The following is a 44465-nucleotide window of genomic DNA, read 5'->3' on the forward strand; positions in this document are numbered from 1 at the left end:
ACAACTTCGAATGCATCGTGATGTCGGTCAAGAACGAGCAGCCGGGCCATCACGACCAGGCCTTCGCCGACCTGTTCGCGGCCAGCATCGCCCATTCCGGCAGCCGCGAGTTCTGGCACACCGGCAAGACGGTGCCCAAGCTGGGCGAGGTCAGGCGCAAGATCGTGTTGCTGCGCCGCTACCAACCCGGCGCGATCGGCATCGACGCCACCTACTGGCCGGACAACTGCCCGTTCCGATACCTCAACGCCGACGGCGTCCTCTTCGACGTGCAGGACGAATACAAGGTCTACTCGCATTTCAATCGCGCCAGCAAGTTCGATGTCTACGTCGAGCGGGCCTTGTCGGACGCGGTGCGCGACCCAGACAAACGCAAGCTGTTCATCAACTTCGCCAGCGGCACCGGCACGGTCTGGCCGATCACCCTAGCCGAAACCACCAACCCCAAGCTCTACCGGTTCTTTCGCGCCGCCGCGCCGGGACGCTATGGCATCGTGCCCATGGACTACCCGGAGCAGTTCACCGGCGGCATGTACCACGACTTGATCGCCGCCATCGTCAGCGCCAATCCCAGCGAAAGCCTGCGCGACGATGCCATCTACGAACTGCGGCCGCGGCTGGCGCTGAACAGCCGCCTGACCGTGCTGGTCGGCGGGCGCGATGTCGGCATCTGCCAAGCCCTGACCGACCTGCCCCCGCTCTGGCCCAGCATGCCCACCCTGCCCGGCATGGCGCCGATGCCGACCGAAAGCGGGCAGCGCTGGCGCGTGCACAACGTCGGCGGCGGCTACTATCGCCTGCATGCGCTGAGCGCTCCGGAAAAGGCGCTGACCGTGGTTGACGGCGGCATCGCCGACGGCAGCGCGATCGCGATCGAAGCCGTGAACGGCCGCAACGATCAGCTGTGGAAGTTCGAGCGCATGGGCGAGGACCCGGACAGCCGGCGCCTGGACGTCGGCCTGCTCCGGATCAGTCCCAAGCACGCGCCGCGCTCGGTACTGGACGTGTTCGGCGCTCGCCAGGAGAACGGCAGCCCGGTCAAGCTCTACCACTACTACGACAGCCTCTCGATCAACAACGCCTACGCGCAACGCTGGGTGCTGGTGCGGGTGGGCTGAGGCGCGCCCGGGTGGCCTCCACCATGACAGGCGGCCCCGCGCGCGCCCCTGTTGCAGCAGCGAGCCCCTGGAGGGCCCGCGACGCGGATCAGGGCATGCTCAGCGCTGGACGAAGGCCTCGAGCATGCGCAGTTCCTCGTCGTCGAAACCGGCCGCGCTGCGCGCTTCGAAATTGAACGGGCCGTAGAGCACGGCGCGCGCGTACTCGGCCAGCAGTTCGCGGAAGCGCGGGCCGGGTTCGATGCCCTCGCGTTCGCAGTACCAGCGGAACCAATGCGAGCCGGCGGCGACGTGCGCGACTTCCTCGCGCAGGATCGTTTCCAGGATCGCGACCGTGGCGGTATCGCCCAGCGAGCGCAGCTTGACGATCATGCCCGGCGTCACGTCCAGGCCGCGCGCCTCCAGCACGCGCGGCACCAGGGCCATGCGCGACAGTCCGTCGTGGGCGGTCTTCTCGGCCATTTCCCACAGGCCGTTGTGGGCGTCGAAATCGCCGTAGTCGTAGCCCAGCTCGCGCAGGCGCGCGCGCAACAGCGCGAAGTGGCGCGCCTCGTCCCTGGCCACGCTCACCCAGTCGGCGTAGAACCGCGCCGGCAAGCCGCGGAAACGGTAGACCGCGTCCCAGGCCAGGTCGATGGCGTTGAATTCGATATGCGCGATCGCGTGCACGAACGCGGCGCGCCCCTCCTGGGTGCCGAAGCCGCGCTTGGGCAGGTCGCGCGGATGCACCAGCCAGGGCCGCTCGGGGCGGCCGGGCATGCGGATCGGATCCGGCGCCGGCGCGTCGTCCGGCGTGGTCAGCTCGCCGCGTGCGTAGGCGTCGGCGGCGGCGAAGGTCGCGGCGACCTTGTCCTCGGGCGTGGCGGCGTCCAGGCAAGCGCGCGCGGCGTCGTACAGGCTGGGCACGGGTCAGCCAACTGGGGCGGTGGTACGAGCAACAGCAAATCCCCCCTGCCCCCCTTTTGCAAAGGGGGGAAAAGCCGGAGCGAAAAGCGAGGGGCTCACGAGACCCGGCGGGTCTTCTTGGCGTCGTCGGAGCGCAGCTGCTGCAGACGCTCGAAGTAGCCCGGCTCGATACCGGTCACGTACTCGCCGTTGAAGCAGGACGAGTCGAAATGATCGATGCGGTGCTTCGGGCCCGACACCGCCTGTTCCAGCGCGTCCAGATCCTGGTAGATCAACCAGTCGCAGCCGAGCAGGGTCTGCACTTCGTCGTCGGTGCGATCGTGCGCGACCAATTCGTCGGCCGAGGGCATGTCGATGCCGTAGATGTTCGGGTAGCGCACCGCGGGCGCGGCCGAGGCCAGATAGACCTTGCGCGCGCCGGCGTCGCGCGCCATCTGCACGATCTGCTTGGAGGTGGTACCGCGCACGATCGAGTCGTCGACCAGCAGCACCACCCGGTTGCGGAACTCCAGCGGAATCGGATTGAGCTTGCGGCGCACCGATTTCGCGCGCTCGCCCTGGCCCGGCATGATGAAGGTGCGGCCGACGTAACGGTTCTTGATGAAGCCCTCGCGGTACTTCACGCCCAGCACGTTGGAGATTTCCAGGGCGGCGTCGCGCGAGGTGTCGGGGATCGGGATCACCACGTCGATGTCGTGGTCCGGACGCAGGCGCAGGATCTTCTCGCCCAGGGTCTGGCCCATGCGCATGCGCGCCTTGTGCACCGAGACATCGTCCATCATCGAATCCGGGCGCGCGAAGTAGACGAACTCGAAGATGCACGGCGCGTGCTGGCGCGGCTCGGCGCACATCTGGGTGTACAGCTCGCCGCGCGGCGTGACCACGATGCCCTCGCCCGGGCGCACGTCGCGCACGCGCTCGAAGCCCAGCAGGTCCAGCGCCACCGACTCCGACGCGATCGCGTACTCGTCCTGGCCGCCGCTGTGGCGCTTGCCCAGCACCAGCGGACGGATGCCGTTGGGATCGCGGAACGCGACCAGGCCCAGGCCGAGCACGATCGCGACCACGGCGTAACCGCCGACGCAGCGCCGGTGCACGCCCTCGATGGCCTTGAACGCGGCCTCCGGGGTCAGCCCGCGCTGCATGTCCAGCTCGTGCGCGAACACGTTGAGCAGCACTTCGGAATCGGATTCGGTGTTGACGTTGCGGCGGTCCTGTTCGAACACGTCGCGGCGCAGCGCGTCGGTGTTGATCAGGTTGCCGTTGTGCGCCAGCGCGATGCCGAACGGCGAGTTCACGTAGAACGGCTGTGCTTCGTCGGAGCCCTCGCTGCCGGCGGTGGGATAGCGGCAATGGCCGATGCCGACCCGGCCATCGAGCAGGCGCATCGCCTTCTCGTCGAACACGTCGCTGACCAGGCCGTTGCCCTTGTGCACGCGCAGCTTGGCGCCGTCGGCGGTGGCGATGCCCGCCGCGTCCTGGCCGCGATGCTGGAGCACGGTAAGGCCGTCGTAAAGCTGGGCCGCGACGTCGTTATGGCCGACGATGCCAAGTATGCCGCACATGATTCTGAGTCCTAAGGCTGTTGCGTGGAGTTACATCACGAAGGCTTCGTCCTGCTCGACCGGCACGGGCAGGGTTTCGTCGCGCTTCGAGCGAGGCGCGACTTCGAGCGGATCGCCCTGCGGCGCATCCTGCGATGGCGTGCCTCCTGGCAGCGGGTCCTTCAGGCCCGCGCCCTTGAGCAAGGGCAGCACGCCGGCGTTGAGAATGGGCAGCACGTCCTGGCCATAAGACTGGCCGTTGCCGTTGCCCAGGCCCGGCAGGCCCTGCATGTTCAAATCCAGCTTGGGCAACGACGGCATCCAGGCCGGCGCGCCGCCGCTGAAATCCATGGCCCGGCCGGCCCAGTCGGGCATCCAGCTGCGCACCATGTGCGCGCCGGGCACGAACAAGGGCACCAGCGTTGCCGAGCGCCACTCGCGCCGGTGCGCGAGCGGGGTGAAACCGACCAGCATCACCAGCATGCTGGCGATCAGGGCGCCGCGCGCGACGCCGACCACGAAGCCCATCGCCCGATCGACGCCCGACAAACCGGACTCGTGGACCATGCGCTTGGCCACGTAGCCGACGACCCAGACCGTGACCAACACGCCCAGGAAACACAGCGCGTAGCCGCCGAACATCTCGCCCAGTCCCGGCGCGCCGTTGTCCGACAGCATCAAGGCGGCGCTGCCGCCGAAACCGAACGCGGCCCAGCCGGCCAGCACCCAGGCCGCCAGCGAAGCGACCACGCCGATGAAACCGCGCATCAGCCCCAACAGCGCCGATATCGCGACCACCGCCAGCAGAATCAAGTCGGCGGCGCCCATCGCGACCTCGCTCAGGGATGCGGACGGACGATGCCGTCGACGCCGATCTTGGCCGCGGCCTGGCTTTTCAGCTTGTCGGCGTCGGCACGGTTGGCGACCGGACCCAGGCGCACGCGGCTGAGCGTGCCCTTGTCGGTACGGACCTGTTCCACGAAGGCGCTGAACCCGGCCGCGCGCGCGCGGTCGCGCAGCTTGTTGGCCTCGTCGGCGCTGCCGAACGCGCCCAACTGGACCGCGAAGCCGGTGTTGCTGGCGGCCGGCTTGGTCGGCGCCGGCGGGGCGACCGCGGGCTTGGCCGGTTCGACGGCGGGTTTGGCGGCCGCGACCGGCGGCTTGGCCGGCGCAACGACCGGCTTGGCCGGCTCGGGCTTGCTCGCGGCGGGTTTGGCCGGCTCGGGCGGCAACGCGGCCGGCTTGGCGGCGGTGCGGCTGTCGCTCAGCGGTACCGCGGCCGACACCGTCGGCGCCGCGGTCGCGACCGGCTGCGAGGCCGAGGCGCTGGCGGCCGGCGTCGCGTCGGCGTCCAGGGTCACCACCTTGGCGCTGATGTCGTTGCGCACCTTGGTCGAGGCCAGGCGCGCGGTTTCGGCGTCCGCGCGCGAGCCGTAGGGCCCGATGCGCACGCGATAGAGGGTGCGGCCGTTGCCCGGCACGGCTTCCTGATAGCCCGGCAGCTGCGCGCCTTGCAGGGCCGCGACCACCCGGTCGGCGTCGCCGCTGCTGGCGTAGCTGCCGAAGCTGACGGCGAAATCGCCGCCCGCGGTGGCGGCCGGCATCGCGCCGCTGGCGGCGGTCTTGGCGGCTTCGACCGCGGTGTCCACGGTCGGCAGGGTCTCGCCCGGGGCGCCGGAGGCGGCCGGCGACAGGCCGAGGGCGCCGCCGTTGGGCGCATCGCCCGGCGTCACCAAGGGCAGTTCGCGGGTCTCGAACTGGCCTTCGGGCTGTTCTGGCAGATTGAGCGGGACGTCGGAGGCGCTGCTTTCCGGCGCCGGTCCCTTGATCAGCATGGGCAGGAAGATCACCGCCAGCGCGACCAATACCGCCGCACCGATCAGTCGCTGTTTCAGGGCAGGTTCCATCGCTACTCGATCGCTCGCTGAGTCGGGTGCCGGCGCGAATTATAGCGCCGCTTGGCAGTCGAGCCGGCGTTTACGGCACGCATGGCATTCAGGTAGCGCCCCCGCGCGGCCCGCGCGACCTGCCCGATTGCGTCGCCAAGCCCGTAGCGACGGGCTATGCGCATGCGCGGACCGGTCGGCCCGCGCATGCGCAGGCGTGGGGTCAGCTGACCACGCCGCTGTCGCCGTCCTTCTTGCCGCGACGGAAGAAGCTCAGGATCTTGCCGAAGAAGGCGCCGATCACCAGCACCAGCGGGATCAACAGCTTCTTCAGGCCCAGCAGCAAGGCGCCGATCTTGCCGAACAGGCCGGCCTTGGCGGCGATGCCGCCGCCGACCAGCGCCGCCAGCCCGTAGGCCGCGGTCTTGTCGGTGCTGGCGTCGTAATCGGCGTAGCGTGCGCCCTGGTCGAATTCGACCGCGGGCAGCAACTGCTGCATGCCGGTGCGGACCTGGCCCAACTCGCCCATGCCGGCCACGGCGTTGAGGCTGAGATAGCCGCGACGGCCGAGCACGCGGATGTCGTAGTTGAGGGTGTGGTTCTGGCTGCCTTCGAACGCGAGTTCCTTGGCCCAGTACAGCTTCTTGGCGCCGGCATCGTAATGCGGCGGTTCGGCCCAGCCGACCAGCTCGATGCCGCCGTAGCCGGCTTCGCGCCGCTCCTTGCTGCCTTCTTTGGCCTCGTCCTTCATGTCCTGCAGCATCTGCGCATAGTCGATCTTGGCCGCGTCCTCGTCGGACACGTAGCCCTCGTCGGCATAGGTCACCACCACCGCCCAGCCCTGATCGCCGAGCAGATCGCCGTCGCGCGGCACGACCATGCCCAGCACATCGGCATCGGGCGGATTGCCCCACAACTGCTCCAGCACCTTGCGCGCGTCGGCCGAGTCCAGATAGCGGAACTCCTTGCCCAGGTTCAGATGCGCCTGCGCCTTGGCCACGGCGATCTGGCCGTCGTGATACTGCAGCGATTGCACGACCTGCGCGATCTGCTGCTCGGCCGCCTTACGCTCGGCGTCCGTCGTTTCCTGGGCATGCGCGCCCGCCGCGACGGCCATCAGGCCGACCAGCATCCACTTCCACATTCGAATTCCCCATGAGCGGGCGTCCCCACGCCCTCGGCGCTAGTGTCGCCGCTGCGCGCGCGTAGCGACAAGCCGAAACCGACCGGTTCGGCGCATACCGAACGACTGGGCGCGGCAGACGCCTGCCGCCAAGCAGCGACGGCCGCGGCCTCGCCTACCCCCGCAGCGCTACCGCGGTTCCTCAGGATCGGCGCGCTCGGGCCACTCCATCAACGCGACGCGGCCGACTTCGTCGTCGAAATCGGAACGTGCCGGCAGCTCGAACCAGGCGTCCAGCCGCAGCGGCGCCATCGCCGGGAGCTGCGCGCGCCACGCGGGCAAGGCCTCGCGCGAGCGCGGCATCGGCGGCAGGCGGGTCAGCAGTTCGCAGGCCAAGGCCGTCCAAGCCTGTTCGGGACCGATCCAGCGGCCCGCAAGGGCCTGGCTGCGCGGCGGATACGGGAACGCGAGGCGTACGCGCGCGCCGCGCGCCCGCCAGGCTTCCGCCGCGGATGGATCCATGAACAACGCCGGCACCAACAGGGTCGTCGCGCGGTCGACAGCGGGTACGGGTACGGGTACGGGCACGGGTGCGGGCGCCGTCAACGGCATCAAGACCAGCACCGCATCGGCCGCCGACGCGGCTTGCGCGTCCGTCGTCAGGCCGACCCGCCAACCGCGCGCCTGCGCGGCATCGCCCAGCTCTTCGGCCAGGGCCTGGCCGGCGCCGGCCTGGATGATCAGCGTTCCGCCGCTACGCGCGGGCAAGGCGCGCAGCAAGGCGTGTGCTTGCGCGCGCAGCGACGGCAGACGGAACAACAAGGACGCGTCGGGCGCCGCCTCCAGACCGTCCAGGGCGATCGGCAGCAGCGTCGGCAAGCTGCGCTGGAACGGCGCACGCGCATAAGCGGACTCCACCGCCGGCAAGTACGGTGCGAACACCGCCGCCACGGTACCGGCCTGCTCCATCGCCTGCAGCTGCGCTAGCGCGTCGTCGAAGCTCGCGTAGCGCAACACGGTCAGCGCCGGCATCCGCTCGCCTGCGACCGTGCAACGCCGCAACCCGTCCAGCAGGCGCGTCGCCGCACCCTGCCCGCGCTCCGGCGCCAACACGACCAGCGCCGGAGGCACCGGCGCCGATCCCGCGCCGTCCAGCGTGCGCAGGTGCGCGATCAGCGCATCGATTTCGTCCTCGGCCAGGTCGTAGCGCGGCATGGCGCTGTCCAAGGCGACGTCGTCCGGCGCGATCCCGCCGCGCAGCGCGCGCGCGAGCGACGCGCGATCGTAGGCGGGCCGGGTGCTGCCGTCGCTGCGCAGCCGGCCGTGCGGTTTGCTCAGCGCGAACCAGCGCAGATCGGGCGCCTGCAGCCAGCCTTCGCCGCCGCCACGGCCGTCCTGGCCGTGGCAGTTGCCGCACGCGACCGCGCCGCCCTGCATGCGCAGGCCGCCGTCCGCGCCGATACGGCCGCCGATTTCGCGACCGTCGCGGCCCGCGCCGATCGAATAGATCGCACGGCCCAGGTCGCTCTCGACGCACCAGGCGATGCCGAACCATGCGCTCAGGCCCGCCAACACTGCGAGCGGCAGGAATCGACGCATGCTTCAGGGGCCCGCGCGCAGGCGTTCCAGATCGGCCGCGATCCGTTGCGGCGACGCGTCCGGACGCAGTTTGGTCCAGTGCGCGCGCGCGGCATTGCCGGCGATCAGCAGGGTCGAATGGTCTTCGGCGTTGTCGGACCATTGACCGAGCTTGCCCAGGACCTGCTTCATGGTGTCCGGATCGGCGACCAGAAAGCGCCAGCCCGGCTCGTCCGCACCCTGCTTGGCGGCGAAGGCCTTCATCGCCGCCGGAGTGTCGTAGGCCGGATCGACCGACAGCGACAGGAACCGTATGTCCCTGCCGAAGCGGTCGCCGAGTTCGGCGCGCACCTGCTTCAGGCGCTGGGTCATGAGCGGGCAGGCGCTGGGACAACGCGTGAACACTACGTTGATCAGCACCACGCGATCGCCGAGCAGGTCGCTGTAGAAGCGCTGCCGTTTGCCGTCCTGGTCCACCAGCACGGCATCGCTGAAGTAGGCGCGCGCGCGTTCCGCCTTGGCCGCGTCCGCGCCCGTGTCGGCGCTGTGGGCGTACAGCGGCCACGCCAAGGCGATGCAAACGGCGGCCGAGGCCAGATAGCGCTCAAGGCTGCGCATGCGCGGTCCTCTGCGGCCCGGGCCGAGTTGCGGAGACGCGCAAGGATGCGACCGCGGCCAGCAATTGCTTCGGCGACGGCATGCCGACCCAGCGCAGCCACTGGCCGCTCGCGGGGTGCCCGACCAGCACCATCGGCGCATGGTCCTGCGGCCTGCCGGGCGGCAAGCCGAATGCGCGCAGGCTGCGGTCGACCTCGCCGCCAGCGCCGGTCAACCACCACCAGTTGCGCCCGGCGCCGACATTGCGCGCGTAGGCATCCATGCGCGCCGGCGTGTCGTGCGCCGGGTCGACCGAGACCGACACCAGCAGCCAATCGTCGGCGCCGGGCTCCAGGCCGCGCTGCACCGACGCCATCACCGCGGTCAGCGCCGGGCAGATCGTGGTGCATTGGGTGAAGACGAAATCGATCACGACGATGCGGTCGTCGAAGCTGTCCGCTTGCAGGCGCACGGCGCTGCCGTCGCGCATGCTCAGTCGCGTTCCGGGCAAGGCCACGCGGGTCGGCGACGCCCCCTGCGCGCGAGCCAGCGCCGCGCGATGCGCGGCATGCGGATCGTCCTGCGCGGGCACCGGCAGGCAGACCGCCATCCAGCAGGCCAGCGCCCATCGCGCCATGCGCGCGCCGCGCCGCCGCGCACGGGCCGGCGCTCTCGTGGTCGGGTTCATTCGGTGTTTCCTCGCATATCGCTCACTCCACGATCAACGATGCCGGCAACGCCGACAGACGCGTCGCCGACCCCGCGGCGTCGCGCACGTGCACGTAGTAACCGCCGGGCGCGTCGACCCGGCCGGAAATCCGGTACTCGCCGGCGCGCGCGGTCGGCAACAAGGGCCATTGCTGGGCGATACCGCCGCCGCCGGACACGACCCAGGCCGAGAACCGGGCAGGATCCGGCACCCGCGCGCCGCGCGCCGCGCTCAGTCGCACCAGGAATTCGACCGCTTGGCCGCGGCGCACCCCGCCTGCCGGTTGCTCCAGCCATTGCAGCGACCACGCGGCCTCCTTCGCCGGCGCGCCAGCGGCGACCGTCCAGGCCAGGCATTCGCGCACGCGCGGCGATTCGGTCGCCAGCGCCAGCACCATGCGCCCTTGCGAAGGCACTTTGAAGCTCGTGGTGTAACGACCGCGCCCGGTTTCGCGCAGGCCGCGCCGACTGATCGCCACCGCCAACGGCGTATGGCCGTAGGTGCGGATACCGCTGTCGGGCGCGTTCATGCCTTCCATGTAGTGGTAGACGGTGCGCTCGCCGGGCGCGGCGATGAAGGCGCCCGCGCCTTCCATGTTCTCGCTCATGCTGGAAGCGACCGGCAACGCGGGGGTGGCGCCGATCCCCTTGGCGCCGACCGGGATGTACTGCAGCACCGGCCCATCGCCCAGGCTGGACAAGCCGATCATCGCCAACTGCTCGATGTCGAGCGAGCGCACATAGACGTAGTTGCGGCTGAAGAACAGATCGTAGGGCCGCCCGGAGATCGTCGGCGAATGCAGCACCGCGCCATCGGCGGCGTCGAGTACGTGCAGACGATGCTGCGAAGGATTGACGATCAGCACGTAACGGCCGTCCGGCGTCGCACGCGCCGGCCCCAGGCCGGGCTCGAGCGCGATGCGGTCGATCTGCGCGCCTTGCGCGTTCAGGCGATGCACCACGCCGCGCTCGCCGTCGATCGCCCACAGGCTCGACTGCCCGGGCAGATACGCCAGCGACAGCAACTGGCCGCCCAGCTCGACCTCGCGCAGGCGCTGGCCGGACGCGTTGTCGATGACTGCCACGGCGCCTGTATCGCGGCTGCTGACATAGCCGTAGCGCCCTTCGTCGCTGAAGGCGATTTCGTGATGTCCGGGCGCGAGCGCCATGCCGCCGACGCGGCGGCCGTCGCCGACCGCGATAAGATCGATGCGCTCGCCTTCGCCGCCGGCCTCGCCGCGCTGCGCTACCCACAGCACCTGGCCGTCGGGCTGCAGCGCCAGGCGCGTGGGCTTACCAGACAGATCGATGCGTTGGCGGATCTTGAAGGTTTGCAGATCAACCACCGCCACCTGCCGGCGTTCGGGCAACGCCACGAACAGCCAGCGGTCGTCGCCGCTCTTGACCCAATCGAACGGCACCCCGCCCAGTTGCACCGCGGCGTACAGGCTGGTTCGGCCGGCGAACTGGACCGCCGGATCGAGCGCCGAGACGCTGCCCTCGGCATCCAGCGTGAGCACGTAGTAACCGGTGAGATCCACCAGCGGGCGCTGCATCAGGCCGCTGCCGAGAATCGCCGAGACCCGCTGACCGCAGGCGGGTACCGCGCCGGACATCACCGAGGTCTCCCGGTCCAGCCAGGCGCCGATGCCCAGATTGGACAACGCCTCGCCGTCGGCGAGGCGTTCGATGTCGATGCTCAGGCGCACGGTGTCGCCGGCCTTGGGCGCGGCCGCGATGCCGCGACGCGGGCCGGCCCCGGTCGGCGATCCCTCCGTCGGCTCGGGTTCGATCCGCACCCGCAACGACAGGCCCTCGCTCTCCAGGCTGCGGTCGAGGTAAGGCTCGGCCGCCTGCGCCGAGGAGCACAACAACAGGGCCAGCGCGTACTGCCAGCCCCTTCCGCGGACTCTCGTCATAAGCAACTTTCGCGCAGGGGCAAGGCGGACTGCAGCTTGGATTTTTCTGAAACTCGCAGCACGCCCCACAAGCCGTTGCTGATGCCGAACCCGCCCATGTCGCGCCACAGGAAATCGCCGGTGGTTCTATCCTTGCCGCCCGCCGACGCCAGCACGACGTCGAAATGCGCCATCGGACTCACGCTCTCCTGCCCGCCCAGCGCCATCTGCAGCGGATTGTCGCCGATGCATTTCGCCGCGATTCCCCAGGTATTGGCCGAACCGCCCACGGGCAGTCGCGCGGCGTCGACGTTCTCGGCCAGGTAGGGGTCGCGCGGCCACGCATGTCCGTGCTGGCTGAAGGTGGTCGCGCGGCCGACGCCGGTCGGCATCAGCACCCGCAAGCGCGTCTCCGCGCCCGGACTGGTGAGCATGATCGGCACGTAGGGCTCGCCCACGGAAGCTTGCGCGGTGGCCGCGCTGCCGCCGTTGTCGCAGCACTGATTCGAGAATGCCTGCCAGGCATGGTCCACGCCGCCGAAGCCCAGGCGCCCGAATGGCGCATCCGGCGCCAGACCGAAGCGGAACCACAGCGGCTCGCTGCCGTAGTTGATCGCCATGTGACCGGAATCGTGCGCGTCCTCCGGCGCGGTCAGATTGGGCGATTGCAAGTCCTCGCGCTCGGCCGCCAGGTTGGCGACCGCATCGCCCTTCGCATAGCGGAAGTTGAGCCCCTTCTGATGCACGATCGCCATGTCGCGCATGCCGCGATAGATCGGTCGAAGGCCACCGGCCACCGGATAGGTCACCGTCGCCGACGCGCGCGTGGCGCGCCGGTTCTGCTGGGTGGCGCCGGGGTTCTGGCGGTCGATCGCGGCGTCGTCCCGGTACTCGGACCAGCGCGAACCCTGCGGCTCGACGATCAGCGCGCCGACCGCGGCCTTCTGGCCCTGCTTGATACGGTCGGGCGGCGAGAGGTTGCTGCCGCCGAACTCGACCGGAACGAATCGGCAGCGCCCGCCCAAGGCCGCCAGGCGGGTGGTATCCGCGCTCAACGCCGGATAGACCTCGTCGCGCCAGGCGAAGGCGGCGGCGAAATCGCCGTCGTCGTCGGCTTCGGGCAATTGGTAGAGGAAACTCGCGGTCAATTTTTGCGACAGCGCCTGCGCGCGCGACTCCAGGGTTTCCGGCGCCGTCGCCTGGGCCTGCGCGGTGCCGAGACTCTGCTGTTCGGCCGGCGGCGGTTGCAGCAGTTCGGCGGCGTCGGAGTCCTTGACCAGATGGTCGTAGATCGAAGCCTGCATATCGCGCCCGACCTGCGCGCCGACGCAGGTCTGACGCGCCTGCAAGCGCGCGGAACGGTCGTAGACCAGTTGCGCCTTGGCTTGCGGATCCACGATCAACGGCGCTTCGTCGATCGGGTCGTCGGCGACGGCGGCGCTGCCGCTGGGATCGCGCAGCGACTCGATCGACGCCAGTTGCTCGTCATCGCGGGACGCACCCATCTTGGCCGCCGTCTCCGCGCTGGGCACGGTTTCGAGACAGGCCGCGACGCTCGGCAAGGCCCGCAGCTCGGCGCTGACCTTGCTCACCTCGGGCGCTTCGGGCGAAATGCTGCGGCTTTCGCTGCTGACGGTGTCGGCGATTAGGCTGCTGGCGATACGGTCGAAGGCGGGTGCGTCGTAGATCTGATTGAGCGGCCGCAAGGTCGGATTTTCCGGGAACACGCTCAGCTCGGCATAGTCGGCGCTCAGCGCTTCGGCCGGGCATTGCTCGGCCGAAGCCACCGTCTCGAGCTGGCCGGCATACCACTGGTAGACATAGGACGTGCCGGGCTCGGCCAGCGAAGTCTTGTTCACGCCGACCGCGCTGCCGTCGTAGGCCTGGACGTCGTAATGGACCATCTGCGGATGCAGGCCGATGCGGTTCGACGGGCGCAAATGGTTGTTGTTGAAGGTGGTCATGTCGGACGTCGTCGAGCCCGGGTCCTGCGGCACGATACCCGACAGCGAGCTGTAACCGTCCAGGTCCGGCATCGGGCTGGTCGAACGCAGCAAGCGGTTGCGCGGCAGACGGTTGCTCAACACCACCTGCACGCATTCGCCCGCGCCCGCACGCAACACCAACGGCTCCACCGGCACGCCCGCGCGCAGTTTGCCGCGCGCATCCAGATCCTCTTCGCGCACGAACATCACCGCGGTCGGATCGTGCAGCGGACCGGTGCCGTAGCTATGCCTGAGACCGGTCGGATTGCCCTTTTCGTCGACCGCCGCGATCGTGATCGCGGTGGTGCGCGGGTTATAGACCAAGGTGCCGCCGCTGCCGTTCAGGCCACTGGCGCCGCCGGACGGGAAGCTGGTGCCGCTGGGCTTGTCCAGGGCCTGATTGGCCAACACCGCCGCGACCCGGTAGATGCGCAGCGGGGCGTCGGACGGACAGTCGTTGTACCGCACCAGCCCCAGCCCGGGCCGCAACAGCGTCGGGCGCGGATTGCTGGGCAGGGTATGCAGGACGTCGCTGCGCGAGTCGCGGCGGTTGCCGCTGCGCAGCACCCCCCATACGCCGCTCCACAAGCCGTCCTGACTGCTGTCGATGGCGTACAGGCGGTCGGTGAGGTTGTTGATCGTCGCGTAGTCGGTGATCCGCGTCGCGAAGGTGAACTGCTCCGACAATCCGGCGTTCTGCGAACCGCGCCAACCCGAGTGCGGCGCCTGACCGAAACCGGAGCCGCCCTGCAACCAGGTCAGTCCGTTGATGGTCGCGTTGTGCTCGTGCTCGTGCGAACCGGCCTGGACCTTGACCCGGATCAGGTCGCCCGAATACGCGCGCATGATCGGCGTGAACGGGTCGCCCTTGAGCACGTGGTTGGTCAGCGCCGGATACGGCGTGCTGCCCAGTTGGCTGTTGAGGTCGCTCCATCTGCGATCGGTGCGGGTCTGGAAGGCATAGGACAGATCGCCCGCGTAGCCGGCGGCCTGACTCTTGCTGTTGGGGTCGTACACGCGCGCGCCGACCGGCTCGTTGCGGTAGTTGACCACCATCATGCCGACGTCGTCGGCCGAGATGGCTTCCGGACACGGGCGCGGCACCTTGCCCTGGGCCGAGTACACCGCGCCGGGCAGGGTCTGCGAGCCCTCGCCACCCGGGCAATGCGAATCGTATTTGACGATGTCGCGCACGGTACTGGCCGGTTTGCGCACCGACGGGTGGATCGCCTGACGATAGTGCTGCGGGCCGACCGTGGCGCTGGCGTCGTACTTGTACGGCACCCCCTTGGCGGTGACGCCGACGTAGACGCCCTTCTGGTAGGCGTGCTGGAAATCGCCGAATTGCAGGAAGAATTCGCGGTGGGCGTCGTCGCGACCGTCCTTGTCGACGTCGATGCGGCCGCTCTTGGGCCCGGTGATCGTCGCCTGCCAGCTGGTCGGGCCGCCGTCGCTGTTGGCGCCGAACAGGGCGCCGGCCTTACGCGACCCCAACAGCACGCCGGTCTCGTTGTGGCGCCACTCCGACCCGGGCGGCTCGGTCAGCATGGTCGCGTACAGGCCCAATTGCTGGTGCGTGGACGGGCCGAGGTGATCGTGGGTGAAAGTGATGCCCAGCCCGCGATGCACGCCGGCGGCGTTGATCAGCGGGTCGGAGAACCAGCGCTGCAAGGTGGTGCGCGCGCCCAACCAGTCGCAAGCCTTCGGGTAGGCGCCCCAGTTCTTTTCGAAGGACTCGAAGTCGCCGCCCACGCTGAGCCACTTGGCGCGGCAATCGGCCAATTGATGGCCGCTGAGCGCGCCGAAATACGGATGAGGCTCCGGCACCAGCGGCGTGGTACTGCCGTCCGGCTTCGGCACCACCGGTTTGCCGGCCTTGGCCTGGGCCGCGTTCCATTGATTGATCGCGTAGACGCGCTCGCGCACGGCGCCGGGCGAGAAAGTACCGTCCTCGTAGTTCCAGCCGTTCGCGCTGCCGTCGGCCGAGGTCAGGTCCCATTTCGGCAAATGGATGTGCTGCCCGATCACATCGGTGGGCGTGGTGATCTGATAGTCGTCGGCGTAGAAATCCTTGGGCACCAGGTTGGTGTGCTGATACATGGCGCAATCGAACGTGTTCATACGCAGCACCAGCGGCTCCGGCGGCCGCTTGTTGTCCAGCGTCGGCACCACGTCGTCCCACAGGGTCAGGATGCGCTGCTGCGGGTAGTGATAGCCGACCTTGTTGAACACCACGTCGAGCTGGATGTTGGCGCCCTTGTACACGCGCGGATTCTTGGCGCCGTACTGGATCCCGCCGGGCAGCGCGTCGCCGACTTTGATCATCGCGTCGAACGTGGCGCCGCCGAAGAACTCGCCGCTGGCGTCGCCGGCAGTCAGCAGTTTGCCGCGATCGTCGATGCAGGGTTCGTTGTAGGGCGCGCCCGGCACCGCCGGGGCGCCGTTGACCACGAACGCGGCGGCGGAGGTCACGCCGTTGCGGTCGTAGCGATGGCTCGGGTGCTCGCGAGTGGCATGGAACTTCATCGCCACTTTTTCCAGATCGGTGCCGGTCTCGTCGAAGTAGATCGGCTTGGTCTGCTTGAGATGCTTTTCCGCGGTCAGCCGGGTCAGCTTGGACTCGTCCTTGCCGCCCTCGGCGTAGCCGGCCAGGGCATGCCGCGGCAGGCCGCCGTCGAAACCGCCGGCGCTGGCGCTCATGTCCAGCGGCGGCGTGGTCGGGCGATGGCCGATCGAAGACGACCAGCGCGAGTGCTCGGTCACGCCGGCGATCCAGAACGGATAGCCGGGATTGGTGGTCTTGCTGTCGAACACGCCGTCGAGCACCGCCTTGGACCCCAGGCCGGTCTGCTTGGGCGCCACGCTGACGGCGGCGGGCATCGGCGGCAGCGCCTTGCCCGGCAGCGGCACTACCGCCGGGATCGGCGTGCCGGCGACGATCTCGCCGTCGGGCAGCGCGCGCGCCTTACTCGCCGGCTCGCCGTCCATCAAGGCATAGGGCTTGTCGTGGTACAGGCTGCCGGTCTGACTGACCGCGAGCGGCGTGCCGGTTTCCATGACGTCGTGGTTGCGCCACATGTACCACATGCCCTGGGCGAAATGCGGATAGAAGTGGCAGTGGAACACCGCATCGCCGACGGTCTTGTTGCGGTTGCCGGAACCGCCGAATGCGATTTCGTAGGTATAGCCCGACCCCGGACCCACGCCCTGCGCGTCGATGTAGTTGGAGTTGTCGTCGTTGGGGTTGAACAGCCACTGATGGTTGTGCAGGTGGAACACGTGCTGTTCCTTGCCCGCATGCACGTTGCGGAACTTGACGAAATCGCCGATGTAGCTGTGATGCACATTGGCCGGATCGTGCGGGTAATAGGCCTTCTGCGCGATCGCCGCAGCGCCCATGCCCTTCCAGTCGCAGTGCTTCTGAAAGCCATCTTCATGGCTCTGGTCGTAGGACTGGCCCAGTTCCTTGCGCTTGCGCGCCTCGACGAATTCGGGCTGGCAACGGCCGATCGCCAGATTGACCGGCCTGTCGACCAGCATCGCCGGATCGCCCACCGCGAACGAGGACAGGAAGAACTCCTCGTAGGCGCAGTCGATGCAATCCTGCATCGGCCCGGCCTGCAGGCGGTTGGCGATGATCTCCGCGCCGATGCCGCCCGAACCGTAGTTGATCATGAAGGCGTCGCGCACGCCGTGCAGGGTATGCCCCAGCTCCGGGTGCTCGAAGAAGTACGGGAAGGCCTGGGTCGCGGCGTTTTCGTCGTGGTAGACGGAAACGAACTCGCGGAACGGCTCCAGCCGGTTGGGCAGCGAAGGATTGCGGCGCCCGGCCTTTTCCAAGGGATAGGTATCGGCGCTGAAACGGCCGTCGCTACCGGTGCCCATCACGATGGCGTTGGTGTCGGCGTGAGCCAGGCGACGCGGGTAATAGATTTCCTCGAACGTGGCTATGCGGTCGCCCTGCGCGACCATGTTGAGGATCGGCTGACCGGCCTTGCCTTCGCGGCACCAGATGCCGTTTTGAGCGCAATCGTTGGGGTAAAGCGCCTCGTAGTCGATGATGGGCTGCCCGGTCGGCGCCGTGCCCTTGGTCGCCAGCCGCATTTCTTCTTCCGTGACCTGGGCGCGATAGAAGCTGGCGCCGCGCGGCTGCACCGCGATCGTGCCGAACAGGCCGACGCCGCTGTTGCCGGCCGAGCCTTCGCCGCCGAAGGCCGCGCCGGGGTTGGACACCAGAAACGCGCCCTCGGCGGGGGCATGGAAACAGTAGTCGCGGCTTTCGCCGGGCTTGACCAGGCTATCGGCGTTGCCGCCGACGTAGGAACTGTCGCTGTCGATGAACGGCGCGGGCTCCAGGCCCTGCGGATGGAAGCCGACGCTGCGGCTGGCGACCTGGTCGTCGATGTTGTAGATCACGTCGCCGCCGGGCGCGTCCTTGGCCGCGTGCTCGAGCGGATGATCCACGCCGGGCAAGGGATCGGGCTCGGAATTGAACGGCCCGCTGTTGGTCGAGCCCGAACCGCCCGGCTGCAGATTCTTGAGCTCGAGCAGGTTGGTGAACCGCACCAGCAGGTACTCGTCGGCCGCCACCCGCAGCACCAGCGGTCGCGGCCGCAGGTCGGGACGCAAGGCGATGCCGCGGCTGTTGCTTTTCTCCTTCACCGACGCGAACAGGGTTTCGCCCTGCTTGGTGTAGTCCAAGGGGTAGGCCGAAGAGCGCTCGATCACGTCATGGCGCAGCGCGTACATCATCCAGTTGACGTTCTGGGCGCCGATCCGGTTGAACACCATGGGGTGGTCTATCGCGACCACGTGCGCGGTCAGGGTCTTGTCGCTGCAACCGATCTGTGTCGGCGCGCCGGGCTTGGTCGGCGAGGTCGCCACGGGACCGCCTGTGCGCGGCTGCGCGATCGCCGGCGACGACACGGCGAACAACAAGACCGTGGACACGAATGCCAACCACATTCTGCAGGCCATAACTGTTCCCTCAGTCGCGTGCGATCGCGGGCCGACTAGGCGCCTGCCCTCGTGATGCTTCCGTGCGGAACACGACCGATGGTCACTAGCCCCTTCGCGTCGATAACGGATCGATTCCAGATCCCTGGCCGCACTCCCGATGGGCCAGACGCACGCTACGGCCCGATTACCCCACAGTGCGGTCGCGAAATCCAGCGAATGCGACAGCGGTGTTTGGGCGCTTCTTTAGGGCACAGAAATTATGCAATTCGCACGTGATTTGAGCCATTTTCGGCGAATTTCGCCTGCAAGAACCGTCCGCCATGACGCAGCACAGCATCGATGTGCGGCTGCGAAGACCGCACCAGCCGACTCGGCTACACCGCCGCAGCCGACCTCAGCGAGCGCTCAGAAATTCCAGCGCGGCGGCGGCGGTGTGGAAGGAGCCGAACACCAGGATGCGATCGCCGCTTTCGGCGCGCGCGAGTGCGGCGCTCAATGCGGCGGCGACGTCCGGATGACGCTCGCCCTCGCCCGCCGCGCCGCCTTGCAGACGCTGCGCGAACGCGTCCACGTCGAGGCCGCGCGGGCCGTTGTCGGCCAGACCGGCCAGATGCCATTCGTCCACGCGTTCGGCCAGCGCCGCGACCACGCCGGCGGCGTCCTTGTCGGCGAGCGCGGCGAACACCGCGCGCACGCGGCCCGCGGCGGGTGCGGCCGCCAGCCAGGCCGCGAGCTCGCGCGCGGCTTGCGGATTGTGGCCGACATCCACCAGCACCTCCACGCCATCGCGCTCGAACCGCTGCAGGCGGCCCGGCACGTGCGCACGCGCCACGCCCTCGGCGATCTGGGACTTGCTCGGCGCGCCGCCCAACGCGCGCAGCGCGGCGATCGCGACCGCGGCGTTGCGCAACTGCGCCGGCGCCGACAGCCGCGGCATCGGCAGATCGGCGCGGTAGCCGACTTCGCGCCAACGCCATTGCGGCTCGGCGTCGATCTGGGCCGGCAGCGGTTCGAAGAAGAAATCGCAGTTCGCGCGCACGGCCGAGGCGCCGATCGCGTAGGCGTGGCGCAGCACGCTGGACGGCGGATCGTCGTCGCCCAGCACCAGCGGCTTCCAACCGCGCGCGATGCCGGCCTTCTCGTAGCCGATGCTCTCGCGGTCGTCGCCCAGATAGTCCTGGTGGTCCAGATCGACGGTGGTGATCACCGCCACGTCGGGATCGACCAGGTTGGTCGCGTCCAGGCGCCCGCCCAGGCCGACCTCGAGGATGGCCAGGTCGAGCTTGGCGCGCTCGAACAGCCACAACGCGGCCAGGGTGCCGTACTCGAAATAGGTCAGCGCGATCTCGTCGCCGTCCAGGCGCGCGGCCTCGATCGCCTCGAAGGCCGCGATCAGCGCCGCGTCGTCGGCATCACGGCCGTCGATGCGCACGCGCTCGTTGTAGGCCAGCAGGTGCGGCGAGGTGTAGGCGCCGACGCGCTTGCCGGCGGCGCGTGCGATCGCCTCGATGAAGGCCACCGTGGAGCCCTTGCCGTTGGTGCCGCCGACCGTGATCACCTTGCGCGCCGGGCGTTTCAAGCCCAGGCGCGCGGCCACGGCGCGGATGCGTTCCAGCCCCATGTCGATGGACTTGGTGTGGATGCGTTCGATATGGGACAGCCAGTCGGCGAGCGTGCGTTGCATGGCGCTATTGTCGCCCAGAACCCGCCTCGGGGGGATCGCGGCGGCGGCCGCGGCCCACCGCGACGCACGCGGCAACGCCGCCCCCGAACGCTCAGGACTCGGGCGGAAGCGGCGGCGGCGGCCGGGTTTCCTGACGCGGCATGCTGCGCATGAAGTCCTCGAAGCGCGCGCATTCGCCCGCGCGCTTGGCTTCGCACAGGCCGCGGCTGAGCATGAAGGCGTTGCCGCCATCGCTGACCAGGCGCTGCCGGATCAAGGCAGGCACGAACGCCCAGCCCTCGTCGAACAGCGTCCACTGGGTGATGTCCAGCCCATCGGCGCGCACATACACCCGCGTGCCCGGCGGCGAATCGGGCTGCAGTTTGGCTTCGCGCTCCAGCATCGACAGGCTGGCGGCGATGGTCTCGTGCGCCAGCGGCTGCGGATCGGGGATGAATCCCTCGACCGTGCGATCGGCGCGCGCGGCCACGCGCGCAACCTGCATCGCCCGGTATTGCGCACGCAGCTTGTCGAGCGACGGCTCGGCAGCGCCGGGCACGGTCGACTCCTGTCTGGGCAAAAACTCTACCGGCACCCGCACCCGGCTCGGCCCCTCGGGGGACGGATTGAATCGCCAGCTCCTGGCGGCCTCGCTGGCCGCCTCGTCCAGGGCGGCGATGCCGGAACCTTGCTCGACCACGATCTCGCCGGCCTGGCCGCAACGGTCCAGGGCGATCACCAGCACCACGGTCTTGGGCTCTTTGATATCGGGGCGGGGCTGAGCCGGCGGCCGCGGCCGCTGCGATGGCGGCGGGCAGTCCGTCGGTATCGCCGGCGCGCCCTCATCGGCCAAAACCGAACCCGGCGCGAGCGCCGTACCTGCAATGCACAGCGCCGCGAACAAAGCCCGCATGAATCCCCCTGGACGAAGTCTGGCCGCACGCTCGCGGCGAGGCCTAATTGAAGCATGCGGCCTCGGGCGTGCCTACGAGACACGACGCACCGCTTGGTCGTACTGCGGGGCGTGGCGCCCGCCATGGTTGAGCCGAGCCATGCGACATGCGGCAACCCGCCGGCGAATTTGCGTTGCCTGGCGCCGTAGCCGGGCCGGTCCGACGCGCCCCGCCGGGAATCGCAGCGTCCCGCGACTAGGGCAAGTCTTCCAGCAGTTCGAAGCGCACCGGCCGCCGCACCCGGCTGGCCACGGCCTCGCCGTCGCGATAGGCGGGCGTCATCCGCCAGCGCATCGCCGCCTCCAGCGCGGCCTGGTCGAACTCGGGATAGCCGGAACTGCGTTCCACGCGGGCTTCCGCGATCCGTCCGCAGCGATCGATCGCCAGCACCAGAATCGCGACGCCGGACAGACCCTGCTCCGCCATCGCCGGCGGATAGGTCGGCGGCTGCCGCGACGGCGCCGATGCCGGATCGTAGGCCGGGCAATCGTCCGGCATGGTCCCGGTCTCGCCTGGCGATTGCGAGACCGATGGCGCGGCCGGCGATTGCTCCGCGGCCGTCGTGGCCAGCGGCAGCAAGGCGACCAACAGCGGTCCTGATTTCATGACGCTCCCCATGTCGGCCCGGATGCGGAACGATGCCGCGCCCGAGCGGACGCGGCATCGGGCCCGAGCTTACAACGCGCGGTGCACCGCTTCGCCGAACAACAGTGTGTGATGGCTGCAATCGTTGAGCCGCACCACGTCCAGATGATCGACGTCGTTGCCTTCGAGCAGGTTGAGCGTGGTCGGCGCCTGGCGGAAGGTCCACAGCTTGGCCAAGGGAATGCCGAGCACCTTACACAGCAGCACGCGATTGACCGCATCGTGGGCGACCACCAGCAGGGTGTCGTGCTCGCCCAGGCCCTCGGTCGCGCGCGCGAACGCGGGCCAGGCGCGATCGAGCACGTGCTGGATCGATTCGCCGCCGGGCATCAGCACCTCGTGCGGGGCATCGCGCCAGGCTTGCAGGCGTTCGCCGTCGCGCTCGCGGATTTCGCTGGCGAGCAGGCCTTCCCAAGTACCGTGGGCGATCTCCATCAGGCCGGGATCCAACTGCAGCGTGGCCGCGCGTGCCTCGCCCAGCGCGAGCTCGGCGGTGCGGCGCGCGCGCACCAGCGGCGAGGCCACCGCGCGTGCGATCTCGACCTCGCGCAGGCGTTCGCCCAGGGCGATCGCCTGCGCCTCGCCGATCGGCGACAGCGGAATGTCTTCCTGGCCCTGGTAACGGCCTTCGGCGTTCCAGGGGGTTTCTCCGTGGCGTGCTAGCAGGATGCGCATGTCAGACCTGCGCCAGCGAGAGGATGCCGGGGGTTGCGCGCAGCGTGGCCAGTTGCTCTTCGGTGACCGGCTTGTCGACCGTGATCGCGGCGCGCGCCTGGCCGTCGCCGGCCGCGCCCAGCGCGAAGTTCACGATGTTGACGCCGGCCGCGCCGAGCTGGCTGCCGACCAGGCCGATCATGCCGGGGCGGTCCTCGTTGCGCAGCAGCAGCACATGCGCCTGCGGATCGAATTCGATCTCGACGCCGTCCAAGCGCACCACGCGCGGGCCGCGGTGCAGGGTCGCCTCGATCTCGCGGGTGCGGTTTTCGCCGACCACGCGCAGCTTGAGCAGGCGGTCGAAACCGTCGCCGTCGCCGCCCAGGGTTTCGGCCACGGTCAGGCCGCGCGCGGCAGCTTCCTGCAGGGCGTTGACCGGGGTGACGCGGCCGGAGGCGGTGCCGAGCAAGGCCGCCACCAGCAAGCGCGACAGCGGCCGGGTGTCGAGCGCGTCGGTGCGGCCGGCGTAGGTGATCTCCAGACGCGTCGGCGCCGGCACCAGGCGCGCGGCCAGGCGGCCCAGCGAGGACATCAGCGGCATCCACGGCCCGACCTCGCGCGCGGCCTCGGCGGTCAGCGGCGGCAGGTTGACGCAGCCGGCGACCGCGCCGGTGGCGACGAAGTCGATGATCTGGCGGGCCAGGATCGTGCTCACCGCTTGCTGCGCTTCGCTGGTGGACGCGCCCAGGTGCGGGGTCAGGATCAGCTTGGCGTTCGCGCGCAGCGGCGAGTCGGCCTGCAGCGGCTCGGTGGCGAAGGTGTCGAGCGCGGCGCCGGCGATGTGGCCCTCATCCAGCAGGGTCAGCAGCGCGGCCTCGTCGACCAGCCCGCCGCGCGCGGCGTTGATCAGGTAGGCGCCCTTCTTCATCGCGCGCATGCGCGCTTCCGACAGCAGGTTGGTGGTTTCCTTGGTGCGCGGGATATGCAGGGTGACCACGTCGGCCCAGGCCAGCAGCTCGTCCAGGGTCTTGAGCGGCACGCTGCCCTTGCCGGCGGCGGACGCGGGCAGGAAGGGATCGTAGGCGGCCACTTCCATGCCGATGCCCTGGGCCTTGCGCGCGACCGTGCCGCCGATCCGGCCCAGGCCGATCACGCCCAGCTTCTTGCCTTCCAGCTCGAAGCCGGTCAGGCCGGCCTTGGGCCACTCGCCGGCCTTCATGCCGGCGTCGGCGCGCGGAATGTGGCGGGCCAGGGCGAACAGCAGCGAGATCGCGTGCTCGGCCGCGGCCAGGGTGTTGCCGTCGGGCGCGTTCATCACCGCGATACCGCGCGCGGTGGCGGCGTCGACGTCGATGGTGTCCACGCCGGCGCCGGCGCGGCCGATCACGCGCAGCTGCTTGGCCTCGCGCAGGGCCTGGGCCGGCACCGCGGTGGCCGAACGCACCAGCACGGCGTCGACATCGGCCAGCGCCAGGGCCAGCACGTCGGGATCTTTGATCGGGGCGGGGGCGACGACGACGTCCCAGCCCGCCTCGCGGAACAGGGCCAAACCGTCTTCGTGGATGCCATCGCAGGCCAGTACTTTCATCGCAAGCTCCATTCGTGGGATGGGAGCGCGGAAAGCCTATGAGCCGGCACTGCGGGAACAGGATGCGGCTACCGGCGGGTCCTGGGAGGCACGGACCTTGGGCGACGCGGCCGCGGTAAAGCGGCATCTGACACGGGTCGGGAGACGGGGCCGGCTGGCATGGGAATCCGCGACTGAAGGCGCAGAGTAGCAAAGCCGGGCGCGGTTGCAAGCGCCGCACCGGCGTCACCCTGCCGATGTGCCTGGCTAATCAATTCGCGATACTCATGCGGACCGCGGTCACAAAGTCACGAAATCTTAGTTTCGGCCTCACTGCGCGCAAACAATTTTCTGCCTACGGTCGCAGCGCCGGCAACGACGCCGGCGCATTCGACGACAGGGAGTGGAAGATGCGAAAGAAGACCGCCTGGACCCTCGGCTTGCTGGCCGCGGCGACCATGGGCGCGGCGATCGCCGCGGTCGGGCCGACCGGCCCCGGCCAGTTCTATTACTACTACGACGCCAATGGCGCGGTGGTCGGCTACCAAGCCATCAACTGCGATGGCAGCCATGCCTCCTGGGGCAAGTTCACCAAGAACTACGCCGACGGCTACTTCATCTGCGACCCGGATCCGCGCTAAGCCGATCCGCCGATCCGCCGACCCGCCACCGCGCAGGCGCCACGATGCGCATGCGTGCAGCCCACCACCGCCGTACCGGCGCCCCGTCGCGCAACCGCGTCGTCCGCGCCGCATCCAAGGAGAAACACCCATGCGTAAGCGCCTCGTCATCGGTCTGGGCCTCGCCCTGGCCGTCTACGCCACCGCCGCCCTCGCCCGCCCGCCGATCGCCGACGAGATCGGCGAGTTCTATGTCTATTTCGACGCCAACGGCCAGGTGGTCGGCGAGTCCTCGATGGACTGCGACGGCACCTACTACCAGTCCGGCGTGCTGACTTCGCGGTATAGCTCGGGGCATGCGTTCTGCCCGGGGGATTAAGCCCTAACGACGGTTTCGGAAGCGAAGGCCGGGCCTAGGCCCGGCCTTCGCATTCGCGCAGCCGCGGGGAAGAGCGGTCCAGACCGCGGTCACACCACCACCTAATCATCGAGCTCACCAGCCAAGCGCTCTGACGAAGTCACAGCCGTTGTACATACTGACTGGCTTGCTACGCCGCGACCCCATAGCGAGCGAGGATGCGACCTCGACAATACTATTGTCCGCTGCATATCTCCGCTTGATCCCGATAGTTCGAATGGCACCACTCGACCCATCTGCGGCGATTCTCTTCGCGCTCGCGTGACGTAGCGCCGTTGTAAACAAAGACGAAGTCTTGACCTGCAACCTGATTCAAAATTGCCGCCAGGGCATCAGGCACCGTATCAGGGCCGTAATGCCGCACCGCCTCAAAAGCATCCGGTGCATTGTTCTCCAAGTTGATTCTTTCTTCCGCTAAAGGCCGCACGTCACCAAGATGACCAACCAGATAAGGCACTGCTTGGCCACCGAGTGATTCCAGCTCACTGAAAGCCCTCGCCTCAGCCCGTGCCGATTTCGTTGCTTGATCAACGAGTCTGGAGACGCGGCTTTCGAGCGATTCATTGTCTGCCCCACTGACACAACCAGACAAAAGACTGAGGACGATCGCGACGATCGTGCCGTGCTTGACTATGCTCACTGGCCAACGCCGCACTGGCAATTGCAACCGAGCGCGTCAAGTACAGCCTGACGATCCGGCGGAGCTACTAGACCCATGGGCTCCCTTCCTACCCCGGCCACGAAATGGTTGTCCCGCGAACCGGCTAAATACCGTCTTCCTAGGCAGGCAGATCCAAGTCAACCCTGAAATTACCCACTCGCCGACTCTCAACGCGTTCAGCGTTCAAGCTCAGGCGACCTCCTGCATACGCTATACACCAAACCTCTCAATTATGTTGATCGACTCGCTTAGCCTGGCCTCATCTCCAAAGAAGCACACGACACCATCAAGCAGCCCAAGTCCCTGACCACGCGCCGACTCCGAAGAAACGAAGTACATGTTCCACTCGAAAGAAATCCCGAAAACGATAAGCAGAACGAGCTTCGCCCTCACCGAGGAATTCTCATCCGATGCAGTATCGACAATTAGCGTCCTGCTCTCGTGCTCTCCCGATAAAATCTCGTCGAAGCCCAGAGCACGAATTACCGACGGCTCATCTTCCTGAAACATAGTCGAGTTGTCGAACTGCAGAAGCATCCGATTTTGAAATCCAACCCAATCCAGCAATACTCGAGCGAGTTCGTACAGATCTAAAGTCTGTGCACGCGGTTGAAAGCGTTCGTACCTGCAGCTCTCTCTATCAATATCCTTGAGCTGACCCCAGTCTCCCAGCATCATTCCAAGCGACTGAAGAAATTCGCTAGCTTCAGTACGAGTAGCACAGCGCACATCCATCATCATCACCTAGTAGACAAGGTTTGGATCGACTTCACTCGCGTTGAGGTCTTCCGCATAGAACATCAGGTAGCCAAGCAACACTGCAGGCCCGCCGAGCGCCGGCACTAGACTGCGCGGACCAGGACCTGGCGGTGCGCGCCCAGGTATCTTGTGTGCTTGAGCAGGAGTAATGGGTTGTCCCATCAGATTGAATCGTTGCCAACCTTTCTTACCATGCTCCGAAGTCTTCCAATAGCCTTTACTACCTGGAGGCCCTCCTTTTACTTCTGGAGGAACGTACTAGCACTGCGATCGCCCGCCTTTTCCATCTTCCGGTTTCGGCCCCAGAAATTGACCCGGGCGGTTGGCATCGTGAGGGGTCCACGGACCTCCCGGCACCACGCCGTTCGGATTTGGAATGCCGTCAGCCAAACCGAGTGGATCAACTAGGCTAAGCGTATTTCCGCTCGCATAGGCATATGTGCTTATGCATTTCAGAAAGATAGCTGCGTTATGGGGCAGCTTTGCTTCCTAAGACCCTTGCCAAAGTAGGAGAAGCCTTGCGACACGAAACAAGATCACATTTTCTAGGCTATACGCTTAAAAGCTTGTCCCACAACGGGATGCGCAGTTCCTGATCAAACTTTCTATGCAAGCGACATCGAAACTGCGTGTGATCGATCGGCGCTGATGTGCTCGACGTCAAATCCCCAATCAGCTCATAGTCCTCAAAGGGCATCACAATTGGCTGAATGAGATAGACAACCACATCAGGAGCGAATTGATGCCTAGATGGCTCCTGAAGATCAACTGTCTTTGCTGTTGTCAGGGAGACAAGAGCAAGGCGACTTACATTCACAGCTTCGCCGGCGATGTCTTCCTGTGCTGCCTTGGCGACGTCAATGCGCAAAAAATACGGCGCCGATCTTTCATTGGGGCGCTCCGTTTGAAATGAACCCACCAACTTCGCTTTTATCAAGAGCCCATCCGCTGAACAGTTGGCCTCCTCATAGTCGTAATAGCGATACCGATCAAATATCGCCACTCCGAGAGCAAACACGGTAAGAACCGCCACAAAGGCCGGCATCAAAATCCGCTTAATAATCGATGATATTTTCATCCTAAGGGCGAACAACCACGGGTGCCAAGTCAACTATGATCGGCCCATTTCCCCACAAAAGATATGGGATAACATCAAGCATCACGTGGTTGTAACCGTAGCCCTCATATGGCGAAGCATAGTTATACGTCCCCCCGTTCAAGCTGTCAGTAACCAAGTTCCCCTGCCCGTCATAGACCGCTTCACAGCGACCCGAGTCATCAATCCATTTCGTATTGTCTTTGCCATCCTTTCCTTGCTGGTGAAACACGCTCTGGGCTGGCGGCATCTGATTCCAGTTTCCCGCGGCCTGGGCGACCGCTCGATTTGGAGGCACGACATTCAGTGCATTGCGATAGTAGTGCCGCATGTAGGCGTCATACATCTGAACAAACGTCCCGCCACTCAAGCCGACCGGGTCAACAAGGTGAATAGGATTTCCAAACACGTAGCTATACGTGTTGACCCCTCCGCGCAGTCCAATCGGGTCAGACTGTATGTATCGCCCGATGCTGGCATCGTAATCTCGGAAGCCGTTATGCCACAGCCCCGACTCCGCGTCGTAGTACTGCCCTGGAAGCCCCAAATTCAAGCCACCGATGGAGTCCTGGGTGACCACCCGATCGAAGGCAGAATTGCTGGCTCGCCAGACACTGGTTTTCGTCGCGTTAGTTACCAACTCCGGCCGCCCCAAGTGATCGGAATGCACCGCATAGACCTCGCTGTCGCCCGACCTCACCAGACCCACTACCTCGCCACCTAGGCGCAGATAGGTTTTCCAGGCATTACTCCCCACGCTGTGCTCGGTCGCGAGCTGGCCGTCCAAGCCATAGGTATAGCCAGTCGTGGTAGCCGATGAGCCCTGATCCTTGCGCGTGCGCTGACCCAGGCCGTTGACCCAGTAGGCGGTGGTCACGCCGCCCTTGGTGACGCCGCTCAGGCGGTTGAATGGATCGTATGCGTAGGTCGCTCCCGTTACGGCAGTGACGTTGCCGTTCGTGTCCAGAGTGAAACTCTTGGCGCGCGAGCCGGTGATCGCCTGCAGGTGATTGCTGGTGGGGGATACGCTGTAGGTGTCGGTCTGCCCAGCCCAGGTATGACTGGTGCGATTGCCGTTGGCGTCGTAAGCGAAGGCCTGGTTGGCGTTGCTGGCGGTGACCGCAGTTAGGCGGGCGAGCTTGTCGTAGGCGAAACTCTGGGTCAGCGCGCTGTTGGCGCCGTTGGTGATCGCTGTGATTTCGTTGGCCTGGTTGTAGCCGTAGGTCAGGCTCTGACGCACATCGGCGCCGAGCGCCGAGCTCAAGCCGAGCAGTTGACCGTCTTCGTTGCGGCTGTAGGTTCGAACCAGACCATTGCCGTAAGTCCAGGCACTAATCGGGCCGAACGGCCGGTAGCTCAGCCCTGTGAGTACGTTGCGGGAAATGCCAGCAACGGTGGCGGTGATAGCCGAAAGCTGCCCTTGCTGATAGGCGTAGTTCACCGTGACGCCGCTGGGGTACGCGATCGCACTGACACGTCCGAGACCGTCGTAGCTGAAGGTCTGGTCGAACACGGTAGCGCTGGTGCCGATTCTCTGCTTCTGGGCCAGCACCTGCCCCTCCGCGTTGTAGCTGTACTCCAGAGTCCCGTGCGACGCGGCGTCGGTCACCTTGCACAGCCGGCCTTTGCCCAGAGCACAGCTATCGTAGGCGTAGGCATGTGTTTGTCCGCCCGCGGAGACCGAAGTCGACCGCCCCAAACCGTCGTAGCCATAGTTGGTCACCTGTCCACCCGCGCGGGTCATGCTGCTGCGTAGGCCGTCTGCGCTGTAGGCAAACGAAGTGGTGCCGGTATCGGGGCTGACTTGCGACCACAGCTGGCCGAAGCCGTCGTACACGTAGCTCGTGGCCTTGTCGCGCGCGTCAGTCACCTTGACCAGGCGGTTGCCGCGGTCGTACTCGAAGCGCACAACCTGCTGCAATGGATCGGTTGCGGCTACCAGCCGGTCCAGCCCATCGTAGGCCAGAACGGTCGTGCGCTCCTGGCCCGCGGCCCCTTCGGTCATCGACTCGACGTTGCCGTTCGCATCGTAGGTGTAGGTGACCAAACGACTGTTCGCGTAGGCGCCGCGCTCGGCGATGACGCGCCCCAGTTCGTCGTAGTCGTAGTAGACGCGGTGACTGACCTCGGTACCGGCCAGCACCGTGAATGGACACAACGCCAGCACCCAAAGAGCACGACGATCGACGAGCATTTCCATCCCCTGCATTGCACTCACCTTGATGGCCTGATCCGAGCGAACCCTATGCCGCGGCTCAGTTCGCATGGCAGTTCGGATTGTTTCCGCAGTTGTTCGGATCGGGGCCTTCCAGCCAGATGCCGGTGAAAGGCGTCTGATCGCCGAACCAGGTCACGCCATCGCGGACCATGCGCCACTGGACGTAACGGGTCTGCCCGGTATCGGATTGCGGCCCGACGATGGTGAAGTTGAACGTCGCCACTTCTCCAGGTGCGACGCTACCCGCTACAGCAACCCGATGCAGGCCCCACTCGGTGTTGTCGGCCGGCGCCTGCGAGCCCAGCCTATACACGTCAGCATCCGTCCATGGCGCGTTGCCGGTGTTGCGCATCTGCACGCTCACCGACATCGCCTGACCCGGCGCGATACTGCCGGGAAAGGATTGGGCAACGTACTGCGCGCCATAGATGACGTGCTGCACGGTCACGGCCGAGGACACCGCACCACAGCCAGCGGAGTTGCAGGCGCGCACGCGGTAGGCGTGATCGAGATGGCTGGGCTTGCCGCTGAACGCGCGGCTGGTGGCGGCGTCTTGACTGACCTGCGCCCAGGCGCCGCCGTTCACGCTCTCCTCGAGCTGGTAGCTGGATGTGCCGGCAACGGAGGTCCAAGCGACCGTGTAGCTGCCATTGGCATTTACCGCCGGCGCCGACAAATTCGGCGGCGCGCCGGGAGGGTCGATCTCGGTGACCCCGACAACGGCCGACAGCGCGCCGCAACCGGCGGCATTGCAGGCGGCAGCGCGGTAACTGTAGGACCCGGCATTCTTTCCGACGAAGGATTTACTGGTTGCCGACCCGTCATGCACCATGGCCCAGGTACCGCCGATGCTCTCTTCGAGCCGATAGCTGCTGGCGCCGGCCACGCCGCCCCAGCTCACGGTGTAGGCGCCGGAAGTGCTTTGAGCAGGTGCCGTCAGCGCGGGAGCCGTACTGGGGCGGTAGACCACATTGACGGCGGCGGCCGCCGACCAGGCGCCACACCCGGCTGCGTTGCAGGCGGTGATGCCATGCTGGTAAGTACCTGCCGCGCGACCGGCAAACGCCTTACCCAGGTCCGGCCCGCTGTAGGAAGTCGCCCAGGCCCCGCCGTTATAGCTCTCGCTAAGGAAGTAACTTTCGGCGCCAGCCACGGCTGTCCAACTGGCGGTGTATGCGCCGTCGCCTCCGGTGGCAGGCAGAGTCAGCACCGGGGTCGCAGCCGGCGGGTGCACCGCCGTGGTCCTCTCGGTCGTCACCGACGTGACTTGCGATGCGTTGTTGTAGGCATAGCGCTTGACCGCATAGGTGCCGCCGGCTTCGGCCTCGTACTCGCGCGCCAAACGCCAAGCCGCGTCGTATTCCAGCTTCCGCACCCGCCCATCCGGCGTCTGCACGCTGGCTAGGCGTCCGAACGCGTCGTACGAGAACGCTGTCGTCTGCGCCACGCCGGCAATAACTGCCTTCCTGGCCGTAAGCCGGCCGCGAGCGTCGTATACGAATTCGGTGACGTCGCCATTGGGCCCGGTTACACGGCCGGCCTGCCCAAGCGCGTTGTAGTTGGCGTAAGTCGTGGCATGCCCGAGCGCGTTCTTGGATTCAATCAGATCGCCAGCCGGACTGAACGTCTGGGTGACGGTGTCCGCCGCCAACGGGCCATCGACCGAAACGCTGGCCAACAAGCCGTTGGAATGCTGCGAGTAGGTGTAGGCGGTCGTTCGGCTCTGTCCCGCCACCCCGTTGGCGGACAGATTCGTCGCCGATACCGAGGCGATGCGATTCCCCGTCGTATACGTGTAGTCGATCCGGCTATCTCCCTCGACGGTTATATTAGCGATGCGCACACGATTCGCATCCCAGGCATACAAGGTCGTACGAGCCTCCGGGCGCCCGTTCGCCTCCACCTTCTTGCCCAACTGGCCCTTTGCGTTGTAGTCGAAGTCCACGACATTGCCCTTGAAGTCCCAGACGCGATCGGGATTTCCGTTGACATCGAACGTGCTAGAACGTCCGCTGGCCGGACAGTTGGCGCTGGCCAGACCGACCACTTCCGCCAGTTGGCCTTCCGGATTGAACTTGTAGACCGCCTGCTTGCCCAGCGGGTTTGTTTCGGTCACATCCAGCGACCCATTGGCGGCGAACTGGTAGGCATACGCGAAGCGCTCCACGCCGCCGGCATGCTGGGTGCTGGTGGCCATGAAGTCGCCGTCATTGGTGTAGGTGAACCATGAATAGCGGACGCCGTTGTAGGACTTTCCGGTCAACGCGTAGCCGCCGTAATCGGGCTCGCCGTTGATCGCGCTGTAGTGATAGGACAGAACGGTAGCCGGCGTCCCGGGAAGAGCGGTGGACGCCAACAGATGCATCCCGTCGTAGACCTTCTGCTGACTGTAGGTATAGCGGTATGCGTTGCCCGCAGGGTCGCGGACCTCTACCAGTTCATCGCCGCTCCAGATCAGCTGTACGTAACGACCGGAACTGTGCGTGACCCGTTGCAGCTGCGTGCCGTTGAGTCCACCGTGCGCGAAGGTCCAGCCGACGTCCTGTGCGCTCTTCACTGAAATGGGGTAGCCGCTGGCGTTGTAGATCTCGACTTCGTCTTCCTCTCCCTTCAGCGACCAGTTGCCGTCGGCGGTACGCACGATCGTGGAGATCGGCCCGGCCTTATCTTCGTAGAACACGCCATCGGCGGCTTTCAGGTACCGCACTTTGCGGCCATCGGGCTTGTGCGCCCAGATTTCGCTCGCCGCGGACATATCGGCGCACGGCGCGATACTCGGCCGGGCGTAGCAGGTCGCGTTCCAATAGCTGCCGCCGAAGCTGAGCCGATAGTCGAAGCTGCTGATCCACTTGTAGCCGAACAGGCCGATGCCGTCCCAATGCTGGTTCCATACGCGTTGCAGATGCAGCGGCATTTCACCGACAGCGGCAAAGTCCAGCTCCGGCTCGGTCTTGTTGCCCGTAGCCAGAATGATCGGATTGCCGTGCCTGGGGCACTTGCGGTCGTTCGCCTTCTTATCGTCGGGCGCCTGCGCCCCACCATCGTTCAACCGCAACTCGCTGCCGTCGACGTTGCGCGTGGTGTCGACCACCGTCAGCCCCGGATTGAAGTCCTCGGGACCGGTAACGTAGACCGCCGAGACCGGATCGATATCGGTGATCCGCTCTCCGCTGCCCGGGTCCTCGCGATGCGTCGGCGGATTGGAATCCTCTGCGCTCGCGCTAGTCCATGGAGCAAGCAACACGCAGCAGGAGAGAGACAGCCATGACAAGCGCCGCATTGCCGCTGCGGCAGAAATCGAAAGCGACATGCGACCTCATCCCCGTTGAGTCATTCGCGATTTGTTCCGACGCGATTTCGCGCAAACAAACAGCGGCGTCGAGGACAGTCTTGCACGCCAAAAAACCAGGTTACAAACGCGATAGTTGAGCTGTCTGCACTATCTCCACGACTAAGACACACACCGCATGCAATCCATGCACAACCGAGCACATATCGGTGAACTAGAGGAAGATTTTTTCGCAACTTCACCTTGCGATAATGCTCGAACCTGGAGCACGTATGGAATGAGAAACCCTTATCGTCCGGCACAAAAAAGCCGGGCATCGCCCGGCCTTTTCGCTTGCTCATCGCACCTTACTTCGGCGCGACGTTCAACTCCTGCAGCAACTGCGGCGCCGGGTAGACCTCCTGCATGATCCAGCGCATGTAGCGCTGATCGACCGCGATCATGCGGGTCATGGTCGGGTCGAACACCCAGTTCGAGCTCACCGATTCCCAGTTGCCGTCGAAGGCCAGGCCGACCAGCTTGCCGCTGCCGTCCAGCACCGGCGAGCCGGAGTTGCCGCCGGTGATGTCGAGGTTGGACAGGAAGTTCACCGGCACCGTGCCCAGGCGCTTGTCGGTCAGGCCGCCGTAACGCTTGGCCGCGATCGCGTCGAGCAAACTCTTGGGCGCGTCGAAGGGATCGGTGCCGGTGGCCTTGGCCGCAACCTCCTCCAGCTTGGTGAACGGCACCTGCTTGCTGCCGTCGGTCTTGGTGTAGCCCATCACGTTGCCGAAGGTGATGCGCAGCGAGGAGTTCGCGTCCGGATACACGAACTGGCCCTTGCTCTTCTTGTAGTCGGCGACCGCCTGCAGGTAGATCGGACGCGCGACCAGGGTGTCGCCGGCGCGGGTCTTGCCCTCTTCCTCCAACTTGAGCACGGTCGGCATGATCGCCACCGCCAGTTGGATCGCCGGGTCCTTACTCTTGTCGAACGCGGCGCGGTCGGCCTGCATCAGGCTCATGCGCTGCTCGGTGCCGCCCAGCTTGGTCTTGGCCAACTTGTCGAGCGCGCGCTTGACCGCCTTGTCGTCGTTGCCGCCCAGCCACTTGTCGAGCGCGGGAATACGCTGCGCGGCCGGCAGCTTGAGGTACTCGGCCAGCCAGTAGGCCTGCAGCTGGCGGTCCATCTTGGGATCGTAGCGGCGCTCCATCTGCTTCATCGCACCTTCGAACGACGGCAGATCGCGCTGCTGATAGCCCTGCTCGCGCTCGGGATCGGGCTTGGCGCGTTCGATCGAAAGACGATAGAGCTGCAGCGCGGCGCCGATCGCGCCGGTGTTGCGGAACTGGCTGAACACCAGGTCGCGTTCGCGATTGGCGCGGGCCTGGTCGCCGATCTGGACCAGGGTTTCGTGCGCGGCCAGGGCCGGCTCGCCCTTGGCGCCCTGCTTGCGCAGCCACTCCAGCACCGCGGCGTCCTCGGCGTGTTTCTTCTCGCTGGCGCCGATGCGCTGGAAGCCGTCGAGCTGGCCGTCGTAGTTCTTCATCGCGTTCTGCCAGCCGCGCACGGTGCTGGCGTACTTGACCGCGATGTCGGGGTTCTTGGCGCCTTCGGCCTGGACCATCGCGACCAGTTTCTTGTAGTGGCCGCCGACGGTGGGATAGGTCCACTGCGCGGTGTTGTCGAAGTCCTCGGCCAGGGCGTAGCGGCTGGTCGAACCCGGGTAGCCGGCGACCATCACGAAGTCGCCCGCGCCCAGCGGCTGGGTCGCGATCTTCAGCCAATGCTTGGGCTGGTAGGGCACGTTGTCGGCGGCATAGGCGGCGGGCTTGCCGTCCTTGCCGACGTAGGCGCGGTAGAACGAGAAGTCGCCGGTGTGGCGCGGCCACATCCAGTTGTCGACTTCGCCGCCGTAGTTGCCGACGCTGCCGGGCGGCGCGTAGACCAGGCGCACGTCCTTGATCTCGAGATTGCGGAACAAACGATAGACGTTGCCGCCGGAGAAGCTGTAAAGGCGGCAGCGGAAACCGGCGTCGGCCTCGCAGGCGGCGACCAGGCTTTTCTCCACGCTTTCCAGCGCGCGGGTGCGGCCGATCGCGTCCGGGGCGGCGGCGATCGCGTCCTTGACCTGCTTGGTCACGTCCTGGATCGAATCCAGCGCGTAGATGCGCGCGTTCGGGCCGGCGGAGACTTCCTGGCCCGGCGTGGCGGCATTGAAGCCGTCGCGCATCAGGTTCTTCTCTGGCGTGGAGTTGAGCTGGATCGCGCCGTAAGCGCAGTGGTGGTTGGTCACCACCAGGCCCTGCGGCGACACGAAGCTGGCGGTGCAGCCGCCCAGCGAGACCACCGCGCCCATCGGGTCGCCGGTGAGGTCGGCCAGCTGCTTGGCGTTCAACTTCAAGCCGGCCTTCTTCAGCGGGCCGGCAATCTCCGGCAGCTGCTGCGGCACCCACATGCCCTCGCCCGCGTGCGCGAGGCCAGCCCCGACCGCGAACGTTCCCGTCATCGCCATGGCCGCAGCCAACGCCGTATATCGCATGCAACACTCCTTGCGCTAATCGACCGGCGAGTCTAGCCCGCCGGGGGTGGGCCCGGGCATGACGAAAGTCCTGCCCGGGCTGTTCAGGTTTTGCCGATGCGGCTTATTCGGCCGGCAACTGCATTTCCTTGAGCAGGTGCGGGGCCGGATAGACCTTGGCCAGCAGCCAGCGCAGGTAGCGCATGTCGACGTGGATCGCGCGCTTGTAGCGCGGATCGAACATCCAGCTGGCGCTCACCGCTTCCCAGTTGCTGTCGAAGTTCAGGCCGATCAACTTGCCATGCGCATCCAACACCGGCGAGCCGGAATTGCCGCCGGTGGTGTCCAGGTTGGTCAGGAAATCGACGGTCTGGGTCTTGAGTTCGGGGTCGGCCGTGCTGCCGAAATCGCCCTTGGCGATCGCTGCGCGCAAGGTCTGCGGTGCGTCGAACGGCTCCGCGCCGGTGTGCTTCTCGAGGATGCCTTGGACGGTGGTCAGCGGGCGATAACGCACGCCGTCGCGCGGGTCCATCGCGCTGACCTTGCCGTAGCTCACGCGCAAGGTGGAGTTGGCGTCCGGATAGACCGCGCGGCCCTGCGATTTGCGGTAGCCGATCAGCGCGCGCATGTAGGCGGGACGCAGGCGCAGCAGTTCGCCTTCGCGGCTCTTGCTGTCCTGTTCCAGGCGCAGCAGCGCCGGCATCAGCGCGGCGGCGGCCTTGAGCAGGCTGTCGTCTGAGGCCTGCAATTCGGCGGCCGGTGCGTTCATCAGGCGCAGGCGTTCGGCTTCGTCGCCGAGTTTGCTGCCGGCGTACAAGGTGTCGAGCGCGGCTTGCAGTCCGTCCGCATCGCCACCCGCGAACACCGCATCGAACTCGGCGACGCGCTGGTCCTTGGGCAGGCCTTGGTACTGGATCAGCAGGTCGCGCAGCAGTTGCTTTTCGACGCTCGGCGCGTAACGGCGCTGGACCTGCTTGAGCTGGCCGGCGATCAGGGTTTCGTCGCGCTGCTGATAGCCGGACTCGCGCTGCGCGTCGGGCTTGGCGCGCTCGGCCGCCAGTCGCTGCAAGGTGATCGCGGCGCGCAGCAGCTGGCTCTGGCTGCGGATCGCGGTCAGCAGCTGGTCGCGCTCGGCGGTCTTTGCGGCCGCGTCCAGCACCTTCTGCGCGGCATCGATGTCGGCGCGGATCGCCTTGGCGTCGCGCTGTTGGCCCAGCCAGGCCAGCATCGCGGCTTCGTCCTGCGCGCGCACGCGCACCGCATCGCTGCGGCGCAGGCCGTCGAGCTCGCCCTGGGCGCGCTTGAGGGTGTTCTTGGCGCTGGCGACCTGGGCCGCGTACAGCACCTTGGCGGCGGGATCGTTCGCGGTCGCACGCTCGACCACGCCGATCAGGCGATCGAACAGCGCCACCCGCGAGGGCAGCTGCCATTCGATCTGTTGCTTGAACTCGGAGGCCATGCGATGACGGAAAGTCACGCCCGGATAGCCGGCCAGCATCGCGTAATCGCCTTCGCGCACCGGATCGGTGGACACCTGCAGATGGCCCGGCGGCTGGTAGGGCACGTTGTCGGGCGAGTAGTCGGCCGGCTTGCCGTCGCGGCCGACATAGGCGCGCAGCAAGGTGAAGTCGCCGCTGTGGCGCGGCCACACGAAGTTGTCGATCTCGTCGCCGTAGTTGCCGATGCTGTTGGGCGGCGCGTACACCAAGCGGATGTCGCGCAGCTCGAGCTGGCGGATCAGGTAGAAGTCGGTGCCGTAGTACATGTTGGCGACGCTGCAGCGCACGCCCGGCTCGCGTTCGCAGTCGGCCACCGCGGCCTTGGTCGCGGCATCGACCGCGTCGTAGTAGGCGCGGCCGCGCTTGCCGCGCGCGTCGGCGAGGATGCGGTCGGTGATCTTGTCGAAGCCGGTGGTGACCAGCACGCGGTAGTCGGGATTGGCCGGCAACTCGGCGGCGCGGTCGGCGGCGATGTAGCCCTGGCCGATCAGGTCGCGCTCGGGCTTGGCGTTGTACTGGATCACGCCGAAGGCGACGTGGTGGTTGGTCAGCACCAGGCCGTCGGCGGAGACGAAGGCGCCGGTGGCGCCGCCGACCTTGACCACGGCGTTCATCGGCGGCTTGGCCAGTTCGGCCAGGTCGCCCGGCTGGCCCTGGAAGCCGGCCGCGCGTAGCTGTCCGGCGATCTCCGGCAGCTGCGAGGGCATCCACATGCCTTCATCGGAATGGGCGGGCGCGGCGCACAGGGCCAGGGACAGGGCTAACAGACGGGGGCGCATGGTCGATCCGGATCGCAGGGAAGCGGCGACGATAGGCGATGCGGACCGGACCGGGCAAACCCGGGCGGGCCCCGGCGCGGGTCCGGGGCGTATAATTTCGGCCTCTTTCCGCGCCTCCGCGCGGCACTCGAAGGCAAGCACCCCATGACGCAAACGATGAAGGCATTGGTCAAGCGCGAAGCCGGCAAGGGCATCTGGATGGAACAGGTGCCGGTGCCCGCGCCGGGCCCGAACGAGGTCCTGATCAAGCTCGAGAAGACCGCGATCTGCGGCACCGACCTGCACATCTATCTGTGGGACGAGTGGAGCCAGCGCACCATCCAGCCCGGCCTGGTGATCGGCCACGAGTTCGTCGGCCGCGTGGTCGAGCTGGGCGCCGGCGTGTCCGGCTACACGATCGGCCAGCGCGTCTCGGCCGAAGGCCACATCGTCTGCGGCCACTGCCGCAACTGCCGCGGCGGACGCCAGCACCTGTGCCCGAACACAGTCGGCATCGGCGTGAACCGCAACGGCGCGTTCGCCGAGTACATCGTGATGCCGGCCAGCAATCTGTGGCCGATCCCGGACCAGATCCCGAGCGAGCTGGCCGCCTTCTTCGACCCCTACGGCAACGCCGCGCACTGCGCGCTGGAATTCGACGTGGTCGGCGAGGACGTGCTGATCACCGGCGCGGGCCCGATCGGCATCATCGCCGCCGGCATCTGCAAGCACATCGGCGCGCGCAACGTGGTGGTCACCGACGTCAACGATTTCCGCCTCAAGCTGGCCGCCGACATGGGCGCCACCCGCGTGGTCAACGTCGCCAATCAGTCGCTGAAGGACGTGATGGCCGACCTGCACATGGAAGGCTTCGACGTCGGCCTGGAAATGAGCGGCAACCCACGCGCCTTCAACGACATGCTCGACTGCATGTACCACGGCGGCAAGATCGCCATGCTCGGCATCATGCCCAAGGGCGCGGGCGCGGACTGGGACAAGATCATCTTCAAGGGCTTGACCTTGCACGGTATGTACGGCCGCAAGATGTACGAGACCTGGTACAAGATGACCCAGTTGGTGCTGGGCGGTTTCCCGCTCGGCAAGGTGCTCACCCACCAGTTGCCGATCGACGATTTCCAAAAGGGCTTCGACCTGATGGAAGCCGGCAAGGCCGGCAAGGTCGTGTTGAGCTGGAACTGATGAAGGCCGGGATTAGGGATTCGGGATTGGAGATTCGCAAAAGCGAACTTCGCCGAACCCTCCCGCTTCGCTTTACCCATCCCTAATCCCCAATCTCGAATCCCGGCCTCTATGTCCCTGACCCAGCGTTACGCCGACACCCTCGACGAAATCCGCGCCGCCGGGCTGTTCAAGTCCGAGCGCGTGATCACCAGCCCGCAGTCGGCCGAGATCAACCTCGCCGACGGCCGCACGGTGCTGAACTTCTGCGCCAACAACTACCTGGGCCTGGCCGACCATCCCGACGTGATCCAGGCGGCCAAGGACGCGCTGGACACCCACGGCTTCGGCATGGCTTCGGTGCGTTTCATCTGCGGCACCCAGGACCTGCACAAGCAGCTCGAGAAGACCATCGCGGACTTCTTCGGCACCGAAGACACGATCCTGTACGCGGCCTGCTTCGACGCCAACGGCGGCCTGTTCGAGCCGCTGCTGGACGAGCACGACGCGATCATCTCCGACGCGCTCAACCACGCCTCGATCATCGACGGCGTGCGCCTGTGCAAGGCCAAGCGCTTCCGCTACGCCAATTGCGACATGGCCGACCTGGAGAAGCAGCTGCAGGCCGCCGACGCGGCCGGCTGCAAGACCAAGCTGATCACCAGCGACGGCGTGTTCTCGATGGACGGCTTCATCGCGCCGCTGGACGAGATCGTCGCCCTGGCGCGCAAGTACAACGCCCTGGTTCACATCGACGAATGCCATGCCACCGGCTTCCTCGGCGCCAGCGGCCGCGGTTCGGCCGAGGTCAAGGGCGCGATGGACGGCATCGATATCTACACCGGCACCCTGGGCAAGGCCATGGGCGGCGCGCTCGGCGGCTTCACCACCGCGCGCAAGGAAGTGATCGAACTGCTGCGCCAGCGTTCGCGCCCTTACCTGTTCTCCAATTCGCTGCCTCCGCACGTGGTCGCGGCCGGGATCAAGGCCTTCGAGATGCTGTCGGCCGCCGGCGAGCTGCGCGAGCGCCTGGCCGAGAACACCGCTTACTTCCGCGAGCGAATGACCCAGGCCGGCTTCGACATCAAGCCCGGCGTGCACCCGATCGCCCCGGTGATGCTGTACGACGCACCGCTGGCGCAGAAGTTCGCCGCGCGCCTGCTCGAAGAGGGCATCTACGCGATCGGCTTCTTCTTCCCGGTGGTGCCGCAGGGCCAGGCGCGCATCCGCACCCAGATGTCGGCGGCGCACACCCGCGAGCATCTGGACCGCGCGATCGCGGCGTTCGTGAAGATCGGCCGCGAGCTGGGCGTGATCGCAGCCTGAAGCGGCCATGGCGACGCCATAAACGCGTAACGACGGGCCGCCGCCAGGGCGGCCCGTCGCATCGGGCGCTTACTGCTGCGCCGCGATCATTTCCTGCTCGACCCGCAACATGCTCTGGGTGAGCATCAGCAGATCGATTTGCGCGCGCGACAGATAGACCTGCGAGGTCGGCTGCTGCTGCAGCACGGCGAAATCGATGCTCAACTGCTGCGAGTTGATGCTGGCCAGCTCGGTCTGCATCACCGCACGCTGCTGGGCCGGGCCGTTGATGTACTGACCGTTGTTGTAGGTCAGCTGGTTTTCCTGCTTCAGTTGCAGCAGCGACACGGTCAGCATCTGGCCATTGACGTTGGCCGCGGCGAAGGCCGCGCGGGCCTCGTTGATGCGGCCGGCGCTGGCATGCATCTGGCCGATCTGGTGCTGCAGTTGGACCTGGGCGAAGTTCAGCTTGGCCAATTGCAGCTTCTGGTTGGCGACGACCGGATCGGCCGAGACCAGCGGAGCCAACGCCAACATCAGCAGCATCAGCAGGGCTTGCAGGGCGGACTTGGGGGTATGACGCATGAATGCTCTCCATGAGATTGGGGGAAGCGCGCAATCGTGCGCGCGGTAAGGCGCCGGCGCCGCAACGGGCGGGCCGGGTGCTGCATGAGTCGTCGATGCCGGTCTGATTGCGGATCGGGCGATCCGGGCCGGCGGCCACCTCCTTGTGCGGATAGCGCGCCCGTCATGGACGCGGCCGGCGCGGCGGCGCGGAGGCGCGACCGGGGCGGCGACGGCAGCCTAGCCGAAGCGCGTGGCGCGCGACCAGTGTCTGACGCCGCGAATGCGCGAATGGATCGTGCGCACGCCGATGCGGCGCGGGTCTAGTCGCGCCAGTCGAGGGATAGCGATCGCGCAGGGCATGCTTCGGCCACCCGCGTCGCCACGACGCGTAGACGCATCCTCCCTGGCCTAGAGTGAGCGAACGCGGCCACTCGGCGTTCGAGCACGCGGCGCCTTCTGCGCGTCCTCGACGCGAGCGCCGCGGTCAGCGCTCGCGCGCGATGCGGCGGCGCTTGTCTTCCTTGCGCACCGGCGCCGGCGCGCCCGTGGCCACGCGCACGCCCTTGGCCTTCATCCAGGCGTCGAACTCGTCTGCGGTCATGCGCTTGCCGTTCTGCTCCATGTTGAAGCGCCAGGGCGTGTTGTCGTAGCGGGTCTTGGGCTTGTAGGCCGTCGGTGCGGCGGCGGCGGCGCTGCCGCCGCGCTTGCGCTTGTCGCGGCGTGCGCTCAGCTGCGTGCAGGCGCCCAACGGCGAAGGCGCGAGCGAGGGCGACAGCGGTTCGACCCGGCCGAAAGCCTGCGCGAGCGGGCCTTCGGCGTGCGCGCTCGAGCGGCGCGCGAGCTTGGGCGAGGCCGCGGCCGTTTCCAGCAGCAACGCAACTTCGGCCTGCGCGGCCGGAGCATCGGCGCCGCGGCACGGCAGCTCCTGCGCGCCCAGCCAGTTCGCGCACAGCAGCAGCGGCAGGGCCATCACGATCTTGCGCATGTCGCTCACTCCCCAAGTCCAGGTATCGGTCCCGGGGGAGTCTAGGTGCGCTGATCGCAACTCAAAGGTGGTAAACGGTGCGCTCCGCCACAATCCCGCGCATGCGCGCTCGGCGATGTCGCGATCGCGGCGCGCGCGCACGTAGCGATGCCGCAGCAGCGCACGTTTTTTTCGGGCAAGCGACGCGTCGGTTAAGTCTTCGCGGCGATTCGGCCGGCGCGAATGCGCATCAGCGCGAGAGTTGCGCGATCTCGGATGCGCCGAGCATGCGCCACTGGCCCTTGCCGAGTTCGCCCAGCACCAACTCGCCGATCGCCACCCGCAGCAGGCGCAACACGCCGATGTCGAACGCGGCCAGCAGGCGGCGGATCTGGCGGTTGCGGCCTTCGTCGAGCACGATTTCCAGCCAGGCGTTCTTCTCGCCGCTGCGCAGCAGACGCGCGGACTTGGCGCTCAGCGCCACGCCCTCCTCGATCACGCCGGCAACCAGGGCCGCGAGCGTCTCGTCGTCGGGAATCGTGTCGATCTGGACGTGATAGGTCTTGTCCGGCCCGTGCTCGGGATCGGTGATGCGCGCGGCCCATTCGGGGTCGTTGCAGAACAGCAGCAGGCCTTCGCTGGCCTGATCCAGGCGCCCCACCGGCGCCAGCCAGGGCAAGGGCGCGCCCTGCCATAGCGCGCCGTCGAAACACCGGTAGACGGTGTCGCGGCCGCGCTCGTCGCGGGCGCTGGTGACCAGGCCGCGCGGTTTGTTGAGCATCAGGTACAGGCGCGCGGCCTGATCGATATCGCGCCCGTCCACGGCGATGCGCGGGCGCGCGCGCGGGGCGCTGGCGATCGGGAACTCGGGATCGCGCACCACGCGGCCGTCGACCGCGACCCGGCCGGCGGCGATCCAGCGCGCGGCTTCGCTGCGCGAGCACAGGCCTTGCTTGGACAGCACGCGGGCGAGGCCGTGACGGGGCGAGGTGGTCATGGGCACGGCCGCGCGCGTGGCGCGGCCTCGACGGCGAGGGAGAGCGAACCGCGCGCGGACGCGGGGCTTACTTCTTCTTGCCCTTCTTCTCGTCCTTGGGCGCCTCGACCACGGGGGCCGGCGCCGGGGCGGGCGCGGCGGCGCCCGGGGCGCCCTTGGCCACGCGCACGCCCTTGGCCTTCATCCAGGCGCTGAATTCGTCGGCGGTCATGCGCTTGCCGCCCTGGCTCATGTCGAAGCGCCAGGGCGTGTTGTCGAACTGGGTCTTGGGCTTGTACGCGGCCGGGTCGTTCGAGGTCGGCATGCCGCCCGCGGCCGGTTTGGCGTTGGCCAGGTTGCAGCCTTCGATGCGCATGCGCAGCAGCACGCGGTCCACCGACAGGGATTCGTCCAGGGCCTGCGAGAGCACGCCGGTGGGCGAGCCGAGCTGATAGCTGGGGGCGACCAGTTCCGGCGCGATCGGCGCGATCACGGTCGGCTGCACCGCCAGCGCGGGCGCGGTGATCGAACCGCAGTTGCCGACTTCGGCTTGGGCGATCGTAGCGATGAACAGCAGCGGCGCTGCAGCTAGGACACGATGCATGGCGAACTTCCTCCGGTCTGGCCGTCGCGATGTCCCGACGGGGTCCGGACACGACCTGGGCAGTGTAGGCGCGGGGGGCGGATCGGACAACCGCGCATGCGTGCGCTAGCCGCGGTTTCGCCGTTGCGATCACATTCCCCGCCGCCGCGCGCGAAAAAACGAAGCCCGGCACTGGGCCGGGCTTCGTGTGTTGCGGCGGGCTCCGAAGAACCGGCTGGCATCCCTTAGTTCTGGGAGTTCAGCTCGGTGCGACGGTTGGTCTCGCTCTTGCAGCCCGGGAACGCCTGACCCTTGTCTTCCAGCGGACGGCTTTCGCCGTAACCGTTCGGACCGCCCAGACGCGACGCTTCCACGCCGTTGCTGGTCAGGTAGTCGTACACGGTCTGAGCGCGACGCTCGGACAGCTTCTGGTTGTAGGCGTCCTTACCGCACTGGTCGGTGTGACCGGCGACTTCGACGCGCAGCGACGGATTGCGCTTCAGGATCTCGACGGCCTCGTTGAGGATGGCGGTCGAATCCGGACGCAGCGTGGCCTTGTCGAAGTCGAAGTTCACGCCCTTCAGGTCGATCGAGACCGGCACCGGGCAGCCGTCCGGACCGATGGTCTGGCCAGCCTGCGANACGCAGCGTGGCCTTGTCGAAGTCGAAGTTCACGCCCTTCAGGTCGATCGAGACCGGCACCGGGCAGCCGTCCGGACCGATGGTCTGGCCAGCCTGCGAACCGGGGCACTTGTCGTCGCAGTTGTTCACGCCRTCGCCATCGTCGTCCTTGTCGGCGCAGTTCGGCGCGACTTCAGGAGCCGGCGGCGGCGGCGGAGCAGAGGCTTCCGGGCCCAGCGGGACGATGATGCCGACCGAAGCCAGCACGTCGCCGAACCAGTCTTCCTGCGGAGCGGCATTGCTGGTGTCGTCGAAGTCGGCNGGCTTCCGGGCCCAGCGGGACGATGATGCCGACCGAAGCCAGCACGTCGCCGAACCAGTCTTCCTGCGGAGCGGCATTGCTGGTGTCGTCGAAGTCGGCGCGGTACGCCAGCTCGGTACGGATACCGACGCGGCCCAGGTCGCCCTGGATGCCCAGACCGACCTTGGCGGCCAGGTTGCCGTCTTCACGGCGGCCCGGCGAGTTCGGCGACGGGAACGCGTTGAACTCTTCTTCCGAACGCTGGTAGCCGATACCCAGCAGGGCGTACGGGTTCCAGTTGCGGCCTTCGGTGATGAAGTGGCGACGGAAGTCCAGCGAGACGCCGTACTGGCTCCACGACAGGTCCTG

32 protein-coding genes and 2 pseudogenes (1 of these 34 cut by a window edge) are annotated in these 44465 nt (G+C 67.2%); 5 read left to right on the forward strand and 29 right to left on the reverse strand.

All coding sequences use genetic code 11. The features are described from left to right. On the forward strand, positions 1-1118 hold the 3' portion of the coding sequence (locus ASE43_RS18580; RefSeq protein WP_057161480.1) for a phosphatidylinositol-specific phospholipase C domain-containing protein. It extends 325 nt beyond the left edge of the window; 1118 of the gene's 1443 nt are visible here — the last part of the coding sequence; the start codon falls outside the window, past its left edge; the stop codon is at positions 1116-1118. A 99-nt stretch (positions 1119-1217) separates the two neighbouring features. Here the strand turns inward: ASE43_RS18580 and ASE43_RS18585 are convergent, their stop codons facing one another. The 15 genes from ASE43_RS18585 to serA form a co-directional block, all read right to left on the reverse strand. Beyond that, the gene (locus tag ASE43_RS18585) at positions 1218-2024 is read right to left on the reverse strand and encodes a ferritin-like domain-containing protein (RefSeq protein ID WP_056172516.1); all 807 of its coding nucleotides are present in this window, start codon (positions 2022-2024) and stop codon (positions 1218-1220) included. A 95-nt stretch (positions 2025-2119) separates the two neighbouring features. Beyond that, positions 2120-3589 carry an amidophosphoribosyltransferase gene (gene purF, locus ASE43_RS18590; protein WP_056172513.1) on the reverse strand — a complete coding sequence of 490 codons (1470 nt, stop codon included), beginning with the start codon at positions 3587-3589 and terminating at the stop codon, positions 2120-2122. Positions 3590-3619: 30 nt separating this feature from the next. Then, positions 3620-4396: a CvpA family protein gene (locus ASE43_RS18595; RefSeq protein WP_057161481.1), complete on the reverse strand. Its 777-nt coding sequence runs from the start codon at positions 4394-4396 to the stop codon at positions 3620-3622. An 11-nt stretch (positions 4397-4407) separates the two neighbouring features. Beyond that, positions 4408-5475 carry an SPOR domain-containing protein gene (locus ASE43_RS18600; RefSeq protein ID WP_057161482.1) on the reverse strand — a complete coding sequence of 356 codons (1068 nt, stop codon included), beginning with the start codon at positions 5473-5475 and terminating at the stop codon, positions 4408-4410. Between the two features lie 202 nt (positions 5476-5677). Further along, positions 5678-6598: a DUF2167 domain-containing protein gene (locus ASE43_RS18605; RefSeq protein ID WP_056172503.1), complete on the reverse strand. Its 921-nt coding sequence runs from the start codon at positions 6596-6598 to the stop codon at positions 5678-5680. A 168-nt stretch (positions 6599-6766) separates the two neighbouring features. Beyond that, the gene (locus ASE43_RS18610) at positions 6767-8176 is read right to left on the reverse strand and encodes a c-type cytochrome (protein WP_057161483.1); all 1410 of its coding nucleotides are present in this window, start codon (positions 8174-8176) and stop codon (positions 6767-6769) included. 3 nt (positions 8177-8179) lie between these two features. Then, positions 8180-8773, reverse strand: coding sequence for an SCO family protein (locus tag ASE43_RS18615; RefSeq protein ID WP_056172498.1), 594 nt, complete (start codon positions 8771-8773; stop codon positions 8180-8182). Then, entirely contained in the window at positions 8760-9440 is a 681-nt protein-coding gene (locus tag ASE43_RS18620; protein ID WP_082607370.1) for an SCO family protein, read from the reverse strand. Before ASE43_RS18620 ends, ASE43_RS18615 begins: the two co-directional genes overlap by 14 nt. A gap of 22 nt (positions 9441-9462) precedes the next feature. Continuing rightward, complete coding sequence (locus tag ASE43_RS18625; protein WP_157500063.1) at positions 9463-11379, reverse strand: PQQ-binding-like beta-propeller repeat protein; 1917 nt, start codon at positions 11377-11379, stop codon at positions 9463-9465. After that, positions 11376-18308, reverse strand: coding sequence for a hypothetical protein (locus ASE43_RS18630; RefSeq protein ID WP_057161486.1), 6933 nt, complete (start codon positions 18306-18308; stop codon positions 11376-11378). Before ASE43_RS18630 ends, ASE43_RS18625 begins: the two co-directional genes overlap by 4 nt. 388 nt (positions 18309-18696) lie before the next feature. After that, positions 18697-19986, reverse strand: a complete 1290-nt coding sequence (gene folC / locus ASE43_RS18635) for a bifunctional tetrahydrofolate synthase/dihydrofolate synthase (RefSeq protein WP_057161487.1) — start codon at positions 19984-19986, stop codon at positions 18697-18699. 91 nt (positions 19987-20077) lie between these two features. Beyond that, complete coding sequence (locus tag ASE43_RS18640; RefSeq protein WP_162258811.1) at positions 20078-20869, reverse strand: TonB family protein; 792 nt, start codon at positions 20867-20869, stop codon at positions 20078-20080. Between the two features lie 244 nt (positions 20870-21113). Then, positions 21114-21524: an energy transducer TonB gene (locus ASE43_RS18645; protein ID WP_057161489.1), complete on the reverse strand. Its 411-nt coding sequence runs from the start codon at positions 21522-21524 to the stop codon at positions 21114-21116. A 69-nt stretch (positions 21525-21593) separates the two neighbouring features. Then, positions 21594-22238: a histidine phosphatase family protein gene (locus tag ASE43_RS18650; RefSeq protein WP_057161490.1), complete on the reverse strand. Its 645-nt coding sequence runs from the start codon at positions 22236-22238 to the stop codon at positions 21594-21596. Between the two features lies 1 nt (position 22239). Next, complete coding sequence (gene serA / locus ASE43_RS18655) at positions 22240-23805, reverse strand: phosphoglycerate dehydrogenase (protein ID WP_056172477.1); 1566 nt, start codon at positions 23803-23805, stop codon at positions 22240-22242. A gap of 389 nt (positions 23806-24194) precedes the next feature. Here serA and ASE43_RS18660 point away from each other — a divergent pair, with 389 nt between their 5' ends. Continuing rightward, entirely contained in the window at positions 24195-24425 is a 231-nt protein-coding gene (locus ASE43_RS18660; protein ID WP_056172473.1) for a DUF6289 family protein, read from the forward strand. Between the two features lie 130 nt (positions 24426-24555). Beyond that, positions 24556-24783, forward strand: a complete 228-nt coding sequence (locus ASE43_RS18665; RefSeq protein WP_056172470.1) for a DUF6289 family protein — start codon at positions 24556-24558, stop codon at positions 24781-24783. Positions 24784-24997: 214 nt separating this feature from the next. On the opposite strand, the gene ASE43_RS21975 is transcribed toward ASE43_RS18665, so the two are convergent. The 7 genes from ASE43_RS21975 to ASE43_RS18690 form a co-directional block, all read right to left on the reverse strand. Further along, complete coding sequence (locus ASE43_RS21975) at positions 24998-25462, reverse strand: hypothetical protein (protein ID WP_157500065.1); 465 nt, start codon at positions 25460-25462, stop codon at positions 24998-25000. A gap of 231 nt (positions 25463-25693) precedes the next feature. Further along, positions 25694-26218 carry a hypothetical protein gene (locus ASE43_RS21980; RefSeq protein WP_157500076.1) on the reverse strand — a complete coding sequence of 175 codons (525 nt, stop codon included), beginning with the start codon at positions 26216-26218 and terminating at the stop codon, positions 25694-25696. Positions 26219-26792: 574 nt separating this feature from the next. Then, the gene (locus tag ASE43_RS21985; protein ID WP_157500077.1) at positions 26793-27320 is read right to left on the reverse strand and encodes a hypothetical protein; all 528 of its coding nucleotides are present in this window, start codon (positions 27318-27320) and stop codon (positions 26793-26795) included. A 1-nt stretch (position 27321) separates the two neighbouring features. Beyond that, positions 27322-29532 (reverse strand): RHS repeat protein, encoded by a 2211-nt coding sequence (locus ASE43_RS18675; RefSeq protein ID WP_162258812.1) that lies wholly within the window; start codon positions 29530-29532, stop codon positions 27322-27324. A 61-nt stretch (positions 29533-29593) separates the two neighbouring features. After that, positions 29594-32866 carry a DUF6531 domain-containing protein gene (locus ASE43_RS18680; protein ID WP_082607374.1) on the reverse strand — a complete coding sequence of 1091 codons (3273 nt, stop codon included), beginning with the start codon at positions 32864-32866 and terminating at the stop codon, positions 29594-29596. 326 nt (positions 32867-33192) lie between these two features. Then, positions 33193-35364, reverse strand: a complete 2172-nt coding sequence (locus ASE43_RS18685; RefSeq protein WP_057161494.1) for a S46 family peptidase — start codon at positions 35362-35364, stop codon at positions 33193-33195. A gap of 103 nt (positions 35365-35467) precedes the next feature. After that, a complete protein-coding gene (locus ASE43_RS18690; RefSeq protein ID WP_056172461.1) occupies positions 35468-37621 on the reverse strand; it encodes a S46 family peptidase in 2154 nt (717 codons plus the stop codon). Positions 37622-37765: 144 nt separating this feature from the next. On the opposite strand from ASE43_RS18690, the gene tdh reads away from it, so the two are divergent. Together tdh and kbl are read left to right on the forward strand one after the other, a co-directional pair. Beyond that, positions 37766-38800 (forward strand): L-threonine 3-dehydrogenase, encoded by a 1035-nt coding sequence (gene tdh / locus ASE43_RS18695; RefSeq protein ID WP_200943915.1) that lies wholly within the window; start codon positions 37766-37768, stop codon positions 38798-38800. Positions 38801-38911: 111 nt separating this feature from the next. Then, on the forward strand, positions 38912-40105 hold the full coding sequence (kbl, locus tag ASE43_RS18700) for a glycine C-acetyltransferase (RefSeq protein ID WP_057161495.1): 1194 nt from the start codon (positions 38912-38914) through the stop codon (positions 40103-40105). A gap of 69 nt (positions 40106-40174) precedes the next feature. Here the strand turns inward: kbl and ASE43_RS18705 are convergent, their stop codons facing one another. The 7 genes and pseudogenes from ASE43_RS18705 to ASE43_RS22730 form a co-directional block, all read right to left on the reverse strand. Then, positions 40175-40669 (reverse strand): hypothetical protein, encoded by a 495-nt coding sequence (locus ASE43_RS18705; RefSeq protein WP_057161496.1) that lies wholly within the window; start codon positions 40667-40669, stop codon positions 40175-40177. Between the two features lie 466 nt (positions 40670-41135). After that, entirely contained in the window at positions 41136-41636 is a 501-nt protein-coding gene (locus ASE43_RS22725; protein ID WP_235568799.1) for a hypothetical protein, read from the reverse strand. A gap of 229 nt (positions 41637-41865) precedes the next feature. Then, the gene (locus ASE43_RS18715; RefSeq protein ID WP_057161497.1) at positions 41866-42612 is read right to left on the reverse strand and encodes a pseudouridine synthase; all 747 of its coding nucleotides are present in this window, start codon (positions 42610-42612) and stop codon (positions 41866-41868) included. 67 nt (positions 42613-42679) lie between these two features. Then, positions 42680-43195 carry a hypothetical protein gene (locus ASE43_RS18720; RefSeq protein WP_056172443.1) on the reverse strand — a complete coding sequence of 172 codons (516 nt, stop codon included), beginning with the start codon at positions 43193-43195 and terminating at the stop codon, positions 42680-42682. Positions 43196-43419: 224 nt separating this feature from the next. Continuing rightward, positions 43420-43815 (reverse strand): OmpA family protein (locus ASE43_RS21990; protein ID WP_157500097.1); only part of this gene is annotated, 396 nt, incomplete at its 5' end. Position 43816: 1 nt separating this feature from the next. After that, a pseudogene (locus tag ASE43_RS21995) lies at positions 43817-44116 on the reverse strand (hypothetical protein); the annotation flags it as partial. A gap of 1 nt (position 44117) precedes the next feature. Beyond that, a pseudogene (locus tag ASE43_RS22730) lies at positions 44118-44465 on the reverse strand (hypothetical protein); the annotation flags it as partial.

The organism is Lysobacter sp. Root983, from assembly GCF_001429345.1.
In the GTDB taxonomy this organism is placed as follows: domain Bacteria; phylum Pseudomonadota; class Gammaproteobacteria; order Xanthomonadales; family Xanthomonadaceae; genus Lysobacter.

What these genes read in the sequence shown, in the direction of transcription:
- ASE43_RS18605 (WP_056172503.1), bottom strand. Translation starts at nt 6,598, where the DNA reads ATGTGGAAGTGGATGCTGGTCGGCCTGATGGCCGTCGCGGCGGGCGCG.
- folC (WP_057161487.1), bottom strand. Translation starts at nt 19,986, where the DNA reads ATGCAACGCACGCTCGCCGACTGGCTGTCCCATATCGAACGCATCCAC.
- ASE43_RS21980 (WP_157500076.1), bottom strand. Translation starts at nt 26,218, where the DNA reads ATGGATGTGCGCTGTGCTACTCGTACTGAAGCTAGCGAATTTCTTCAG.
- ASE43_RS18715 (WP_057161497.1), bottom strand. Translation starts at nt 42,612, where the DNA reads ATGACCACCTCGCCCCGTCACGGCCTCGCCCGCGTGCTGTCCAAGCAA.
- ASE43_RS18615 (WP_056172498.1), bottom strand. Translation starts at nt 8,773, where the DNA reads ATGCGCAGCCTTGAGCGCTATCTGGCCTCGGCCGCCGTTTGCATCGCC.
- ASE43_RS18625 (WP_157500063.1), bottom strand. Translation starts at nt 11,379, where the DNA reads ATGACGAGAGTCCGCGGAAGGGGCTGGCAGTACGCGCTGGCCCTGTTG.
- ASE43_RS18595 (WP_057161481.1), bottom strand. Translation starts at nt 4,396, where the DNA reads ATGGGCGCCGCCGACTTGATTCTGCTGGCGGTGGTCGCGATATCGGCG.
- ASE43_RS18675 (WP_162258812.1), bottom strand. Translation starts at nt 29,532, where the DNA reads ATGCTCGTCGATCGTCGTGCTCTTTGGGTGCTGGCGTTGTGTCCATTC.
- ASE43_RS18610 (WP_057161483.1), bottom strand. Translation starts at nt 8,176, where the DNA reads ATGCGTCGATTCCTGCCGCTCGCAGTGTTGGCGGGCCTGAGCGCATGG.
- ASE43_RS18630 (WP_057161486.1), bottom strand. Translation starts at nt 18,308, where the DNA reads ATGTGGTTGGCATTCGTGTCCACGGTCTTGTTGTTCGCCGTGTCGTCG.
- ASE43_RS18690 (WP_056172461.1), bottom strand. Translation starts at nt 37,621, where the DNA reads ATGCGCCCCCGTCTGTTAGCCCTGTCCCTGGCCCTGTGCGCCGCGCCC.
- kbl (WP_057161495.1), top strand. Translation starts at nt 38,912, where the DNA reads ATGTCCCTGACCCAGCGTTACGCCGACACCCTCGACGAAATCCGCGCC.
- serA (WP_056172477.1), bottom strand. Translation starts at nt 23,805, where the DNA reads ATGAAAGTACTGGCCTGCGATGGCATCCACGAAGACGGTTTGGCCCTG.
- ASE43_RS18680 (WP_082607374.1), bottom strand. Translation starts at nt 32,866, where the DNA reads ATGTCGCTTTCGATTTCTGCCGCAGCGGCAATGCGGCGCTTGTCATGG.
- ASE43_RS18665 (WP_056172470.1), top strand. Translation starts at nt 24,556, where the DNA reads ATGCGTAAGCGCCTCGTCATCGGTCTGGGCCTCGCCCTGGCCGTCTAC.
- ASE43_RS18645 (WP_057161489.1), bottom strand. Translation starts at nt 21,524, where the DNA reads ATGAAATCAGGACCGCTGTTGGTCGCCTTGCTGCCGCTGGCCACGACG.
- ASE43_RS18650 (WP_057161490.1), bottom strand. Translation starts at nt 22,238, where the DNA reads ATGCGCATCCTGCTAGCACGCCACGGAGAAACCCCCTGGAACGCCGAA.
- ASE43_RS22725 (WP_235568799.1), bottom strand. Translation starts at nt 41,636, where the DNA reads ATGCGCAAGATCGTGATGGCCCTGCCGCTGCTGCTGTGCGCGAACTGG.
- tdh (WP_200943915.1), top strand. Translation starts at nt 37,766, where the DNA reads ATGACGCAAACGATGAAGGCATTGGTCAAGCGCGAAGCCGGCAAGGGC.
- ASE43_RS21985 (WP_157500077.1), bottom strand. Translation starts at nt 27,320, where the DNA reads ATGAAAATATCATCGATTATTAAGCGGATTTTGATGCCGGCCTTTGTG.
- ASE43_RS18600 (WP_057161482.1), bottom strand. Translation starts at nt 5,475, where the DNA reads ATGGAACCTGCCCTGAAACAGCGACTGATCGGTGCGGCGGTATTGGTC.
- ASE43_RS18720 (WP_056172443.1), bottom strand. Translation starts at nt 43,195, where the DNA reads ATGCATCGTGTCCTAGCTGCAGCGCCGCTGCTGTTCATCGCTACGATC.
- ASE43_RS18705 (WP_057161496.1), bottom strand. Translation starts at nt 40,669, where the DNA reads ATGCGTCATACCCCCAAGTCCGCCCTGCAAGCCCTGCTGATGCTGCTG.
- ASE43_RS18620 (WP_082607370.1), bottom strand. Translation starts at nt 9,440, where the DNA reads ATGAACCCGACCACGAGAGCGCCGGCCCGTGCGCGGCGGCGCGGCGCG.
- purF (WP_056172513.1), bottom strand. Translation starts at nt 3,589, where the DNA reads ATGTGCGGCATACTTGGCATCGTCGGCCATAACGACGTCGCGGCCCAG.
- ASE43_RS18685 (WP_057161494.1), bottom strand. Translation starts at nt 35,364, where the DNA reads ATGCGATATACGGCGTTGGCTGCGGCCATGGCGATGACGGGAACGTTC.
- ASE43_RS18660 (WP_056172473.1), top strand. Translation starts at nt 24,195, where the DNA reads ATGCGAAAGAAGACCGCCTGGACCCTCGGCTTGCTGGCCGCGGCGACC.